This is a genomic window from Pseudomonas sp. YY-1, from assembly GCF_002843095.1.
Lineage (GTDB): Bacteria > Pseudomonadota > Gammaproteobacteria > Pseudomonadales > Pseudomonadaceae > Aquipseudomonas > Aquipseudomonas sediminis_A.
On the sequence record NZ_PJLX01000005.1, the window covers coordinates 275,415 to 317,076 of the forward strand.

Annotated in this window: 39 protein-coding genes, 3 pseudogenes and 1 riboswitch (1 of these 43 running past the window's edge); of the genes and pseudogenes, 19 read left to right on the forward strand and 23 right to left on the reverse strand. The window is 61.2% G+C overall.

Translation table 11 applies throughout. From position 1 onward, the window contains the following. Window positions 1-64, reverse strand: partial view of a hypothetical protein gene (locus CXP40_RS09890; protein WP_256579270.1) — the start only. 143 nt of this gene lie to the left of the window's left edge; the window shows 64 of its 207 coding nt (coding positions 1-64); the start codon lies at window positions 62-64; the stop codon falls past the left edge of the window. A 174-nt stretch (window positions 65-238) separates the two neighbouring features. On the opposite strand from CXP40_RS09890, the gene CXP40_RS09895 reads away from it, so the two are divergent. Continuing rightward, window positions 239-1,066 carry an arylamine N-acetyltransferase gene (locus CXP40_RS09895; RefSeq protein ID WP_106733570.1) on the forward strand — a complete coding sequence of 276 codons (828 nt, stop codon included), beginning with the start codon at window positions 239-241 and terminating at the stop codon, window positions 1,064-1,066. Window positions 1,067-1,960: 894 nt separating this feature from the next. On the opposite strand, the gene CXP40_RS09905 is transcribed toward CXP40_RS09895, so the two are convergent. From CXP40_RS09905 to CXP40_RS09920, 4 genes and pseudogenes are all read right to left on the reverse strand, one after another. Further along, the gene (locus tag CXP40_RS09905) at window positions 1,961-3,046 is read right to left on the reverse strand and encodes a type I restriction endonuclease (protein WP_106733572.1); all 1,086 of its coding nucleotides are present in this window, start codon (window positions 3,044-3,046) and stop codon (window positions 1,961-1,963) included. 68 nt (window positions 3,047-3,114) lie between these two features. Continuing rightward, complete coding sequence (locus CXP40_RS09910) at window positions 3,115-3,933, reverse strand: NYN domain-containing protein (RefSeq protein ID WP_106733573.1); 819 nt, start codon at window positions 3,931-3,933, stop codon at window positions 3,115-3,117. 121 nt (window positions 3,934-4,054) lie between these two features. Next, window positions 4,055-5,565, reverse strand: a pseudogene (locus CXP40_RS09915) (SulP family inorganic anion transporter). An 86-nt stretch (window positions 5,566-5,651) separates the two neighbouring features. After that, window positions 5,652-6,383, reverse strand: a complete 732-nt coding sequence (locus tag CXP40_RS09920; protein WP_305881998.1) for a carbonic anhydrase — start codon at window positions 6,381-6,383, stop codon at window positions 5,652-5,654. 255 nt (window positions 6,384-6,638) lie between these two features. On the opposite strand from CXP40_RS09920, the gene CXP40_RS09925 reads away from it, so the two are divergent. Further along, window positions 6,639-7,367, forward strand: coding sequence for a lysozyme inhibitor LprI family protein (locus CXP40_RS09925; protein WP_106733574.1), 729 nt, complete (start codon window positions 6,639-6,641; stop codon window positions 7,365-7,367). Here the strand turns inward: CXP40_RS09925 and CXP40_RS09930 are convergent, their stop codons facing one another. The 6 genes from CXP40_RS09930 to CXP40_RS09955 form a co-directional block, all read right to left on the reverse strand. Then, a complete protein-coding gene (locus CXP40_RS09930; protein ID WP_099526161.1) occupies window positions 7,368-7,604 on the reverse strand; it encodes a hypothetical protein in 237 nt (78 codons plus the stop codon). 358 nt (window positions 7,605-7,962) lie between these two features. Continuing rightward, complete coding sequence (locus CXP40_RS09935; RefSeq protein WP_106733575.1) at window positions 7,963-8,667, reverse strand: lipopolysaccharide kinase InaA family protein; 705 nt, start codon at window positions 8,665-8,667, stop codon at window positions 7,963-7,965. Between the two features lie 208 nt (window positions 8,668-8,875). Continuing rightward, window positions 8,876-10,522 carry a chaperonin GroEL gene (gene groL / locus CXP40_RS09940; RefSeq protein ID WP_099526159.1) on the reverse strand — a complete coding sequence of 549 codons (1,647 nt, stop codon included), beginning with the start codon at window positions 10,520-10,522 and terminating at the stop codon, window positions 8,876-8,878. A gap of 48 nt (window positions 10,523-10,570) precedes the next feature. Next, window positions 10,571-10,864, reverse strand: a complete 294-nt coding sequence (locus tag CXP40_RS09945; RefSeq protein ID WP_017675400.1) for a co-chaperone GroES — start codon at window positions 10,862-10,864, stop codon at window positions 10,571-10,573. A 293-nt stretch (window positions 10,865-11,157) separates the two neighbouring features. Continuing rightward, complete coding sequence (locus CXP40_RS09950) at window positions 11,158-11,607, reverse strand: FxsA family protein (RefSeq protein ID WP_106733576.1); 450 nt, start codon at window positions 11,605-11,607, stop codon at window positions 11,158-11,160. Between the two features lie 64 nt (window positions 11,608-11,671). Continuing rightward, on the reverse strand, window positions 11,672-12,406 hold the full coding sequence (locus tag CXP40_RS09955; RefSeq protein ID WP_106733577.1) for a HugZ family protein: 735 nt from the start codon (window positions 12,404-12,406) through the stop codon (window positions 11,672-11,674). A 108-nt stretch (window positions 12,407-12,514) separates the two neighbouring features. On the opposite strand from CXP40_RS09955, the gene CXP40_RS09960 reads away from it, so the two are divergent. Then, complete coding sequence (locus CXP40_RS09960; protein ID WP_106733578.1) at window positions 12,515-13,273, forward strand: SDR family oxidoreductase; 759 nt, start codon at window positions 12,515-12,517, stop codon at window positions 13,271-13,273. Between the two features lie 148 nt (window positions 13,274-13,421). On the opposite strand, the gene CXP40_RS09965 is transcribed toward CXP40_RS09960, so the two are convergent. Continuing rightward, window positions 13,422-14,390: a polyprenyl synthetase family protein gene (locus CXP40_RS09965; protein WP_099526156.1), complete on the reverse strand. Its 969-nt coding sequence runs from the start codon at window positions 14,388-14,390 to the stop codon at window positions 13,422-13,424. Window positions 14,391-14,637: 247 nt separating this feature from the next. Here CXP40_RS09965 and rplU point away from each other — a divergent pair, with 247 nt between their 5' ends. The 5 genes from rplU (at window position 14,638) to CXP40_RS09990 (ending at window position 18,310) form a co-directional block, all read left to right on the forward strand. Then, the gene (gene rplU, locus CXP40_RS09970; RefSeq protein ID WP_004424548.1) at window positions 14,638-14,949 is read left to right on the forward strand and encodes a 50S ribosomal protein L21; all 312 of its coding nucleotides are present in this window, start codon (window positions 14,638-14,640) and stop codon (window positions 14,947-14,949) included. Window positions 14,950-14,985: 36 nt separating this feature from the next. Next, window positions 14,986-15,243, forward strand: coding sequence for a 50S ribosomal protein L27 (rpmA, locus tag CXP40_RS09975; protein ID WP_004424545.1), 258 nt, complete (start codon window positions 14,986-14,988; stop codon window positions 15,241-15,243). Between the two features lie 166 nt (window positions 15,244-15,409). After that, window positions 15,410-16,630 (forward strand): Obg family GTPase CgtA, encoded by a 1,221-nt coding sequence (gene cgtA / locus CXP40_RS09980; protein ID WP_106733579.1) that lies wholly within the window; start codon window positions 15,410-15,412, stop codon window positions 16,628-16,630. Between the two features lie 81 nt (window positions 16,631-16,711). Continuing rightward, window positions 16,712-17,830 carry a glutamate 5-kinase gene (proB, locus tag CXP40_RS09985; RefSeq protein ID WP_099526154.1) on the forward strand — a complete coding sequence of 373 codons (1,119 nt, stop codon included), beginning with the start codon at window positions 16,712-16,714 and terminating at the stop codon, window positions 17,828-17,830. An 18-nt stretch (window positions 17,831-17,848) separates the two neighbouring features. Next, a complete protein-coding gene (locus tag CXP40_RS09990; RefSeq protein ID WP_099526153.1) occupies window positions 17,849-18,310 on the forward strand; it encodes a CreA family protein in 462 nt (153 codons plus the stop codon). Window positions 18,311-18,366: 56 nt separating this feature from the next. Here CXP40_RS09990 and mqo read toward each other — a convergent pair whose 3' ends face one another. Next, entirely contained in the window at window positions 18,367-19,866 is a 1,500-nt protein-coding gene (gene mqo, locus CXP40_RS09995) for a malate dehydrogenase (quinone) (RefSeq protein WP_106733580.1), read from the reverse strand. Between the two features lie 463 nt (window positions 19,867-20,329). Further along, window positions 20,330-20,560 carry a hypothetical protein gene (locus tag CXP40_RS10005; RefSeq protein WP_106733582.1) on the reverse strand — a complete coding sequence of 77 codons (231 nt, stop codon included), beginning with the start codon at window positions 20,558-20,560 and terminating at the stop codon, window positions 20,330-20,332. Between the two features lie 165 nt (window positions 20,561-20,725). On the opposite strand from CXP40_RS10005, the gene CXP40_RS10010 reads away from it, so the two are divergent. Further along, window positions 20,726-21,310, forward strand: a complete 585-nt coding sequence (locus CXP40_RS10010) for a YajG family lipoprotein (RefSeq protein ID WP_106733583.1) — start codon at window positions 20,726-20,728, stop codon at window positions 21,308-21,310. Window positions 21,311-21,370: 60 nt separating this feature from the next. Here the strand turns inward: CXP40_RS10010 and CXP40_RS10015 are convergent, their stop codons facing one another. Next, on the reverse strand, window positions 21,371-21,577 hold the full coding sequence (locus CXP40_RS10015; protein WP_004424534.1) for a hypothetical protein: 207 nt from the start codon (window positions 21,575-21,577) through the stop codon (window positions 21,371-21,373). A 274-nt stretch (window positions 21,578-21,851) separates the two neighbouring features. Between CXP40_RS10015 and CXP40_RS10020 the strand changes: the two genes are divergently transcribed. Next, entirely contained in the window at window positions 21,852-22,127 is a 276-nt protein-coding gene (locus CXP40_RS10020; protein ID WP_099526148.1) for a hypothetical protein, read from the forward strand. Window positions 22,128-22,194: 67 nt separating this feature from the next. Here the strand turns inward: CXP40_RS10020 and CXP40_RS10025 are convergent, their stop codons facing one another. Further along, the gene (locus CXP40_RS10025) at window positions 22,195-23,358 is read right to left on the reverse strand and encodes a 1-acyl-sn-glycerol-3-phosphate acyltransferase (protein WP_106733584.1); all 1,164 of its coding nucleotides are present in this window, start codon (window positions 23,356-23,358) and stop codon (window positions 22,195-22,197) included. Window positions 23,359-23,456: 98 nt separating this feature from the next. On the opposite strand from CXP40_RS10025, the gene CXP40_RS10030 reads away from it, so the two are divergent. The 3 genes from CXP40_RS10030 to CXP40_RS10040 are packed head-to-tail and all read left to right on the forward strand — an operon-like array spanning window position 23,457 to window position 24,544. Continuing rightward, complete coding sequence (locus CXP40_RS10030) at window positions 23,457-23,639, forward strand: CPXCG motif-containing cysteine-rich protein (protein WP_092377507.1); 183 nt, start codon at window positions 23,457-23,459, stop codon at window positions 23,637-23,639. Beyond that, window positions 23,639-23,899 (forward strand): putative signal transducing protein, encoded by a 261-nt coding sequence (locus CXP40_RS10035; RefSeq protein ID WP_092377504.1) that lies wholly within the window; start codon window positions 23,639-23,641, stop codon window positions 23,897-23,899. The genes CXP40_RS10030 and CXP40_RS10035 overlap by 1 nt, the downstream gene beginning before the upstream one ends. A gap of 27 nt (window positions 23,900-23,926) precedes the next feature. Further along, window positions 23,927-24,544 carry an SOS response-associated peptidase gene (locus tag CXP40_RS10040; protein WP_106733585.1) on the forward strand — a complete coding sequence of 206 codons (618 nt, stop codon included), beginning with the start codon at window positions 23,927-23,929 and terminating at the stop codon, window positions 24,542-24,544. A gap of 84 nt (window positions 24,545-24,628) precedes the next feature. On the opposite strand, the pseudogene CXP40_RS24245 reads toward CXP40_RS10040, so the two are convergent. Both CXP40_RS24245 and CXP40_RS24250 read right to left on the reverse strand, forming a co-directional pair. Next, window positions 24,629-25,117: pseudogene (locus CXP40_RS24245) on the reverse strand (methyl-accepting chemotaxis protein); the annotation flags it as partial. A gap of 470 nt (window positions 25,118-25,587) precedes the next feature. Next, window positions 25,588-26,832: pseudogene (locus CXP40_RS24250) on the reverse strand (methyl-accepting chemotaxis protein); the annotation flags it as partial. A gap of 195 nt (window positions 26,833-27,027) precedes the next feature. Here CXP40_RS24250 and CXP40_RS10050 point away from each other — a divergent pair. Next, the gene (locus CXP40_RS10050) at window positions 27,028-27,849 is read left to right on the forward strand and encodes a M48 family metallopeptidase (protein ID WP_106733586.1); all 822 of its coding nucleotides are present in this window, start codon (window positions 27,028-27,030) and stop codon (window positions 27,847-27,849) included. A 55-nt stretch (window positions 27,850-27,904) separates the two neighbouring features. Here CXP40_RS10050 and CXP40_RS10055 read toward each other — a convergent pair whose 3' ends face one another. The 4 genes from CXP40_RS10055 to CXP40_RS10070 all read right to left on the reverse strand — a co-directional run bounded on the left by CXP40_RS10055 (window position 27,905) and on the right by CXP40_RS10070 (window position 31,283). Next, window positions 27,905-28,348 carry a ketosteroid isomerase-related protein gene (locus CXP40_RS10055; protein WP_092377492.1) on the reverse strand — a complete coding sequence of 148 codons (444 nt, stop codon included), beginning with the start codon at window positions 28,346-28,348 and terminating at the stop codon, window positions 27,905-27,907. A gap of 110 nt (window positions 28,349-28,458) precedes the next feature. Then, the gene (locus CXP40_RS10060) at window positions 28,459-29,040 is read right to left on the reverse strand and encodes a TMEM165/GDT1 family protein (RefSeq protein ID WP_106733600.1); all 582 of its coding nucleotides are present in this window, start codon (window positions 29,038-29,040) and stop codon (window positions 28,459-28,461) included. A gap of 81 nt (window positions 29,041-29,121) precedes the next feature. Next, a riboswitch (yybP-ykoY riboswitch) is annotated at window positions 29,122-29,254 on the reverse strand. 36 nt (window positions 29,255-29,290) lie between these two features. Beyond that, window positions 29,291-30,286: a class I SAM-dependent methyltransferase gene (locus CXP40_RS10065; protein WP_106733587.1), complete on the reverse strand. Its 996-nt coding sequence runs from the start codon at window positions 30,284-30,286 to the stop codon at window positions 29,291-29,293. Between the two features lie 31 nt (window positions 30,287-30,317). Further along, window positions 30,318-31,283, reverse strand: a complete 966-nt coding sequence (locus CXP40_RS10070) for a 2-hydroxyacid dehydrogenase (protein ID WP_106733588.1) — start codon at window positions 31,281-31,283, stop codon at window positions 30,318-30,320. A 79-nt stretch (window positions 31,284-31,362) separates the two neighbouring features. Between CXP40_RS10070 and CXP40_RS10075 the strand changes: the two genes are divergently transcribed. Next, entirely contained in the window at window positions 31,363-31,992 is a 630-nt protein-coding gene (locus CXP40_RS10075) for a LysE family translocator (RefSeq protein WP_106733589.1), read from the forward strand. A 45-nt stretch (window positions 31,993-32,037) separates the two neighbouring features. Here the strand turns inward: CXP40_RS10075 and CXP40_RS10080 are convergent, their stop codons facing one another. Beyond that, entirely contained in the window at window positions 32,038-33,213 is a 1,176-nt protein-coding gene (locus CXP40_RS10080) for an acetyl-CoA C-acyltransferase (protein WP_106733590.1), read from the reverse strand. A gap of 190 nt (window positions 33,214-33,403) precedes the next feature. On the opposite strand from CXP40_RS10080, the gene CXP40_RS10085 reads away from it, so the two are divergent. The 4 genes from CXP40_RS10085 to CXP40_RS10100 all read left to right on the forward strand — a co-directional run bounded on the left by CXP40_RS10085 (window position 33,404) and on the right by CXP40_RS10100 (window position 41,599). After that, window positions 33,404-35,086, forward strand: coding sequence for a fatty acid--CoA ligase (locus CXP40_RS10085; protein WP_106733591.1), 1,683 nt, complete (start codon window positions 33,404-33,406; stop codon window positions 35,084-35,086). Between the two features lie 217 nt (window positions 35,087-35,303). Beyond that, a complete protein-coding gene (locus CXP40_RS10090) occupies window positions 35,304-37,307 on the forward strand; it encodes a DUF1302 domain-containing protein (protein WP_106733592.1) in 2,004 nt (667 codons plus the stop codon). Window positions 37,308-37,339: 32 nt separating this feature from the next. Further along, window positions 37,340-38,707, forward strand: coding sequence for a DUF1329 domain-containing protein (locus CXP40_RS10095; protein ID WP_106733601.1), 1,368 nt, complete (start codon window positions 37,340-37,342; stop codon window positions 38,705-38,707). Window positions 38,708-38,857: 150 nt separating this feature from the next. Beyond that, window positions 38,858-41,599, forward strand: a complete 2,742-nt coding sequence (locus CXP40_RS10100; RefSeq protein ID WP_106733593.1) for a LuxR C-terminal-related transcriptional regulator — start codon at window positions 38,858-38,860, stop codon at window positions 41,597-41,599. The last annotated feature ends 63 nt before the right edge of the window (window positions 41,600-41,662 follow it).

A 41,662-nucleotide genomic window follows, 5' to 3' on the forward strand; every position in this document is an offset into this window, starting at 1 on the left:
CGGCGCCGCAGCCGCTCAAGATGAGTAACAGGGAAAACGTGCAGAAACGGCGCAGATGCATCATGGGGGCCTCGGGCAAGCTGGTGCGATGAACAATAGATTGGCGCATTTCTGTCGATTTGTTTGTGCCGACCGCCGCAAACCGAAAGCGCTGACTCGAGCACGCCATGCGATTCGTTGCATATCTCCAACCCCCGACCTCTGGTAAAACAGCCAGCAGTAGAAATGGAGATGCACGATGACCGAGCCATTCATGCTGGATCTACACACCTACCTCGGGCGCCTGGGTTACTCGTCGGCGCCGCCGCCGAGCCTCGACACCCTGCGCGAGCTGCAGGCGCGACACACTGCCGAATTCCCCTTCGAAACCCTGGCCAGCATGCTGCGCGTGCCGGTGGAGGTCGAACCCGCCGCGATTCAGGACAAGCTGTTACGCCAGGGCCGTGGCGGTTACTGCTTTGAACTCAACCGCCTGTACCTGCTGCTGTTGCAGGCGCTGGGCTTCGACGCGCGCGGGCTGACCGGCCGCGTAGTGATGGGTGGCCCGGAAGACGCCCTGCCGGCGCGCACCCATATGCTGGTGCTGGTGACCATCGATGGCGTGCGCTACATCAGCGACGTCGGCTTCGGCGGCATGGTGCCGACCGGCCCACTGCTACTCGATAGCGAGGCAGAGCAGGCCACACCGCATGAGCCCTATCGCCTGACGCTGGCGGGCGGCACCTACACCCTGCGCGCACTGGTCGCCGGCAGCTGGCGGGCGATGTACGTGTTCGATCTGCAGCTGGTGGCGGATATCGATTATGTGGTGGGTAACTGGTACGTGTGCACCCACCCGGATTCGCCCTTCCTTGGTCAGATGATCGCCGCCCGCACCGGGCCAGGCCTGCGCAAGACGCTGAACAATGGAAGCTTCGCCATTCACCGCCTGGGGCAGGCGAGTGAGCGGGTGCAGTTGCAGAGTGTCGATGAGGTGCTCAGGGTATTGCGTGAGGAGTTTGGGATTCGGGTGCCGGAGCATCCTGAGCTACGGCAGATCATCGAGCGGTTGATTGCGGGGGCCTGAAGGCAAGGCCGCTGGTATCGCCACGCTCTTGTAGGAGGGGCTTTAGCCGCGACCCGAAGCCACCCAAATCTGTAGGAGCGGCTTCAGCCGCGAAAATCTCGGAAGTCTTGAAGGCACGCTGAGATTACTGATGGACCGCGATCAGTTCCCCTCTCCCATTTATGGGAGAGGGGCTAGGGGAGAGGGTGCTCTTGGTTTTTGTACTCCGACGCTGCAAATTCGTTGTCTGAAATTACGGTTTCGCCCTTACGGCGACTCACTTTTTTCAAACGCCAAAAAAGTAAGCAAAAACGCTGTGCCCCACCATCCGGGTCTCGCTTCGCTCGACTTCCCTCACTCCATCATTGCTCCGAGGGCCCGACCTAGGCGGCCCCCCGACGAAGGGCCATCCCTGGCCCATCGCGGCTCTCGCGGCATCCATGCCGCTCAACCCTCTACACAACGATTCCATTCGGCCTCCTGAAGGGGCGTTTGGCGGCGTCTGATCGTTCTCTGCAGGGTTACCAGAAGCCAAGCCGTAGGCCCGATGTAAGCCGCGGCATTTCCGCAGTTGATTCCATAAATCTGGCAGGCGACGCGATCCCTGATCCCGTCAGGAGGCCGAGTGGAGGTGCTGTGGAGAGGGGCGTTTGGCATGGATGCCAAACGAGGAGCGATGGGCCAGGGATGGCCCACCGTGACGACCCTCGGAGCAGCGCCGGAGCGAGGGAAGTTTCGCGAAGCGAAACCCGGATGCCGGGCGCGCTTTCTCTTTGGTTACTTTCTCTTTCGCGCGAGCAAAGAGAAAGTGACTCGCCGTAAGGGCGAAAAGCGTCGTGTCAGAATGGCGTATATCTTGTGAGGCACCTTGGTGCACAACGTTTCTCAACGCTGCTGGTATCTCAGATTACTTACTCATGAGTAAAAACTTATGGTCGTTTTCAGCTGATCCGCAAAGTCGTAAATTTCGTCCAGTGAGCCGATTGGGTGGCGCGTCTCGTTTTTCTCTTGATCAAAAATGCCGATGTATTTTTGCACTCTATTGAAGTGAAGGCGGCAGATAGGTTTTCGGTTGTTATCGTCCAGCAAAATGCCAAAGTAGCTTTGAGTGTCACGCTGTACAATCCGCTTTGAGTCTACAACCGAGCGGACGATTGCCTTGACTATGTGATAACCCTCAAGTTCTTCTAGGGTGGTTATCACCTTATCTTCTGCCGATTCACTCTGTTGTTCTGCTGGTGCCTCAGTAGGTGTTGATGCAGTAGAGGCATAACTAGGTTGGATTGCTCCACTCATTGCAGATTTCAAACGATCATTTATCTGGTCGCTCAAGAATTGAGCAACTGCTTTGCGGGTCAGTTCCGTGAATTGCTCGCGTACTTTCTGTGTAATCATGCCGTCGTAAACGCGCGATGCAAAAAATTTAACAAAATCATCTTCCGGCTTGCTGAACTGCGCGGCAATTTCCTTTTTAATCTGGCTGACATACTTGAGTTCGCCAGCAGAGTTGATGATGGATTCTACGTCGAAGGCGGATTTCGTGAGTTTTATCAGTTCTGGTACTGCGTGTTCATCTATGTCAAGCAAATCCAGCTCAAGGAAAGGCTTTTCATCCATTTTGTTAGGCGCGTCAAGGTCGGTGAAGAATTTGTATACTTGGCCGTTAGTGAGGATTGAAATGCGCGCATTGGTGACGTGAAAATAACGAAATAGTTGAGAGGCATGGTTGATGTTCAAGGGTTCGCCAATTTTCTTACATTCAACCAGAATTTGAACTTCGCCATCTTTCAATATTGCGTAGTCAATTTTTTCGCCTTTCTTCGTGCCTACGTCGCAGACGAACTCTGGAGTTACTTCTGTCGGGTCAAATACGTCATATCCCAGTACGGTGTTTATGAACGGCATTACGAACGCATTTTTTGTGGCTTCTTCTGTTTTGATGGCCGCGCCTTGTTGGCGAATTTTAGATGCGAGACTGTTCAGTTTTTCAAAGAATTCCATATCTTTCACCTTCTTGTGTTAAACCCTTGTGTTGGGCGAAACGATGTCTACCAACATTAGCTGCAAAGCTATCTCCCCGCCTTCCGATTTCGTACATACAGCGCCTCTCCCCCCGAAGCACTGCTGCCCCGCACCTGCAGTTCAAACCGTTTCGACTGCCCCTTGATCAAGTCGCTGAGCTTCTTGAAACCATATAGCCGGGCATCGAATGCTGGACGCAGTTTGCTGATGTTCGAGCCGAGGGCGCCGAGCTGAATCCAGCCGTCTTCGTCGTTGCTGTCGTCGATGACCTTGGCGATAAAGTCCACCGGTACTTTCTGTGCTTTCGGCTTGGCGGGCACTTTGGCCGGTTCGGCGGATGTGGTCTCGCCTGCGACGGCTTTGGTCTTGTCGTCATTGCTGAGCGGTTCTTCCGCTGCCTTGGCTGCGTCGGCACGAAGGATTTCGGTATAGATGAACTTGTCGCAGGCAGAGACGAAGGGGGAAGGTGTTTTCTCCTCGCCGAATCCATAGACAGTCAGCCCCTCCTCACGAAGACGTGCTGCCAGCCGCGTGAAGTCGCTGTCGCTGGAAACCAGGCAAAAGCCTTCAAAGCGTCGTGTATAGAGCAGGTCCATCGCGTCGATAATCAGCGAGCTGTCGGTGGCGTTCTTGCCCTTGGTGTAAGCGAATTGCTGGATCGGCTGGATGGAGTGGTCGAGCAGCACTTTCTTCCAACTGCCGAGGTTGGGCTGCGTCCAGTCGCCATAGATGCGTTTGACGCTGGCGACGCCGTACTTGGCTATTTCTTCGAAAAGGCCTTCGACGATAGCGGCGGGGGCGTTGTCCGCGTCGATCAAAACAGCGAAGTGCTTTTGCTGGCGGGCGGTGTTGGGTTTGCTGGCCATGGTGCGTCCTTGCTGGGCGATGGATCGACATTACTGCGAATAATGGCGTTGCGCCATAGTCCATCAGTCGATCCATTGACCTGGCTCACTCACCGGCCTGGGTGAGTGAGCCGTGGTGCAATCAGGCCAGTGCAGTGCGCTGCCTGCCTTCCACTCGGCGTTTCAACGCCGCACCTTCGACGATCTCCAGCCCGCCGCCCTGGGCGCGGGCGGAGCGGCCCCAGTCTTCCAGCAGTTCCATGCAGGCATGATCGATATAGCTGACCCGTGCCAGGCTCAGGTGCAGGCGTGTGCCCGGTTCGACGCTGGCCAGCAGCTTGGCCAGTTGTGGCACGCGCAGGAAGGTGGCGGCGCCGCTCATGCGCAGTTCGGCGCTGTTCGGGCCGGTGGGCACCAGCTTCGCGCGCAGGCGCGAGGCGCTCCACACCAGTTTCAGTAAGGTCAGGCCAAAGCCCACCAGCACGCCGGTCAGCAGGTCGGTGAAGACGATGCACAGCGCCGTGGCGATATAGATGAACACAGGGGCGCGGCCGTATTGGCCGAGGTTGCGCATGGCTTTGGGGTCGACCAGTTTGCAGCCGGTGTACACCAGCACCGCGCCGAGGCTGGCCACCGGGATGCTCTGCAGTACGACAGGCAGCAGAGCGCCAGGGCCAGTAGCCAGGCGCCGTGGAGGATGGTCGAGGCGCGACCGCGAGCACCGGCCTGGACGTTGGCCGAGCTGCGTACGATCACCCCGGTCATCGGCAGGGCGCCGACCGCACCGCAAAGAATGTTGCCGATGCCCTGGGCGGACAGTTCGCGGTTGAAGCGCGCACGCGGGACATCATGCATGCGGTCGACAGCGGCGGCAGACAGCAGCGTCTCGGCGCTGGCGATAAAGGCCAGCGCCAGTGCCGCGATCAACAGTTGCGGATCGGCCAGGCTGGCCAAGCCCTGCGGGGTAATCCAGTCGATGGCATCGCCGAGGTTGGCTGGCAGCTCCACGTGCTTGACCGGTAACGCGAGCCACAGGCTGGTCAGGGTGGCGAGCGTCACCCCGACCAGCGCGCCAGGCAGAAAGCGCAGCGGCGCTGGGCGATAACGCTCCCACAGCCAGATGCTGGCGATGGTGCCGAGGCCTACTGCACCGGCGATCATGGCGTTGCTGCCGAGCAGGCTTAGTGCATCACGCACGGCAGTAGGGAAGGCCAGCAGGTTGTCGAGGCCGGAAGCCTTGGGCGCAGCGTCGATCATCACGTGCACCTGCGACAGCACGATAAGGATGCCGATGCCGGCGAGCATGCCGTAGACCACAGCTGGCGCGGTGACGCGAAACCAGCTCCCCAGGCGCAAGGTGCCAGCGACCAGCTGAATCAGGCCGGCGAGCAGCAACACCGGACCGAGTGCGGCCATGCCGTGGGTGCGCACCAGTTCGAACACCAGCACGGCCAGTCCTGCCGCTGGGCCGCTGACCTGCAGCGGCGCGCCAGCGATGAAGCCGACTACCAGACCGCCGATGATGCCGGTGATCAGGCCCTTGGCCGGCGGCATGCCGGAGGCGATGGCGATGCCCATGCACAGCGGCAGGGCGACGAGAAAGACCACCACGGACGCCAGCGCGTCCCGTGGCAGTGTGCGAAATACATTCATGGGTTTGTCTCTCCTTGCTCAACGCGTGGGCAAAAGCAGCCCGTGCCCTCGCCATCAGTCGGCGCAGGCTCAGGGAAATGGGTGGATCAGGCGCTGGCGTAGCGCGGTTGCGGGGTGGCGCAGGGCTGCTCGTCGCCATCAAGTGCAAGGAAGTTGCCCGAAGCGGCGTCGTAGGCGCGGATGCCGCCACTGTCTATGTCGTAGACCCAGCCATGGATGTGCAGTTGGCCGCTGGCCAGACGGGCGGCGACGGAAGGGTGAGTGCGCAGGTGGTCGAGCTGGGCCACCACGTTCTCCTCGGTCAGCACGCCGAGGGTTTCATGGGCGCTGCCACAATTGCAGTTGTCCGCCACCACGCTGCGCGCCACCTCGGCATGGCGCAGCCAGGCGCGTACCGTGGGCATGCCGTCAAGGCTGGCCGGGTTGAGCACGGCCTTCATCGCACCGCAGTCGGAATGGCCGCAGACGATGATGTGTTGCACGCCGAGCGCCAGCACGGCGTACTCGATGGCCGTGGAAACGCCACCGTTCATCTGCCCGTAGGGAGGCACCACGTTACCCACGTTGCGGGTGACGAACAGGGTGCCGGGGTCGCTCTGGGTGATCAGCTCCGGCACGATGCGCGAGTCTGCGCAGGTGATGAACATCGCGCTGGGTGACTGCGCCGAGGCCAGACGCTTGAACAGCGCCTGCTGCTGCGGGTAGACCTCCTGGCGAAAACGGCGAAAGCCCTGCACCAACTGGTGCAGGGCGGCCTGGGCTTGGTCCTTGGCAACGGGGCGCAGGGTCTTGCCGGTTCGGGAAGCGGTTGAGTTCATCGTTGCATCTCCTGTGATGTCCGTCGGTGACGTTCTCGACTGCCAGCCAAACGCCCGTGACCGGCTGGTCACTTCCGGGGCAACGATAAAGATTCTTACTTAATCAAAACTGAACGAGAGGCTCTAAAACGCCACTATTGGCCAGTTGCCCGATGCGCTGCGAGAACCACTGCTCGCCTTCATGGCCGCCTGCTTGTCAGGCAGCGCGGTGCTAAGCATCATGCCGACTCGTTTCATCGCCAGGGAAGGTTATCCATGCGCATGCCCGTGTTGCTCGCTCTGTGCCTGTCGCCGCTCGTTGCGGCCGCAGAAGGTACGCTCACTGCTACCGTCGTTCACGCCGATTTCTCACAGGCACCGGAGGTGCGTCTGCTGGTGCGCGTGCTGGACGAGGCTTTCGGTACCGATCAGGAGTCCATCGTCAGTAAATGTCCGGTGGCCAAAGAGCCGGGAGAACGCCTGGCGCCGAACAGTTGTTTCGAGGTGAGCATCGACGAGGACAGCGGTCCTCAGCAGCCGATCTACCAGACGTTGCTGGCCAAACCGGAACGTGCCAGTGACCCGATCTATCTGGAGCTGGTCTATCGCACCCAGCTGCAGCCGCATCAAGACGACTTTTACAGCCGGCCCACGGCACGTTTGCGGGTCGAGACCAATGGCTTCTACAACTGGAACGCCGAGATGCCTCTGGCGTTGCCGCAGAACGTGATGGCGCTGGGCGGGATCAGTGCGTTGGTGTTGGGTGATGCCGATGCGCTGCTCAATGCGGCCTACCGCGAGCGCCAGAGGCAGCTATCGGACGAGGCGGGTACGGCACTGCGCCAGGCGCAGCGTAACTGGATCGCGATGCGTGATGCCGAATGCAAACCCTATGGCGAGGACCAGCCCTATTCGGTGTTCGGCGAATTCAGCTACGACTGCATGGTGCGCCTGACGCTCGACCGCGCCCGCCAACTGGCCGTGGTGCGTGGTGATCAGAGTTGATCAGTGCTCGCCCTTCATCGCGCCGCTGAGGCCGAACATCAGCACCAGCAGGTTGGCGTCCGGGTTGGCTGCGGGCTGTACCTGCTTGCGCAAAGGCGCGGTTGGACAGGGTTCCACAGCGGTGCAGGCTTGCGCTTCCAGTACGCGTGGGCCGGGCTCCTGCCAGGCTGCGGCGGCGATTGCCGTTACGCTGAGTGCGAGGCCAAGGAACAAACCTCGTGCTATTTCTAATTTCATTTTGCTAACCCCTTGAAAGCGCTGCCAAACGCTGTTCGCTAAACCTAGATCACCCATTGCCTTGTCGTCGTCTCATGCGACGAACGGTCTTAGCGTGTAGCTGGCATCAGCCGGGGCTGTGCTGGGACTCGGGCCTGGTCGGTTGGTTCAACAATGGTGCAGGTAACGTCTTAACGTAACCTTAGGTGCCGGTCACGGCGCCCTGTAACAGCCAGCCTTGGCAGTTGCAGTTGCCTGCAGACTTTCTCGTTACCTGGCGAAAAGGTGCGAGGTAGAGCCACTTCCTGGTGGGGGTAATGCGGATGGAGCGAGGTATTGCGGATAAAGCACTGCCGGCACTGGGCCGGCAGTCGTTTACTCAGGCAATAGCTGTGCCGAGACCTTTGGCGCCATCGGCGAATATCTGGCGATAGCCCTGCAGCACTTGTTGCCAGTCGGCATCGGACCAGGAGCTATGGCGTCGTAGCTGCGGCAGGTCATGCTGAGCGGCCTGCACGCGGGTCAGGCGGCGACGGCTTTTTTCCAGATCGAGCAGGGCCACCTGCGGCGTTTCGCCGTCGATGCGCACGAAGATGTGTTTGGCGTACAGACAACCGTGCTGCCAGCGTCCCAGGTGCATGCGTGCCAGAGTCGCACCAACCAGTTGCAGCAACTGGGCATGCACTGCCTCGCCGCACGTTTCACGGCCGCCCTGGGCATACCAGAGCTCGATGTTCTCGAAGCCTTCCAATGCCTCGGTTACCAGCAGGCCGCGCCAGCCTTGCTGCTGGTCATAATCGATACCGCAATAGATCATCCGCGGCACCATCACGCCCAGAGAGGGCAGGGCCTGCAGGGCTTTGCGTTCGCGCAGGACTGTGGGGCGCCCCTGCGGGTGCAGCAGGCTGCGGTAGATATGGCCGATCTGTTTCTTGGCGTAGAGCACGCCGGTTTCATCCAGCAGACGCTGCACACCACTTTCGCCGCCGCGACGAACGTTGGGCTCTTCGACCCAATCACCTTGCTGTTGCCACCAGTGTTGGAATGCCTGCTGGGGAATTTCGCTCGTGCTGCAAAGGGCCATGTTTTTCTTCTTCTATTGGAGGTTTGCGCAGTGCTCGTCTCGTGAACGCGTACTACGTTGTTCAGGCTTGTAACAAAACATAAGCAAACAACGTTCCCGAGTCCACAGGAAATGTCTGTGAACTTCCGATCGGTCTGACTGCTTCGCGGGCAATAAAAAACCCCGCGACGGGCGCGGGGTTTCTTGTGCTGCGTGGGAGCCGGTCGGCTTACATCATGCCGCCCATGCCACCCATACCGCCCATGCCACCCATATCAGGCATGGCTGGAGCCTTGTCGTCAGCCGCTTCGGCAACCATGGCCTCGGTGGTGATCATCAGGCCGCCGATGGAAGCAGCAGCTTGCAGCGCCGAGCGGGTCACCTTGGCCGGATCGAGAATACCCATCTCGATCATGTCGCCGTAGGTGTCGGTCGCGGCGTTGAAGCCGAAGTTGCCCGAACCCTGCTTGACCTTGTCGACCACTACGCTCGGCTCGCCGCCGGCGTTGGCAACGATCTGACGCAGCGGCGCTTCGACAGCGCGACGCAGCAGAGCGATACCGACGTTCTGGTCTTCGTTGTCGCCTTTCAGGCCGTCGATGGCCTGCAGGGCACGTACCAGGGCTACACCGCCGCCAGGTACCACGCCTTCTTCGACGGCTGCGCGGGTAGCGTGCAGGGCGTCTTCAACGCGGGCTTTCTTCTCTTTCATCTCGACTTCGGTGGCAGCGCCAACCTTGATCACGGCAACACCGCCAGCCAGCTTGGCCAGACGCTCTTGCAGCTTCTCTTTGTCGTAGTCGGAAGAGGTTTCTTCGACCTGCTTGCGGATCTGTGCAACGCGGGCTTCGATGTCGACCTGGGCACCAGCACCATCGATGATGGTGGTGTTGTCCTTGTTCAGCACGACGCGCTTGGCGTTACCCAGGTGCTCCAGAGTGGCGCTTTCCAGGGACAGGCCAACTTCTTCGGAGATGACGGTACCGCCGGTCAGGATGGCGATGTCCTGCAGCATGGCCTTGCGGCGGTCGCCGAAGCCCGGAGCCTTGACGGCAGCGACTTTGACGATGCCACGCATGTTGTTGACGACCAGGGTAGCCAGCGCTTCGCCTTCGACGTCTTCAGCCACGATCAGCAGCGGACGGCCAGCCTTGGCAACGGCTTCCAGAACCGGCAGCAGTTCGCGGATGTTGGAGATCTTCTTGTCGACCAGCAGCAGCAGCGGGCCTTCGAGCTCGGCAACCATGGTGTCCGGCTTGTTGATGAAGTACGGAGACAGGTAGCCGCGGTCGAACTGCATGCCTTCTACGACGGACAGTTCGTTTTCCAGGCCCGAGCCTTCTTCAACGGTGATGACGCCTTCTTTACCGACCTTGTCCATGGCTTCGGCGATGATGTCACCGATGGAGCTGTCGGAGTTGGCGGAGATGGTGCCTACTTGGGCGATGGCCTTGGAGTCGGCGCATGGCTTGGCCAGGTCTTTCAGCTGAGCAACGATGGCGGTGGTCGCCTTGTCGATGCCGCGCTTCAGGTCCATCGGGTTCATGCCGGCAGCGACGGACTTCAGGCCTTCGTTGACGATGGCTTGAGCCAGTACGGTAGCGGTGGTGGTGCCGTCACCGGCAGCGTCGTTGGCCTTGGAGGCAACGTCTTTGACCAGTTGGGCGCCCATGTTTTCGAAGGCGTCTTTCAGTTCGATTTCCTTGGCAACCGACACACCGTCTTTGGTGATGGTCGGGGCACCGAAGGATTTGGCCAGCACCACGTTACGGCCTTTCGGGCCGAGGGTAGCTTTGACAGCGTCGGCCAGTACGTTGACGCCAACGAGCATTTTCTTACGGGCGGAATCGCCAAACTTGACTTCTTTAGCAGCCATGTTGATCAGTCCTCAAATTCTTGAAGGTTAAACGGAGATTCGTGGGAATCAGGCTTCGACGACAGCGAGGATTTCGTTCTCGCCCATTACCAGCAGGTCTTCGCCGTCGACTTTGACGGTGTTGCTGCCGGAGTACGGGCCGAATACCACCTTGTCACCGACCTTGACGGCCAGCGGACGGACTTCGCCGTTATCCAGAACCTTACCGGTACCGACGGCAACGACTTCACCCTGGTTCGGCTTCTCGGCGGCCGAGCCCGGCAGCACGATGCCGCCTGCGGTTTTGGTCTCTTCTTCGCTGCGACGGATCACGACGCGGTCATGCAGAGGACGAAGCTTCATTGTCGATCTCTCCTAACAATTGAATGGCCAACTTGCCGACTCTTGATTGGTCGGCGGGTTTGTAAAATCCGGCGAGGCCGGGCGCGGCACGCTGGGCGCACCGCGAAAGTCGGACTGCCTCAGGGGCAGGCACCTTGCGGTGACTGCTACATGTGGGCGGGCAAGGGCATTTCAAGGGGCGGGGATGAAATTTTTTGTGCTGCTGAGAGGGGCGAACATGTGTAGGAGCCGGCTTGCCGGCGATCAGCCAGAGAGGAATCGCCGGCAAGCCGGCTCCTGCAGAACTGTAGGGATCAGTCGCGGCGCTCGTACTCGCCTTCGAGCACGTTGGGGTTGGTCTTGCCGGTGCGGGCGGCCTGGTCATCGAAGAAGGCGCGCTGACGCAGGGCCTGCTCCTCGGCACGGCGGCGAATCTTGCCAACCAAAAGGCGACGGGTGAACGGAATCAGGCAGAGCACGCCGAAGATGTCGCTGATGAAACCCGGCAACAGCAGCAGGCCACCGCCGACGGCGATCAACAGGCCTTCGAGCATTTCCTGCTCGGGCAGCTCGCCACGCGAGAGTTTTTCACGGGCGCGCCAGGCAGTGGCCACCCCGGCGACTCGCAGCAGCACGCTGCCGAGAATCGCGGTGCCGATGATCAGCAGCAGGGTGGGCAGCACGCCAATCGCGCTGCCGACCTTGATCAGCAGGGCCAGCTCGATGATCGGGAACAGCAGGAAGAGAAACAAAAAGGCGCGCATTTCAGTGGGTCCTTGGCGGAAGTGGGCTTCCAGTAGGAGTTAAGTATGGGGTGATGGCCTGAATTCAAGCTGAAGGCGCACCACTGGTCGGCCAGCTCTCGGCGCGAGCCAGCATCACCAGGGCTTCGCGTACCTGCCCCGGGTTGTTGCAGGATGTTGGAAAGGCCAGCCAGTAGAGGCTCTGGCCGATGCGCAGGTGGAAGCCTTCGGTGTCGACGCCGGCCATTTGCGCCGGTTCGTGTTGCGGCAGGCCGGCCAGTTCGACGTAATGTGCAATGGCCTTGGCATGGTCTTCGTTCATGTGCTCGACCATGCTCGTTTCGCTGCCGTCCGTCGCAAAGGGGTTGGCCAGGTTTACCTGGTCGAGCCAGTGAATGGCCCCGAATCCGCCGATGAAGCGCCAGCGCACCGGCTCCAGTCGCCAGAAATCGAAATCATGCGCCCGGTGGTAGTCGCGCGATTGGGGGAAAAAGCGGTAATAACGCTGTGCGGCCGCTTCGATTTCGTTCTCGTCATGCAACTGTCGTGCTTCGGCGAGCAAAGTGAGGCGGCCGACCGCCTGTACATCCTCTGCGCCACGTTCGCCGACCAATAGCGAACATTTGGCGTCCTGCCCGAGGTTATGGGTGTGCTGGGCGATACGGCTGATCAGGATCAGCGGCCGGCCCTCGGCGTCCAGGCAGTAGGGCACCACCGATCCAAAAGGGAAACCCGGCATGGCCTTGGAGTGGGTGCTGAGCACGCCACGGTATTCCTTGAGCAGCAATTCTCGTGCATGCTTGCCGGCTTTCACGCTCACCTTATGACTCCTCGCAAAGAATCCGTCAGAAACGGACAGACGCCCTAGCATAGCGGTTAGCGGGCATCAGCGGGGTCGGTAAATGCTGCACCTTGAGGGGATAAAGCGATGCAACTGAAAGACAAAGTCATCATCATCACTGGCGGTTGCCAGGGACTGGGCCGCGCCATGGGTGAGTACCTGGCGGCCAAGGGCGCCAAGCTGGCGCTGGTCGATCTGAATCAGGAAAAGCTCGACGAAGCCGTGGCTGCCTGCAAGGCTGCCGGTGGCGATGCCCGCAGCTACCTGTGCAACGTTGCCGATGAAGAGCAGGTGACCCATATGGTCGCCCAGGTGGCCGACGACTTCGGCGCCATCAACGGCCTGGTCAACAACGCCGGCATCCTGCGTGATGGCCTGACCATCCGCGTGAAAGATGGCGAGATGACCAAGATGAGCCTGGCGCAGTGGCAGGCGGTGATCGATGTCAACCTGACCGGCGTGTTCCTCTGCACTCGCGAAGTAGCGGCGAAGATGATCGAGCTGAAGAACGAGGGTGCGATCGTCAACATCTCCTCCATTTCCCGCGCGGGCAACATGGGCCAGGCCAACTACTCCGCTGCCAAGGCGGGTGTCGCTGCCGACACCGTGGTCTGGGCCAAGGAGCTGGCGCGTTATGGCATTCGCGTCGCAGGCGTGGCGCCGGGCTTCATCGAGACCGAGATGACCGGCAGCATGAAGCCGGAAGCCCTGGAGAAGATGACCTCGGGTATTCCGCTCAAGCGCATGGGCAAGCCGGCCGAGATCGCGCATTCGGTGGCCTACATTCTGGAAAACGACTACTACACCGGCCGTATTCTGGAGCTGGACGGCGGCCTGCGTCTGTAATCCGCCAGGCCTGAACGAAAAACGCCCCGACTGGTTCGGGGCGTTTTTGTTTCTGGTAGCTGGTGCGCACGGCCTAGGCGGCCCCGCGACACCCTACGGGCATGATGCGCGCGACTTTCCGTAGGGTGCGCCGTGCGCACCGATGGTCTTAATGCGTACGAGCGACGGCGAAACGGCTCAATTCGATCAGTGCATCGCGATATTCGCCGGCCGGCAGCACTTCCAGGCAGGCAATGGCGCGTTCGGCGTAGTCGCGAGCGAGCTGTGCGGTGTACTCCAGAGCACCGGCAGCATCCACGGCGGCGCGGATGCTTTCCAGGTCTTCGATGCCGCCTTTCTGAATCGCGCGGCGTACCAGAGCAGCCTGCTCTTCGGTGCCTTCGCGCATGGTGTAGATCAGTGGCAGGGTCGGCTTACCCTCGGCGAGATCGTCACCGACGTTCTTGCCCAGTTCGGCTGCATCGCCCTTGTAGTCGAGCAGGTCGTCGACCAACTGGAAGGCGATACCCAGATGGTCGCCGAAGGTACGCAGGGCTTCGCGCTGTGCCTCGTTGGCTTCGGCCAGGGCGGCGGCGGCGTGAGTCGAGGCCTCGAACAGCATCGCGGTCTTGCCGCGAATGACTTCCATATAGGTCTCTTCGGTGGTGCTGGCGTCGCGCACCTTGGACAGCTGCAGCACTTCGCCTTCGGCGATCACGCGGGTGGCGTGGGAGAGAATCTTCATCACGGGCATGGAGCCGAGCTCGACCATCATTTCGAACGAGCGTGAATAAAGGAAGTCGCCCACCAGTACGCTTGGTGCGTTGCCCCATTGGGCGTTGGCGGTGCTGCGGCCGCGGCGCATGTCGGACATGTCGACCACGTCGTCATGCAGCAGGGTGGCGGTGTGCAGGAATTCGATGGTGGCGGCCAGCAGGCGCAGATCGTCGGCCTGGTAACCCAGGGCGCGACCGCTGAGCAGCACCAGCAATGGGCGCAGGCGCTTGCCGCCAGCGGAGATGATATAGTCGCCGATCTTCTCCACCAGCGGCACGCGGGAAACCACCTGTTGGCGAATGATGCCATCGACGGCGGTGAAATCGTCCGCTACCACGCGGTAGAAAGCCTGGGGTTGCATCGGCGACTGGTGCTCCTTTGAGGTTGCGCGGCATGCTAGGTGGCGGGGTAGGGGCTGTCAAGGTAAGCACGGGCGCCCCTTGCGAAGCGTTCGGCGCTTGCGTACAATCGCGCACCCTGAACTTTCCCCCTGGGTATTTCCCTGCCTTACGCAATTGCAAGGGTGTCACTTCCGGCCCCTAGCAGCCATGCCAGCCAATAACGACTTTTCTAAAGCGCTGGGTGAGCAGGATCAACGGAGATTTACCATGTACGCAGTAATTGTTACTGGTGGCAAGCAATACAAAGTCACCGAAGGCGAATTCCTCAAGATCGAGAAACTCGAAGTCGCCACCGGCGAAGCCGTGACTTTCGATCGCGTTCTGCTGATCGGCAATGGCGACGACGTTCAGATCGGCGCTCCGGTCGTAGACGGCGCTAAAGTGGTTGCCGAAGTCGTGTCGCAAGGCCGTCACGATAAAGTGCGCATCATCAAGTTCCGCCGTCGTAAGCACCACATGAAGCGTCAGGGCCACCGTCAGTGGTTCACTGAGATCAAAATCACCGGTATCCAGGCCTGATTCGTCGGCCCCGATCCTTTATAGGAGTATTGACTCATGGCACACAAAAAAGCTGGCGGTTCTACCCGTAACGGCCGCGATTCCGAAAGTAAACGCCTTGGCGTGAAAATGTATGGTGGTCAGGTCATCAAGGCCGGCAACATCATCGTTCGTCAGCGCGGCACCGAGTTCCATGCCGGTTTCGGCGTGGGCATGGGCAAAGACCACACCCTCTTCGCTAAAGTCGAAGGCGTGGTCAAGTTCGAAGTGAAGGGCGCTTTCGGCCGTCGCTACGTGAGCGTCGTTCAGGCCTAATCGCCTACGCGCTGGAAAAGCCCTGTCCGTAGGACGGGGCTTTTTTGTTTCTGTATCCTTGGGTTCTTGCCCGATCACCCATAACGCCACGCTGTTTGCGTGGGGTCATCCGGCAAGGGCCTTTACGTTGTTCTGTTGACCCGCAGCGCTTGCGGGAGGCGTATTCATGAAATTTGTCGACGAAGTTTCGATTTTTGTAAAAGCCGGTGACGGCGGTAACGGCATGATGGCCTTCCGTCGCGAGAAATTCATCGAGAAGGGCGGCCCCAACGGCGGCGATGGTGGCGACGGCGGCTCGGTATTCCTCGAGGCCGATGCCAACCTCAACACCCTGATCGATTACCGCTATACGCGCAAATTCAATGCGCAGAATGGCGAGAAGGGCGGCAGCACCGATTGCACCGGGGCCAAGGGCGAGGATCTGATTCTGCCGGTGCCGGTCGGCACCACGGTGATCGACGTGGCCACCCAGGAAGTGATTGGTGATCTGGTCAAAGCCGGTCAACGCTTGATGGTTGCCCAAGGCGGCTGGCACGGCCTGGGCAACACCCGCTTCAAGTCCAGCACCAACCGTGCGCCGCGCCAGACCACGCCAGGCAAGCCGGGCGAGTCGCGTGATCTCAAGCTGGAGCTGAAAGTGCTGGCCGATGTCGGCCTGCTCGGCCTGCCTAATGCCGGCAAGAGCACCTTCATTCGCGCGGTTTCCGCCGCCAAGCCGAAGGTCGCTGACTACCCCTTCACCACCCTGGTGCCGAACCTGGGTGTGGTCAGTGTCGACCGCTTCAAGAGCTTCGTCGTCGCCGACATTCCGGGGCTGATCGAAGGCGCCTCCGACGGTGCTGGCCTGGGTATTCGCTTCCTCAAGCACTTGGCGCGTACCCGCCTGTTGCTGCACCTGGTGGACATGGCGCCGCTGGACGAGAGCGATCCGGCCGAGGCTGCGCAGGTGATCATCGACGAGCTGGGTCGCTTCAGCCCGGCGCTGGCCGAGCGTGATCGCTGGCTGGTGCTGAACAAGATGGACCAGGTGCCCGAAGACGAGCGCGAGGCGCGCAAGGCCGATATCGTTGCCCGCCTGAACTGGCAGGGTCCGGTTTATGTGGTCTCGGCCATCAGCCGCGACGGCACCGAGCGCATCAGCCGCGACATCATGCATTACCTGGAAGTGCGTGCCGAGCGCATCGCTGAAGACCCGGTATTCGCCGAAGAGCTGGCCGAGCTGGATCAGCGCATCGAAGACGAGGCGCGTGCCCGTCTGCAGGCGCTGGACGATCAGCGCGCGCTGCGTAAATCCGGTGTGCGCAGTGTCGACGATATCGACGAGGACGATGACTTCCTCGACGAAGAAGACGACGATGGCCCGGAAATCATTTACGTCCGGGATTAAGCAAGTTTCCAACGCCGCTTAATTGCGGCGTTTTTGTAGGTGGGGTGGACCCCATCATTTTCTGGCTAAGGTTGGAAGATCATGCGTGACAAGGTGACCGGCGCGCGGCGCTGGGTGGTGAAGATCGGCAGTGCGCTGCTGACCGCTGACGGGCGTGGCCTGGATCGTGCGGCCATGGCAGTGTGGGTCAAGCAGATGGTCGCGCTGCGTGAGCAGGGCGTGGAACTGGTGCTGGTGTCCTCCGGCGCTGTGGCGGCCGGTATGAGCCGCCTGGGCTGGACCAGTCGACCTAGTGCGATGCACGAGCTGCAGGCTGCCGCCGCGATCGGTCAAATGGTGCTGGTGCAGGCCTGGGAATCCAGTTTTGCCGAGCACGGCCGCCGTACTGCACAGATTCTCCTGACACACGATGATCTGTCCGACCGCAAACGCTACCTGAACGCGCGCAGCACCTTGCGCACGCTGGTCGATCTCGACGTGGTGCCGGTGATCAACGAGAACGACACGGTGGTCACTGACGAGATTCGCTTTGGCGACAACGACACTTTGGCCGCCTTGGTGGCCAACCTGGTCGAAGCCGATCTGCTGGTTATCCTCACCGATCGCGACGGTATGTTTGATGCCGACCCGCGTCACAATCCCGATGCCAAGCTGATTCACGAGGCCCGTGCGGATGACCCGGCGCTGGATGCAGTGGCCGGTGGTGTCGGTGGCGCACTGGGTCGTGGTGGCATGCAGACCAAGCTGCGTGCATCGCGTCTGGCTGCGCGCTCCGGCGCGCATACCGTTATCGTCGGCGGCGCCATCGAGCAGGTGCTGGCCCGCCTCAAAGGCGGCGAGCGCCTGGGTACGTTGTTGGCCCCCGAGCGTGGCCTGCTGGCAGCGCGCAAGCAGTGGCTGGCTGGCCACCTGCAAACGCGCGGTACCCTGGTGCTGGATGCTGGGGCGGTGAAGGCGTTGAGCCAGGATCGCAAGAGCCTGCTGCCGGTGGGCGTGAAGGCGGTGCAGGGCAGTTTCCGCCGCGGCGAGATGGTGGTCTGCGTATCGCCTGACGGCCGCGAGATTGCCCGTGGCCTGGTCAACTACAGTGCGCTGGAGGCGCAGAAGATCATCGGTCAGCCGTCCGATGCCATCGAGAAGCTGCTGGGCTATGTCGATGAGCCGGAGTTGGTGCACCGGGATAATCTCATCCTGGTTTGAACGCGAAAGGAGAGGGCGATGAACCTGTTCAAGGGATGTGTGCTGAGCCTGCTGGTGCTACCCGGTCTGGCACTGGCCGAAACCATCGGTGAGGTATCGACGGTATTCAAATGGGTAGGGCCGAACGACAAGATCGTCGTCGAAGCTTTCGATGACCCCAAGGTCGACGGTGTGACCTGCTACTTGTCGCGCGCCAAGACAGGCGGCGTGAAGGGTGGCTTGGGTCTGGCCGAGGATCGTGCAGAGGCCTCCATCGCCTGCCGCCAGGTCGGCCCCATTGCCTTCAAGGGCAAGCTCAAGGACGGCGAAGAGGTGTTCAAGGAGCGCACCTCGCTGGTGTTCAAGACCATGCAGGTGGTGCGTTTCTTCGACGCCAAGCGCAACACGCTGGTATATCTGGTCTACAGCGACCGGGTGATCGAGGGCAGCCCGCAGAATGCGGTGACGGCCATTCCGATCCTGCCCTGGGGTCAGCAGTAACCTGAGCAACGCCCATAAAAAACCGCCCCGGAGGGCGGTTTTTTTGTGCGTGACGATCAGGCGCTGGGTGTATCGAGCTGCAGGCGCTGGTTCGATTGCGTCTGTACCTGGCGATAGCGCTCGGCGTCGTGGGACAGAACCTCGGCCATGGCCGGGAAGATCTCATCCAGCTTGGTGCGCCAGCCTTCGCTCTTGGCTTGCTCGGGGAAGCAGCGACGGATCAGGTCGAGCATGATCGACACGGTCACCGAAGCGCCCGGCGAGGCGCCGAGCAGGGCAGCGATGGTGCCATCTGCAGCGGCCACCAGTTCGGTGCCGAACTGCAGGATGCCGCCGTTCTTGCTGTCTTTCTTGATGATCTGCACGCGTTGGCCGGCCACTTCCAGGCGCCAGTCCTCGGCCTTGGCTTCCGGGTAAAAGCCGCGCAGGGTGTTCAGACGCTGCTCTTCGGACTGCATCACTTCCTTGATCAGGTAACGGGTCAGATCCAGGTTGTCGCGCGCCACCGCCAGCATCGGGCCGAGGTTGTTGGGGCGTACCGACAGCGGCAGGTCGAGGAATGAACCGTACTTGAGGAACTTGGTGGTGAAGCCGGCGTAAGGGCCGAACAGCAGGGATTTCTTGCCGTCCACTACGCGAGTGTCGAGGTGCGGCACGGACATCGGCGGTGAGCCGACGGCAGCCTGGCTGTAGACCTTGGCCTGGTGCTGCTTGACGATCTCAGGGTTGTCGCAACGCAGCCACTGACCACTCACCGGGAAGCCGCCAAAGCCTTTGCCTTCGGGGATGCCGGACAGTTGCAGCAGTGGCAGTGCGCCGCCGCCAGCTCCAAGGAAGACGAACTTGCTCTTGAGCTTGCGCGTGGCGCCGGAGCGGGTGTCCTTGATGTCCACCAGCCAGCCGTCACCGTCGCGTTTGAGGTCGGTGACCTTCTGGTTGCAGGTGACCTTGGCGTGGGGTTGGGTGGTCAGGTAGGCGAGCATCTGTTCGGTGACCGCGCCGAAGTTGACATCGGTACCGGCTTGCACGCGGGTCATCGCCAGCGGCTCGCCACTGTCGCGGCCCGGGATCAGCAGCGGCGCCCACTCGGCGATGGTGGCACGATCTTCGGTGTACTCCATCTCGGTGAAGGCGTGGTGCTGGCGCAGTGCCTCGAAACGCTTCTTGAGGAAGGCGATACCGCTGTTGCCGCGCACAAAACTCATGTGCGGGACTGGGTTGATGAAGGTCTTCGGCGAGTTGATCGCGCCTTTTTCGATCAGGTAGGCCCAGAACTGTTTGGACTCCTCGAATTGGGCGTTGATGTTCACCGACTTCTTGATGTCGATGCTGCCGTCAGCGCCTTCCGGGGTGTAGTTCAGCTCGCACAGGGCCGCGTGACCGGTGCCGGCGTTGTTCCAGGGGTTGGAGCTTTCCACTGCGCCGGACTCGCGCAGCTCCACCACTTCCAGGGTGATGCCGGGGTTGAGTTCCTTGAGCAGTACGCCCAGGGTCGCGCTCATGATGCCGGCACCAACCAGCACCACATCTACGCTTTGGGAATCGTTGTGCGCCATTAACCTCTCTCCAAGAAAAACTGCACCAGATGGACGGCCGTTCGGCCTTTCAGGGCGATACCGGCAGACTCAGGCGTGATGCCCTGTCGTTCGGCGGGGAGGGTCAAGGCTGGGATTTGCGGACGCAAAACTGTTCATCTGTTCGCCACACTCTTGTGAAGTTTGTAAAAACCGTCTTTTTCACGCTCTTTTGGAGCGGTGAACCTCAAAAGCTCGACTGCCTCGGCGCGCTTTTGCCCGTGCAAATCATGCAATGCATGGCTGCATAACTGCTCTGCATATGGGCTGAAAGCGGCTGGCCGGAAGCGGCAGCTCGAAGTGGGCGACTCTCTGGGGCGGGGCGATGACGTTGCATCGGCGAGGTCGTTCGGCCCGATCAGGAGACGTCCTTATAATCGGGGCGTGATTATAACGGTGAATGAGGGGAAATTGAGCCCCTGCGTGACTTTTATTCTTTCACCGGTCAGGCCGCCAACGGGCGGGCTGCTGATGCGTGTGTGGCGACCGGGGTGAGTCGGGCACCGGCGGGCAGTGGGGCGCCCAGCCAGGAGATGCTCGGTTCGCGAATTTCCACCCACCCCGCCTGGATCGGGTGTTCCTGCATCTGCCGCAGCGCACAGCAAACGCCACGATCATCGATCAGGGCAAAATGGCGCATCGGACGAGCGTGGCTGAACAGGCGGCGCAACAGCATGGCGAAGGCTCCAGCGTGGTGACAGGTACTTTATGCCAGCGCGCGGTGACAGGCTGATGACAGGAACCGCAGCGATATGCCAACGGTCCTATGCAGCGCTACTGTCGGCCTCAGGCCGCGCTGGTTATACTGCCGGCCACTTTTACCTCACTCGGAGAGATGAGCATGCTGCACCGTGCGTTGATCGCCTTGCTTGCTGCCGCCAGCCTGACTCTGGCCGGTTGCGCCCTCAGCCCTCAGCAACTCACCCCACAACCCAAGCTGACCAGTTCGCTGACCCCAGTCGGCCAGGGTCAGCCGGTGGTGGTGCGCGTGGTCGACGGCCGTCCTTCGCCGGTGCTTGGCACCCGCGGCGGTCTGTATCCAGAGACCAGCTCCATCAGCGTCAACCCCGATTATGTGCTGCCCAAGCTGCAGGCTGAGGCCGAAGCGGCTGTACGTCTGCTCGGCTTCACCCCGTCGGCCAATGCTTATAACGCGCCACAGTTGACCATCACCCTGGCGGACCTCAAGTATCAGTCGCCGAAAGAGGGCATGTACGTCACCGAGGCGGATATCTCGGCCTCGATCCGTGCCGACGTGCAGGGCGGCAGCCGCCGCTATACCGGCCGTTACGGTGCCTCGCTGAACCAGCGCTTCGGCACCGCCCCCAACCAGCAGACCAACAGCAAGCTGGTGGGTGACGTGCTCAGCGACGCGCTGACTCGTGCGTTCAAGGACCCGACCATCGGCCAGGTACTGCTGCAGTAATTCGGCGCATCGTTATAAAAACGCCCCGCATTGCGGGGCGTTTTCATTTGTCCTGGGTCTTCATGCTGCTTCGGCGTAGAACTCCGGCAGGCTCATGCCGGTACGGTTGTCGATATCCGGCAGGTCGTAATGCTCATGGCCGCCAAGGGCGCAGTACACCAGCCAGTGCTGGTCCTGCACGTTGAAAGAAAGCTCGTCGACCACGGCGTCCACTTCATCCAGCGAGTCGATCAGGTAATCGCGGTCCAGCGGTTGAGAATTGAGCATGGCAGGTCCTCCAGGGACATTGAGGTTTGGCTCCAGCAACAGTCGTGACTGTTTGGTCACTCTTGGAGATACAAACCCTAGGCCAGGCATATGACAGTTTTCAGACGATTTCGGGATAGCGGGCCGCGTTCGTCGGAAACGAACCTTATAAAAGAGGTATTTCAGTACACTGCGCGACGACTTTTCGAGGGTCGAGACGCACCGCTTCTCGGCCAAAATCCCCATTCTGGTGCGGTGGCGAGGTTGCTGCACCATGCTGTTCTCGAGGTGTTGCATGTCGCTGCAGATGTTGTGGTCACTGTTCCTCGCCCATCCGGCCGGGGCAGTCAATTCGCTGGCATTGTTCTTCGCGTTGGCGGGTGCCTGGCTGTGCCTGATGACTCACTTGCGCGAGCAGCGCGGTGTGGCGCGAGTGCTGGCGCAAGGCGAGCTGGATGAAGCCGAGGTTCAGGACGAGCGTACCCTGCGGATCAACCGCTTCTTCTATCGCTTCGGTGGCATTTGCCTGGGTGCAGCCCTGGTGCTGTCCTGGTTCAGTACGCGGCTTTGACGCTTGAGCGATAAATGAAAACGGCAGCCATCGGGCTGCCGTTTTCGTTTGTGGCGATGGCTGCCTCTTACAGGGGCAGGCCTGTCTTGATCCGATACTGGTTTCGCACCGGGTTGGCGTACTGCAGGATCAGGAACGGTTTTTCCTCGTCGCTGCAGGCGGCCAGGCGCTTGTTCCACTGCGCTTCGGCCTTGGCCAGTTCCGCGGCATCGAATACATCGCTTGCTGCCGGCACGTTCAGCTCGGCCTCGCGGCCCTCCCACATGGCGTAGGCCAGGTAGTGCACGGGGAACAGGCGATACTGTCCGAGAATGTGACGATCCATCTCCTGGGCAAGCTGCTTGGTGTCCTCCAGGCCGGCGACAGGCGGGCTGAAGTGCAGGTGCACGCGGCCTTTGTAGCCGGTGATGCCCAGGGCGATGCTGGCGTCGTCTTCGCCCGGCGCCTTGGTGTAGCTGCCCGTGGCGGCACGCACACAGAGCTCGCGAGCCTTGGCCAGGTCGCAGGGGTCGTACTCGTAGCTGATCGACACCGGGATCAGGTTCAGCGACTCGATCACGTCTGCGAATGGCTCATCCTTGCGGCTCATATGGAACATCTTGAGGATGGCCGAATCGGTACGGTCGTCACCGTCCTTGGCGCGTCCTTCGGCCTGGGCGATCCAGATCGACTCGCCATCTTCGCGGATCGAGTGGTTGATATAGGCCGAGAGCAATTGATAAGCCGCCAGCTTCTCGCGTCGCCCGCTGATAGAGCGGTGCACGATGAAACTCTTGTTCAGGCGCATCAGGTCGCTGACGAAGGGGCGCTGCAACAGGTTGTCGCCGATGGCGATACGTGGCGTCTGCAGGCCTGCATGGTAGACGGCGTAGTTGACGAAGGCCGGGTCCATGACGATATCGCGGTGGTTAGCCAGGTACAGGTAAGGCTTGCCGGGCTGCAGGTGCTCCAGGCCGGAGTAGCTGATGCCATCACTGGCATGCTCGATGGTACGGTCGATGTACGGCTCGATCTTTTCCTGCAGACCAGCGACCGACTCGACGCTGGCGAACTCGCTGCGCAGGCGTGCGGCAATCAGCGGCTTGAGCAGCCAGCCCAATGGCCCTGCCAGGCGCGGAAAGCGGAAACGGGTGAGGGTACCGAGAAACGCCGGGTCGGCGAGCAGGCGCGCCAGTACGGGGCGCACTTCTGCATCGGCATAGGGTCGGATGGCATCGAATGCGCCCATCATGCTCTCTTGTTCTAGAACGGCTAAGGTTGGAATGGTGTCTGCTTAACAGGGTGAGCAGTAGACCGGCGATTATAACGCCAAGTCACAAGGAGGCCGCGATGCTGGAAAGCGAGTCGTATTATTGCCCCTATTGCGGTGAGCCGGCCGAAGCGCTGCTGGATCTGTCGGCTGGGGACCAGTCTTACATCGAAGACTGTCCGGTGTGCTGCCGGCCGATCGAGTTCGAGCTGCGCACGGACGGCACCGAGTGGGAGTTGGACGTTCGTGCGGAGAACGATTGATGCAACGAATCTACGAACCGGAAAACCTTCTGGAAGGGCAGATGCTGGTGGACATGCTGGCCAGTGAAGGTGTCGAGGCGCACTTGCTCGGTCAGCATCTGGTCGGTGCGGTGGGGGAGTTGCCGGCATGCGGCCTGCTTGGTTTGGTCGTCGCTGATCCTCACGCTGAGCGGGCGCGTACGCTGATCGCTGAGTACAATGCGGCGCAACCTGTGCCTGGCGATGAGCCAGAGTCCTTTCAGGGCGTGTTGCTCTGTTGATGCGCCCCCTGCCTGTCGAGTCGTTTCATGTGTGGACGTTATGCCCTGTTCCGCTGGTCGCCCGCTTTTGCGGCGTTGCCCGGCTTTCCCACTGACCAGAAACCGCACTGGAACCTGGCGCCCAACGGCCAGGTGCTGATGCTGCGTGCGGGCGAGGGAGGGGCGCAGGCGGCTGCGGCGCGTTGGGGGCTGACGCCTGCCTGGCTGACGGACCTGTCCAAGACACCGGCGCATGCACGTGCTGAAACCCTGGCCGAGCAGCCTATGTTCCGTGAGCCCTTTCGCCAGCGCCGCGCGCTGCTGCCAGCCAACGGCTTCTATGAATGGCGAGGGGGCGCGCGCAAGCGGCCGTACTGGATGAGCAACGGTGAGCCGCTGATGTATTTCGCGGCCTTGTGGGAGCTTTATCCGGTGGGTGGGCAGGAGTACCTGAGTGTTGCGCTGATCACCCAGGCGGCCGCCACGCTGCGGCGACCGTTGATTCTCGACGAGCATGAACAGGCGCTGTGGCTGAGCAGCGATACGTCGCCCGAACAGTTGGCGGCGCTGCTGGCCAAGCCGCAGACTGCGCTGCGTGAGCGCGCACTGGCGACGCTGGTCAACGACCCGAAGCTGGATGCGCCGGAGTGCCTGACGCCGGCTTGATCCTGCGCAGGGTGTCGAGGGGCCGGTGCACCGCAGCTGACCAAGAACCTGTGCGTGCGGTGCACCCTATTCTGATGCAGTCCCTCAGACCTTGAACTGATTGATAAGCCTGCGCTGCTGTTCGGCCAGCTTGGTCAGTTGAGCGCTGGCCTGACTGGCTTCGTCGGCGCCGCCTGCCACCTCGTTGGCGACCTGGCCGATATTGGTGACGTTACGGTTGATGTCTTCGGCCACCGCACTTTGCTCCTCGGCTGCGCTGGCGATCTGCGTGTTCATGTCGTTGATCACCGACACCGCCTGGGTGATGGACTCCAGCGATTGAGCGGCCTGGTTGGCGTGTTCGACGCTGTCGTCGGTCTTGCTCTGGCTCTGCTCCATTACCTTCACCACTTCGCGCGTGCCTTGCTGCAACTGCTGGATCATGGTCTGGATTTCTTCGGTGGCCTGCTGGGTCTTCTGCGCCAGGTTGCGCACTTCATCGGCGACCACGGCGAAGCCGCGGCCTTGTTCGCCGGCGCGAGCTGCCTCGATGGCCGCGTTGAGCGCGAGCAGGTTGGTCTGCTCGGCAATGGCGCGAATGGCGACGAGGATGGCGTTGATGTTCTCGCTGTCCTTGGCCAGGNGGCGCGAATGGCGACGAGGATGGCGTTGATGTTCTCGCTGTCCTTGGCCAGGTTCTGTACCACGCCCACGGCGCGGCCGATCTCGCTGGCCAGGGCTGCGATGGCGGCCGAGGTCTCCTGTACCACCTGTTTGCCCTGGTTGGCCGCGCGGTCGGCGTGGTTGGCGGCCTCGGCGGCGTGGGTGGCGTTGCGCGCGACGTCCTGCGCGGTGGCGGTCATCTCATGAACGGCTGTAGCCACCAGCTCGATCTCTGCCAGCTGTTTCTGCACGCCCTGGTTGGTGCGGATGGCAATGTCGGCAGTGTGCTCGGATGAGTCGCTGATCTGCTGCACCGAGGTCACCACGGCGCCGATCATGGTTTGCAGTTTGGCCAGGAAGGCGTTGAAGCCGGCAGCGATCTGTCCGAGCTCATCCTTGCGGTCAACCTGCAGGCGCACCGTGAGGTCGCCATCGCCTTTGGCGATATCGTCGAGCATGCCGACCATCTGCCGTAGCGGGCGGGCGATGCCGTAACCGACGAACCAGATCACCAACAGGCCCAGCCCGGCGATCAGCAGGCCGACCAGGGTCATGCCCAGGGTGTCGGCGTCGCGCTGCGAGGCCAGGTCGCCCTGCAGCTGGTGCAGATCGGCCATCACCGCTTTTAGCGGCAGCACCAGCATCAGCACCCAGCGGGTGTCGCTCTGGCCGATGTTGAAGCTGAGGAACAGTTCGATATGGCTGTGCTCAGGATCTTCCTTGGCATCGATGGAGTACAGCACCTGCCCGGACTGCAGCGTACCCAGGTTGCTCACTTCATTGGCGTCGAGCAGGGCGGTGGCCGGCTCACCAAGTTTGTCCGGTGCCTTGGTCGAGGCGACCAGGCGCCCGTTGCTGGCGATCAGCGCCATCTCGCCGGCACCGTCATAGAGCTGGGCGTCAGCCTTGACCAGTAGCTCCTGAATGAAATTCACCGCCAGGTCGGCACCGGCGATGCCGCGAAATTCGCCATTGACCAGAATTGGCGAGGTGAAGGAGGCGAGCATGGTCATCTTGCCGCCGACATCATAGGGGGCTGGATCGATCACGCAGGGGCGCTTGCGTTCTTTGGGACAAAGGTAATATTCGCCCGCGCGCACGCCGGTTGGCAGCAGTTCTTCGCTTTCGGTCGAGCCGATAGAGTCGATGCCCAGGCTGCCGTCGGCATTGCGATACCACCAGGGCAGGAAGCGGCCGGTGCCGTCGTAGCCGTTTTCCTTGCTGCCGGCATAGATGTCGTCGCTGGCATCGAAGGCGTTCGGCTCCCAGCCCAGGTAACTGCCAAGTAATTTAGGGTTCTGCGCCGTGGTTTCATGCACCAGGTTGGCCAGTTCTTCGCGGCTGATGCTGAGCATTGGGCTGCCGTTGGCATCGGTCATGCCGAGCATGGCGTTGACGCGTGCCAGGTCGGCGGTGATCTGCAGGGGAGCTTCCAGTTCACGCTGGATTTCGCTGACCTGCGCCTGCGCCAATGCCGACAGGCGTTGCTCGATGACTTGTTCCAGTAGCTTCTGCGTGCGCTCCTGCACCAGGTTCTGGGTTCGGCCACTGGCGAACAGGGCGTAGAGCACCAGAGCCACAACGACCGCGAGCACGCTGGCGCCAGCAAGGAATGCCACGGAAAACTGGATCGACTTGAACTTCATGAGAGCTCCCGAGCACAGAGCGCGCCTGTCACGAACTATCGGCAGTGACAGATGAAAACCTTAATGGACTGGTGGTGACGAACAGGCTGGTGTCGTATTCAGCAAAGATGGCGTACGGCTATCGCGCAAGTAACGCGGTTGCTCGTGCTGCGGGGGCGGCCTAGCATAGGGCGTCCGATTCAAGGAGGTAGCTCGATGAGCAAGGTTCTATATCTGAGTGGCCTGGCGGCGGCCGTGCTGCTGGCAGGTTGTCAGGCCGTCAATACCACCAGTGGTGGTGCGGTTGGCGTAGAGCGCAAGCAGTACATGTTCAGCATGTTGTCAGCTGATGAAGTCAATCAGATGTACGCGCAGTCCTATCAGCAGACGCTAAGCGAGGCATCGAGCAAGGGCGTGCTGGACAAGACCAGCAACAATGCCAAGCGTCTGCAGACCGTTGCCAATCGCCTGATTCCGCAGGCGCCGCGTTTTCGCCCGGATGCCGCCAATTGGCAATGGGAGGTCAACCTGATCAAGAGTCCCGAGCTCAACGCCAACTGTGGCCCGGGCGGCAAGATCATTTTCTACAGCGGAATCATCGAGCAACTGAAGCTCAGCGATGATGAAGTCGCCGCGATCATGGGCCACGAGATGGCGCATGCCCTGCGCGAACACAGCCGTGAGGCGATGTCCAAGGCCTATGGTATTCAGGTCGCCAAGCAGGGTGCCGGCGCTTTGCTCGGTCTCGGCGAGAGTGGCATGGCTATGGCGGATACAGTGGTGCAGTACAGCCTGACGCTACCCAACAGCCGGGGTAACGAGAACGAGGCTGATCTGATTGGTCTCGAACTGGCTGCTCGCGCGGGTTATGACCCGAATGCGGCCATCAGTCTGTGGCAGAAGATGGAGGCCGCCGGTGGTGGTGCGCCGCCCGAGTTCATGAGCACTCACCCCTCCTCCAGCAGCCGTATCGCTTCGCTGCAGGCGGCGATTCCCAAGGTGATGCCGCTGTACGAGCAGGCCAAGTCCGGGCGCTAAGTTCGGGCACGAAAAAACGGCGCGGCGTGATGGTTCACGGCGCGCCGTTTGCGTTTCAGGGTAGTGCCGTTTCGGCGAAGGGGCGAGGTTGCAGGCCCAGCTGGGCGCGGAAGCTTTCCATGTCGAACATGGTGCAGATCTCCTGAATCTCATTGCTGGGCGTCAGTGTCCAGAAGGCCATGGCCGAGATGCTCAGCACCTTGTCACTGGGCGGATAGCCCAGCGCGGGTTTCTGAATGGTGCCGATCAGCGTGCTCCAGGTCACCACCTTGTAGCCTTCGGCGACGCACTCCTCGACCACGATCTGCAGGTCCGGCATGGCGTAGCGGATATCCTGCACCATCCGGGCGAAGCCGGCACTGTCGAGTGGGCGTCCCATGAACGAGCTCTTGTAGAGAAAGTCGCGGCTGTGCAGCTGTTCGGCCAGGGCCAGGCGGCCCTTGTTCCAGGTCAGGTCGATGTGCTGGCACACCACCTTCTTGCGATCATCCAATGACATGCCGCCCTCCCGACTGCATACCGTATGACGTGACGTGGCACGCACTTTAGCAGCAGGCGGTAGGGGGCTGGGATTGGCCGAAATGCCAGCCAGTTGACGTCAGTGATTCGTCATATCAGGCCGCTGAGTTTCATTGCCTGATAGCCGGCATAGATTGCCAGGGCGGCGAAGGCACAGGCTGCGAGGCGTCGAATCAGCGTCAATGGCAGGCGCTCGGCTGCGAAGTTGCCTGCCAGCACCACCGGTACGTTGGCCAGCAGCATGCCCAGTGTGGTGCCGATCACCACCAGGATGAAGTGCGGATACTGCGCCGCCAGCATCACGGTCGCGACCTGAGTCTTGTCGCCCATCTCGGCGAGGAAGAAGGCGATCAGGGTGGTGAGGAAGGGGCCGTATTTCTTCAGGCCGGACTCCTCGTCGTCGTCCAGTTTGTCCGGCACCAGGGTCCAGGCCGCTACGGCGACGAAACTGGCCGCGAGAATCCAGCTCAGGGTGGCAGGAGAGAAGAAACCGGCTACCCAGTTACCCACGGCGCCAGCCGCGAAATGGTTGGCCAGGGTGGCGACGACGATGCCCCAGATGATCGGCCACGGCTTGCGAAAGCGGGCGGCCAGCAGCAGTGCGAGCAACTGGGTCTTGTCGCCGATTTCGGCGAGGGCAACGATCAGGGTGGGGACGAACAGCGATTCCAGCATCAGGTTTCCTAAAGGGGCGGGTCGACACGGCTTATGACACGAACGACCTTCCCGCCCCGGGTATAGGTTGTGCGTGTCATAGGTCTTGTCAAACCGCAGGCCTCTCTATGTAGGCCTTGGGTCGTATACGCCATGCTCTGCGGAGCAAGTGTGTTGACGTATACCGGGCGAGCAGGGCGCTCGCGGGAGACTACTCCCCTAGGACGGGCGCAATTGTGCCCAAGCGCTGCGTTGGGAGCAACCCCAATCAGCGCCGGGCGCTGTAGATGCGAAAGCCATCGGCGTCTGCCAGGGTGCGGCAAGGACCCAGATGACGTTCGATCAGTGGCGGGTATTTGAGGAAGCTGTTGGCCACCAGGCGCAGTTCGCCACCTTTTATCAAGTGGCGGGCTGCCTGGCTCAGCAGGTTCTCACTGGCTTGGTAGTCGGTGTGCACGCCCTGATGGAACGGCGGGTTGCTGACGATGGCGCTCAATCCTTCTGGCGCCGACTCGATTCCGGTGCCGGCGATCAGGTTGGCCGTCAGGCCATTGCGAGTCAGAGTCAGGCGGCTGCTCTCCAGGGCGAAGGCGTCGACATCCAGCAGGCTCAGCTCGCTGTCTGGATAACGCCGTTTGAGCGCGGCGCCGAGCACGCCAGCACCGCAGCCGAAGTCCAGCATGTGGCCGTTAGGCAGTTCATCCAGATGCTCGAGCAGCAGCGCGCTACCCCGATCAAGCCTGCCATGGGCGAAAACGCCGGGCAGAGTAACGATCTCCACTGCGCCGTCGGCCAACTGCAGTGGATAGCTCTGTGCCAGGGCATGCAGGTCGGGGACGGGCGGCGCCTGCTCTACCTCGACGCACCAGAGTTGGCAATGCCGCGCGCTGTCGAGCTTGCGTGGTTTGCCATAGGCTGCCAACTGCTTTGATGCGCGCTCGATACCGCCACGCTTTTCGCCGACCAGGTACAGCGGCTTGCCGGCCAGGCGCGAGGCAAGCGCTTGCAGCAGGTAGTCGCTCAGCTCGCGCGACTTGGGCAGGAACAGCACGGCAGCATGGTAGTCGCCTTCCGGCATACGTGTGTCGAAGTGGCTGCGGCCGGCAAAGCGCGCGGTGAGCAGTGCCTGATCGCCCGCATGCCAGTTCCAGCCACGAGCCTGAGGCAGGGCGCCAAGCAGGTCGTCAGCCGGAAGCCCAGCCAGCAACAGCTCGCCACTGAATAGCTCGGCCTGGCGCAAGAGAACTTCGCTTCGTGCATCCATGGTGGGGTCCTGCCTGAAAAAGCTGCGCAGCTTACCCGACGACTCGCAACGGTGCACCGGCGAAGAAGCCGACTGCGTTATCGATCATCTGGCCGACGATGCGCTGGCGTGCTTCCTGACTACCCCAGGCGCTGTGTGGGGTGATGATCAGACGCGGAATGTCTGCGGCCAGCAGCGGATTGCCGTCCTTGGGCGGCTCCTGCAGCAGTACGTCGGTTGCCGCGCCGCCGAGATGGCCGCTACGCAGAGCATCGGCCAGCGCCTGTTCGTCGACCAGGCCGCCGCGTGCGGTGTTGATCAGAAATGCGCGCGGCTTCATCAGTGCCAGCTCTTCGGCGCCGATCATGTTGCGCGTCTGCTCGTTGAGTGGGCAGTGCAGGGTCAGGGCATCGACCTGCGGCAGCAGTTCATTCAGAGGCAGGCGATCAGCGCGCGCGGGCCGGCCTGGCAGTTGACCGAGTAGCACGCGCATGCCGAAGGCTTCAGCCAGACGGGCAACGGCGCCGCCCAGTTCGCCATGGCCGAGCATGCCCAGGGTCTTGCCTTCGAGCTCGACGATGGGGTGGTCGAGCAGGCAGAACTGGCTGGCTTGTTGCCAGCGGCCTGCGGCGATATCGCGCTGGTAGTCGGGCAGTCGCGTGGCCAAGGCCAGCAACAGCATCAGGGTGTGCTGCGCCACGGATGGCGTGCCATAACCCTGGCAGTTGCAGACGGTCACGCCGTGGGCGCTGGCGGCGTTGAGGTCGACGTTATTGGTGCCGGTGGCGGCCACCAGCACCAACTTTAGCTCGGGGCAGGCGGCGAAGGTGGCTGCGTCCAGCGGCACCTTGTTGCTGATGGCGACTTGGGCGCCTTGCAGGCGTTCGGCGACCTGATCCGGACGCGAGTGCGCGTGCAGGGTCAGCTCGGCGAAGGCCTGATGCAGCGGTTGCATGTCGAGGTCGCCAAGGTCGAGGGAGGCGTGATCGAGGAAGACGGCGCGGGGACTTTTGCTCATCAGCTGTACCTTTTCGCAGGAGGGTCGCAGGAGTAGATTGGCGAGCCTACCAGACCTTCACTGTCGATGCGGAGCCGCCATGTACTGGAGTGAATTTCTCACCGTAGCCCTGATTCACCTGCTGGCGGTGGCCAGCCCGGGGCCGGATTTCGCCATCGTCGTGCGTGAGAGCGTCGGTTACGGTCGCCGCGCCGGGCTGTTCACCGCCTTTGGCGTAGGCACCGGCATTCTGGTGCACGTTACCTATTCGTTGCTGGGTATCGGCCTGATCGTGTCGCAGTCCATCGTCCTGTTCAACGCGCTGAAATGGCTGGCAGCGGCTTACCTGCTGTACATCGGCATCAAGGCGCTGCGCGCGCGCCCGGCCGATTCGGCCAGTGCCGAGCTGAGCCTGGCCGCCGGCGAGCGCAGCGGCCGTGGTGCGTTCGTCACCGGGTTCATCACCAACGGGCTCAACCCCAAGGCGACTTTGTTCTTCCTTTCCCTGTTCACCGTGGTGATCAACCCGCATACGCCGGTGGCGGTGCAGGCGGGTTACGGCCTTTATCTGGCCCTGGCGACTGCATTTTGGTTCTGCCTGGTGGCCTGGCTGTTCAGCCAGCAACGCGTGCGCGCCGGCTTCGCCTGCATGGGGCACTGGTTCGACCGACTGATGGGCGCGGTGCTGGTGGGGATTGGCGTGAAGCTGGCGCTGACCGAGATGCGTTAAACGAAAGAGCCCCGCAGTTGCGGGGCTCTTTGCTGATGGGCTGGGTTACAGCAGTTCGATGGCCACCGCTGTCGCTTCGCCGCCGCCGATGCATAGCGAGGCGACGCCGCGCTTGCCACCTTTCTTCTGCAGGGCGTTGATCAGGGTGAGGATGATCCGCGAGCCGGTGGAACCCACCGGGTGGCCCTGGGCACAGGCGCCGCCGAACACGTTGACCTTGGCATGGTCCAGGCCGTGCTCGCGCATGGCCAGCATGGTCACCATGGCGAAGGCTTCATTGATCTCGAACAGGTCTATCTCGTCCTTGCTCCAGCCGGTCTTCTTCAGCAGGTTGCTCATCGCGCCGATGGGCGCCAGGGTGAACTCGCTCGGGTCCTGGCTTTGGGTCGCGTGGGCAACCACCTTGGCAACTGGTTTGAGACCGCGCTTGGCCGCTTCATCGGCGGTCATCAGCAGCAGCGCGCTGGCGCCGTCGGAAATAGAACTGGCGTTGGCCGCGGTAATGGTGCCGTCTTTCTTGAAGGCGGGTTTGAGTGTCGGGATCTTGTCCAGGTTGGCCGTCAGCGGCTGTTCATCATCCTTGACCACCACCTCACCCTTGCGCGAGGTGACAGTGACCGGAACGATCTCCGCGTCCAGCGAGCCGTCCTTGATCGCCGCCTGCGCGCGTCGCAGCGATTCGATGGCATAGGCGTCCATTTCCTCACGGGTAATGCCGTACTTATCGGCGGTCTCCTGAGCGAAAGAGCCCATGAGGCGGCCAGTGCGCGCGTCCTCCAGGCCGTCGAGGAACATATGATCCTTGATCTCGCCATGCCCCATGCGCAGGCCCGTGCGTGCTTTCTCCAGTACATAGGGCGCGTTGGACATGCTTTCCATGCCGCCGGCGACCATTACCTGGTTGCTGCCGGCTTTCAACGAGTCGAAGGCCATCATCACGGCCTTCATGCCTGAGCCGCACAGCTTGTTGATGGTGGTGCAGCCGGTGGCTGCAGACAGGCCTGCATTGAGCGAGGCCTGGCGTGCCGGCCCTTGTTTGAGGCCGGCTGGAAGTACGCAGCCCATGATCACTTCTTGTACGTCGGTTGGCTCGATACCGGCGCGCTTGACCGCTTCACGAATGGCGGCCGCGCCCAGCTCGACGGCTGGCACGCTGGCCAAGCTGCCTTGAAAACCACCCATGGGGGTACGTGCGCCGCTGACGATGACGATATCGGACATGCTGTTACCTCGAACGAAAGAGTGGCTCTGTGCCGCCTTTTTAAGGACTGGCTGGTGAGCTCGATTCTAACCTGTGACCAAAAGTGGCCATAGAGTCACGTGGCAAATCATTCTTTGGGCTGATTGAGCGCTGCGCGAGCCGCTCTAGAGTCGCTGCATACCTATTCCTAGCGTGCCTCAAGGTGATTTCATGCTGCAGACCCGACTGATCCCCCCCTCTGAAAACGCTCATGCCTATCCGCTGCTGATCAAGCGCCTGCTGCTGTCCGGTAGTCGTTACGAGAAGACCCGCGAAATCGTCTATCGCGACAAGCTGCGCTACAGCTACGCCACCTTCAACGAGCGTGTCGCACGGTTGGCCAACGTACTCAGCGAGGCAGGGGTCAAGGCCGGTGATACCGTGGCGGTGATGGATTGGGACAGTCACCGCTACCTCGAATGCATGTTCGCCATCCCGATGCTCGGCGCGGTGCTGCACACCATCAACATCCGCCTGTCGCCGGATCAAATCCTCTACACCATGAACCATGCAGAAGATCGTTTCGTGCTGGTCAACAGCGAGTTCGTGCCGCTGTACAACGGCATTGCCGGACAACTGACCACCGTCGACAAGACCCTGCTGCTTACCGATGGCGAGGACAAGAACGCCGAGCTGCCGAACCTCGTCGGCGAGTACGAGAGCCTGCTGGCAGCCGCCAGCCCGCACTACGACTTCGCCGATTTCGACGAGAATTCGGTGGCCACCACCTTCTATACCACCGGCACCACCGGCAACCCCAAGGGTGTGTACTTCACTCATCGGCAACTGGTGCTGCACACCATGTCCATGGCGACCACCATGGGCGGACTCGACAGCATCCGCCTGCTGGGCAACGACGATGTCTACATGCCGATCACGCCGATGTTCCACGTGCATGCCTGGGGTGTGCCGTACGTGGCCACCATGCTCGGGGTCAAGCAGGTGTACCCCGGTCGCTATGAACCGGACATGCTTTGCCGCCTGATCAAGGAAGAGAAGGTCAACTTCTCCCACTGCGTCCCGACCATCCTGCAGATGGTGCTGAGCGCGCCAGGTGCGCAGGGCCATGATTTCGGCGGCATGAAGATGATCATCGGTGGTAGCGCGCTCAATCGCTCCCTCTACGAGGCGGCCAAGGCGCGCGGCATCCAGCTGACAGCGGCCTATGGCATGTCCGAGACCTGCCCGCTGATTTCCTGCGCTTACCTCAATGAAGAGCTGCGCGCCGGTAGCGAGGACGAGCGCACCACCTATCGAATCAAGGCCGGTATTCCGGTGCCGCTGGTAGAAGCCGCAATCATGGATGCCGACGGCAAATTGCTGCCGAGCGATGGCGAATCCCAGGGCGAGCTGGTGCTGCGTGCGCCCTGGTTGACTCAGGGCTACTTTCGCGAGCCGGAGAAGGGCGAGGAACTCTGGGCTCACGGCTGGCTGCATACGGGCGATGTGGCGACCATCGACGGTATGGGCTTCATCGAAATCCGTGACCGCATCAAGGATGTGATCAAGACCGGTGGCGAGTGGATCTCCTCGCTGGAGCTGGAGGACCTGATCAGTCGCCACTCGGCGGTGCGTGAGGTGGCGGTAGTGGGTGTGCCTGACCCGCAGTGGGGCGAGCGCCCGTTTGCGCTGCTGGTACTGCGCGAAGAGCAGGGGCTGGATGCCAAAGGCTTGAAAGAGCATCTCAAGCCTTTCGTCGAGCAAGGTCACATCAACAAGTGGGCGATTCCCACGCAGATCGCCCTTGTTACTGAAATTCCCAAGACCAGTGTCGGCAAACTGGACAAGAAGCGCATCCGCGTCGAAATCGCCCAGTGGCAGGAGGCGGGCAGCGCGTTCCTGTCTACGCTGTGAGGTGCGAATTGACTGGGCGGTGAAAGTGACCGCTCAGTCAAACAAGCGTTTGGCTTGCTAATTGCTGTTTCACGTCCATGCTTGGCTAGGGGCAGGGCCTGAAACCTGCGAGCCAGAGTGCCTGGGGGCTGCAAATCACACTTTCGAGGGATCAAGCAGTACCACCCGCTGGCTATAGTCAAAGCATCCATAACAAAAAACACATGGAGTAGCGTCGATGACAACAAAAACAAAACCCTACTGGCGCCTGGCAAAACTGCCGCTGGCCGTCAGCCTCGCTTCCACCCTTGCCGCTCCGGCATTCGGCGTCACTTTCAATATCGGTGAGATCGAAGGGCAGTTCGACTCGTCGCTGTCGGTGGGGGCTAGTTGGTCGACTTCCAAGGCCAACAAGGATCTGATCGGCGTGAACAACGGCGGTCGCGGTCTCTCCCAGACCTCCGACGATGGTCACCTCAACTTCAAACGTGGTGAAACCTTCTCGAAGATCTTTAAGGGTATCCACGATCTGGAATTGCGCTATGGCGATACCGGCGTGTTCGTGCGCGGCAAGTATTGGTACGACTTCGAATTGAAGGACGAGGGGCGTGAGTTCAAGGACATCAGCGATAGCAACCGCAAGGAGGGGGCAAAGTCTTCCGGCGGTGAAATCCTCGACGCATTCGTCTATCACAACTACGCCATCGGCAATCAGCCTGGTTCGGTGCGCCTGGGCAAACAGGTCGTTAGTTGGGGCGAAAGTACCTTTATTCAGAACGGTATCAACGCCATCAACCCCGTTGATGTGGCTGCCTTTCGTCGCCCTGGTGCTGAGATCAAAGAGGGCTTAATTCCGGTCAACATGTTCTATATCGCCCAGAGCCTGACAGACAACCTTTCCATGGAGGCCTTCTATCAGCTTGAGTGGGATCAGACCGTGGTGGATAACTGCGGAACGTTCTTTTCCCAGGCTGATATCGTCGCCGATGGATGTGACCAGAACCTTAACGTCCTAGCATCTCTGTCACCGGCTCAACTGGCTCAAATCAACGGCAGTCTGACAAATCTTAATACGTTGTTGGGCGGCAATGCGGCGCTGGTTTCTTCTACTTCTGAAGGGGTGGTTGTTCCGCGCTATGGCGATAAGGATGCGCGAGATGACGGTCAGTGGGGACTTGCCTTCCGGTATATGTTCGAGCCGTTGGACACAGAGTTTGGCGCTTACTTCATGAACTACCATAGTCGGGCACCTATTTTCAGTGGTAAAGGCCAGAGTGCTTCTTCTTTGCGTTCCATCGATGCATTGGTTCAAGGTACCTTTGACCAGACCTATGCGGCACTAACCGGTGGTGGCGTAGGCGCGGTGGCCGCAGCGGGGCAAGCTGGCGCTAGCGCTGCAAATGTCGGCGCCCTGGCTTATGCAGCCAACGGCGGTTATTTCATGGAGTATCCTGAAGACATCAAACTCTATGGTTTGAGCTTCTCCACAACGTTGCCAACCGGAACAGCCTGGAGTGGCGAGATCAGCTATCGGCCTAATGCACCGGTGCAGTTGAACTCCACTGATGTGCTCTATGCCGGACTGCGGGGTATCAACTTCAACCTACCGGTCGCTCTGGGTGGGACCAATAGTACGCCTTATGCGGCGGTGTCTCCGCTCGGTCCGGACGCTGACGGTCTGCTCCATGGCTACAAGCGTAAGGAAATCACGCAGATTCAAACTACATTCACGCATTTCTTTGATCAGGTCATGGGGGCATCGCGCTTGACCCTCGTGGGTGAAGTAGGTTGGACCCATGTCGGTGGCTTGGAGAGCAAAGATGATATCCGCTACGGTCGCGATCCGATCTATGGCACTGCAGGTGATATGTGCGGACCTGTGAACGCCAGTACCGGTGGCGGTCGGAGCTCGGCCAGCATGCTCGGCAAGGCATGTGATAAGGATGGCTTTACCACTGCCAACTCTTGGGGTTACCGCGCTCGTGCCATCTGGGATTATCCCAATGCTTTGGCAGGTGTGAACCTGCGTCCGAGCGTAGCTTGGTCACATGACGTAGAAGGTTATTCGCCCGGCCCAGGGGCTAACTTCGAAGAAGGCCGTAAAGCTATTAGCCTCGGACTGGACGCGGAGTATCAGAACACCTACACCGCCAGCCTGTCCTACACCAACTTCTTTGATGGCAAGTATTCCACCATTGATGACCGCGACTTCGTTGCGCTCAGCTTCGGTATGAACTTCTAAGCGGTCAGGAATTTCGAGGAATCATGATGCAAATGAAAACAACAAAAAAACTGTGGCAAAGCGGTGCCCTGACTTTGTCTCTGCTGGCCACCGGCGTGATGGCGGCAGTGTCGCCTGACGAAGCTGCGAAGCTGGGCACTACGCTGACTCCGGTCGGTGCCGAAATGGCAGGCAACGCCGATGGCTCGATCCCAGCCTGGACCGGTGGTTTGCCAGCCAACGCCGGGGCGGTCGATCCGCGAGGCTTCCTGGCCGATCCGTTCGCCAACGAACAGCCGCTGTTCACCATCACCGCGCAGAACGTCGACCAGTACAAGGACAAGTTGACGCCCGGCCAGCTGGCGATGTTCAAGCGCTACCCAGAAAGCTACAAGATGCCGGTCTACCCAACTCACCGCTCGGCCAGCCTGCCGGCTGCGGTGCTGGAGGCGACCAAGCAGAACGCTGTGAACACCAAGATGGTGGAGGGCGGTAACGGCCTGGAGAACTTCCAGACCGCCAACCCCTTCCCGATTCCGCAGAACGGCCTGGAAGCAATCTGGAACCACATCACCCGTTACCGTGGTGGTAGCGTGCGTCGCTTGGTAACTCAGGCGACTCCGCAGCCGAACGGTTCCTACTCGCTGGTCTACTTCCAGGACGAGTTCACCTTCCGTGATGCTCTGACCGACTTCGATCCGAGCAAGGAAAGCAACGTCCTGTTCTACTTCAAACAGCGCGTAACTGCTCCGTCTCGTCTGGCTGGTAACGTGCTGCTGGTGCACGAAACCCTCAACCAGGTGAAGGAGCCGCGTCTGGCGTGGCTGTACAACGCCGGTCAACGTCGCGTGCGTCGTGCTCCGCAGGTGTCTTACGATGGCCCGGGTACCGCCGCTGATGGTCTGCGTACTTCCGACAACTTCGACATGTTCAACGGTGCGCCGGATCGTTACGACTGGAAACTGGAAGGCAAGAAGGAGATCTATATCCCCTACAACGCCTACAAGCTCGATTCGCCCAGCCTGAAGTACTCCGATATCGTCAAGGCTGGCCACATCAACCAGGACCTGACGCGTTACGAGCTGCACCGTGTATGGCACGTGACCGCGACCCTGAAGTCGGGCGAGCGTCACATCTATGCCAAGCGTGACTTCTACATCGACGAGGACACCTGGCAAGCCGCTCTGATCGACCACTACGACGGTCGTGGCACCCTGTGGCGCGTAGCCGAGGCGCATGCCCAGTACTACTACGACAAGCAAGTGCCTTGGTACACCGTGGAAACCCTGTACGACCTGCTGTCCGGTCGCTACCTGGTTCTGGGTATGAAGAACGAGGAGAAACAAGCCTACGACTTCAACTACAAAGCCTCTGGCAGCGATTACACCCCGGCCGCTCTGCGTCAGGCTGGCGTTCGCTAAAACCTGCCTCAAGCAACACGACAAAGCCGGCCTTGTGCCGGCTTTTTCGTTACGGACTGTAGCGGGCGCTTCAAATGGCCATTGCAAGTCGCTAGGCTGGGTTCAGATCGAGCCCGCCGATGCAGATAGAAGACTTCCAAGAATAGGCCGATGACAGATCTCTCCCGCTCGCCAGGTTTTCCCTACACACCGGCCGCACCGGTGGAAGCGCGTTTCTATCGTCCGCCGCTGCCGGCAGGACATATGCCGCGTCCCAGGTTATGCGATCGTCTCGAAGAGGGCTTGCAAGGGCGCTTGCTGCTGGTCAGTGCGCCAGCAGGCTTTGGCAAAAGCTCGCTAGCCATCGAGTTCTGCGAGCGACTACCCGAGCACTGGCACAGTCTCTGGCTCGGGCTGAGTGAGCGTGATCATGATCCAGGGCGCTTCCTTGAGCGCCTGTTACAGGGGCTGCAGCAGTTCTACCCCGGTTTGGGGGAGGAGGCGCTCGGTCTGCTGAAGATGCGCCAACGCCACCAGCCCTTCGCGTTCGAGCAGTGGCTCGATGGTTTGCTCGATGAGCTGACTCAGCAACTCGATGATGGTCAGCCGCTGTTACTGGTGCTGGACGACTACCATCTGGCGCAGGGGCCGGTGCTGGATCGTTGCCTACAGTTCTTCCTCAACCATTTACCACCCGGCGTGCTGCTGTTGGTCACCAGCCGTCAGCGGCCGGATTGGCACCTGGCGCGTCTGCGTCTGTCGCGACAGTTGCTCGAACTCAGCGAGCAGGACCTGCGGCTGACCGCCGCGGAGTTGGATGCTCTGCTGGCAAGTCAGGGCGCGCACCTGGAAAAGCAGCAGGTCACTGGGATTCTGCAGCGTAGCGAGGGCTGGATCGCTGGTTTACGCCTGTGGCTGTTGGCTGTCGAAGAGCTGGCCGAAGCCGGCGAGGGACTGCAGCTGCATGGAGGAGAAGGGCTGATCCGTGAGTACCTCCTTGAAGAGGTCATCGAGCGGCAGCCCGCCGAGGTGCAGCAGTTTCTCTACGAAACCGCCTGCATGGAGCGCTTCTGTGCCGAGCTGTGCGACGCGGTGCGTGACAGCCACGACAGCGCCGCGATCATCCGTCAGTTGCAGGCCAACCAGGTTTTTCTGGTGCCGCTGGATGAGCAGGGGCATTGGTTTCGCTATCACCACCTGTTTTCCGATCTGCTCAATGCACGGTCTGCCGACGGTTCGAGCCGTTCTCACAGCGGTGCTCACCTGCGTGCCTGTCGGTGGTTCGCTGCGCAAGGCATGCTGGATGCCGCCATCGAGCAAGCACTGCTCGCTGGGCAGGCCGATGTCGCTGCCAGCCTGGTACAGAACCTGTCCGAGGAGCAGATGCTGGCCGAGCAGAACATCGCCATGCTGCTGCGCTGGAAAACCAATCTGCCGGATGATCTGCTGGCCAGCACACCGCGACTGATCGTGCTCTATGGCTGGGCACTGGCGCTGGCTTGCCAGCTGGACGCAGCCCAAGAGCTGCTTGATCACCTCGCACGCTTCCTTCCAGCAGCCGAGCCTTCCGCCCAGCGCAGCCTGCTGGCGCAGTGGCAGGCGCTCGACGGGGTCATCGCCCGTGGTCGTGGCGATGGTGCTCGTGCCGAACTGCAATGTAGCGAGGCCTTGTCCGGTTTACCGGTGGAGCGTTATGGCCCGCACTTCATGTGCTTGTCGGCGTTGTCCAATCTGGCCATGGTGCGTGGCGATCTGTGGCGTGCGCGTGGGTTGAACCGCGATGCGCTGGAGTTGGCACAGCGCATCGACAATCCTCTGCTCGAGGCACTTGCTCACTACGAACGCGCCCGCGTACTGCAATCCCGTGGCGAGGTGCTGCGCGCGCAGGAGGAAGTGCATCAGGGATTGCTGCTGGTGCAGCGCTTGCCGGCACAGCGTAGTTACTCGGTGCGAGCGAGGTTGACGATTTATGAGGGGTATCTGCTTAGTCTGCGCTTGCAGCCTCGGGCCGTGGAGCGCTTGCGGGCGGGAATTGCCGAAGCGCGAGCCTGCCGCGACGTTGGGGCGCTGATCGGCTATTGCGTGCTGGCCAGCCTGGAAGGACGCGATGGACGGCCTGCCGAGGCATTCGCACTGCTCGGTGAGGCCGAGCGCTTGATGCACGTCTGGGATGTGCCAGCGATTTATTACTTGGCGATGATTACGCTGATGAAGTGCGAGCTCTGGTTGCGTCAGGGGCAGGTCGAGCTGGCCGCTGCCTGGCTACCGCAGTTGGCGGAAACCTATGGTGATCAGGGGCGGGCACTGGCGCCAGAATTTCACCCGCAGTTGGCGTTGCATATCGATCTGCAGCAGGCTGCTCTGGAGCGCCTGCAGGGCGAGCTGGAGCATGCGGAGCGTCGTCTGCGTGCGTTGCAACAACGTGCACAGGGGTTGGGTGGTCAGTTGGTCGGCCTGGTGGCGCAGGCCCAGCTCGCCCAGCTACTGAAGCAGACCGGGCGAGAGCGGGAGGCACAGCAGCAGCTCGACAGTTGCCTGGATCTCGCTCAGGGCGGTGCGCTGTTACCTTTCATCGAGCTGTTGCAGCATCAGCCACGGTGGCTAGGTGAGCGCCTGCAGGGGCGACCGGCCTGTCCGCTGCGCGACGCGTTACTTGCACAGTTGCCGGGCAGCCGGGATTCGGACGAGGAGATTGTCGCAGAGGAGAGCGCCCTGGCGGAAAAACTCAGTGGCCGCGAGTTGGCTGTGCTGCAGTTGATCGCGCGCGGCTGTTCCAATCAGCAGATCAGCGAGCGTCTGTTCATCTCCCTGCACACGGTCAAGACCCACGCCCGTCACATCAACAGCAAGCTTGGTGTCGAGCGGCGTACTCAGGCGGTAGCTCGGGCCAAGGGGCTCGGCCTGCTGCGCTGATGTGTGTCTCACAGGAAATGCTTGGAACGCATCTAGGGCCTGTTGCCGTTTTACATGGGCAAC

Excerpts from the sequence above, each read along its gene's own strand:
- CXP40_RS10055 (WP_092377492.1), bottom strand. The coding sequence starts at position 28,348 with ATGTCATTGGATGATCGCAAGAAGGTGGTGTGCCAGCACATCGACCTG.
- CXP40_RS10020 (WP_099526148.1), top strand. The coding sequence starts at position 21,852 with ATGTCGCTGCAGATGTTGTGGTCACTGTTCCTCGCCCATCCGGCCGGG.
- CXP40_RS10075 (WP_106733589.1), top strand. The coding sequence starts at position 31,363 with ATGTACTGGAGTGAATTTCTCACCGTAGCCCTGATTCACCTGCTGGCG.
- CXP40_RS10090 (WP_106733592.1), top strand. The coding sequence starts at position 35,304 with ATGACAACAAAAACAAAACCCTACTGGCGCCTGGCAAAACTGCCGCTG.
- CXP40_RS10040 (WP_106733585.1), top strand. The coding sequence starts at position 23,927 with ATGTGTGGACGTTATGCCCTGTTCCGCTGGTCGCCCGCTTTTGCGGCG.
- CXP40_RS09895 (WP_106733570.1), top strand. The coding sequence starts at position 239 with ATGACCGAGCCATTCATGCTGGATCTACACACCTACCTCGGGCGCCTG.
- mqo (WP_106733580.1), bottom strand. The coding sequence starts at position 19,866 with ATGGCGCACAACGATTCCCAAAGCGTAGATGTGGTGCTGGTTGGTGCC.
- CXP40_RS09905 (WP_106733572.1), bottom strand. The coding sequence starts at position 3,046 with ATGGAATTCTTTGAAAAACTGAACAGTCTCGCATCTAAAATTCGCCAA.
- CXP40_RS09950 (WP_106733576.1), bottom strand. The coding sequence starts at position 11,607 with ATGCGCGCCTTTTTGTTTCTCTTCCTGCTGTTCCCGATCATCGAGCTG.
- cgtA (WP_106733579.1), top strand. The coding sequence starts at position 15,410 with ATGAAATTTGTCGACGAAGTTTCGATTTTTGTAAAAGCCGGTGACGGC.
- CXP40_RS10005 (WP_106733582.1), bottom strand. The coding sequence starts at position 20,560 with ATGCTGTTGCGCCGCCTGTTCAGCCACGCTCGTCCGATGCGCCATTTT.
- CXP40_RS10095 (WP_106733601.1), top strand. The coding sequence starts at position 37,340 with ATGAAAACAACAAAAAAACTGTGGCAAAGCGGTGCCCTGACTTTGTCT.
- rpmA (WP_004424545.1), top strand. The coding sequence starts at position 14,986 with ATGGCACACAAAAAAGCTGGCGGTTCTACCCGTAACGGCCGCGATTCC.
- CXP40_RS09935 (WP_106733575.1), bottom strand. The coding sequence starts at position 8,667 with ATGGCCCTTTGCAGCACGAGCGAAATTCCCCAGCAGGCATTCCAACAC.
- CXP40_RS10080 (WP_106733590.1), bottom strand. The coding sequence starts at position 33,213 with ATGTCCGATATCGTCATCGTCAGCGGCGCACGTACCCCCATGGGTGGT.
- CXP40_RS09965 (WP_099526156.1), bottom strand. The coding sequence starts at position 14,390 with ATGCAACCCCAGGCTTTCTACCGCGTGGTAGCGGACGATTTCACCGCC.
- CXP40_RS10065 (WP_106733587.1), bottom strand. The coding sequence starts at position 30,286 with ATGGATGCACGAAGCGAAGTTCTCTTGCGCCAGGCCGAGCTATTCAGT.
- CXP40_RS09945 (WP_017675400.1), bottom strand. The coding sequence starts at position 10,864 with ATGAAGCTTCGTCCTCTGCATGACCGCGTCGTGATCCGTCGCAGCGAA.
- CXP40_RS09930 (WP_099526161.1), bottom strand. The coding sequence starts at position 7,604 with ATGAAATTAGAAATAGCACGAGGTTTGTTCCTTGGCCTCGCACTCAGC.
- CXP40_RS09960 (WP_106733578.1), top strand. The coding sequence starts at position 12,515 with ATGCAACTGAAAGACAAAGTCATCATCATCACTGGCGGTTGCCAGGGA.
- groL (WP_099526159.1), bottom strand. The coding sequence starts at position 10,522 with ATGGCTGCTAAAGAAGTCAAGTTTGGCGATTCCGCCCGTAAGAAAATG.
- CXP40_RS09910 (WP_106733573.1), bottom strand. The coding sequence starts at position 3,933 with ATGGCCAGCAAACCCAACACCGCCCGCCAGCAAAAGCACTTCGCTGTT.
- CXP40_RS10050 (WP_106733586.1), top strand. The coding sequence starts at position 27,028 with ATGAGCAAGGTTCTATATCTGAGTGGCCTGGCGGCGGCCGTGCTGCTG.
- CXP40_RS10100 (WP_106733593.1), top strand. The coding sequence starts at position 38,858 with ATGACAGATCTCTCCCGCTCGCCAGGTTTTCCCTACACACCGGCCGCA.
- CXP40_RS10010 (WP_106733583.1), top strand. The coding sequence starts at position 20,726 with ATGCTGCACCGTGCGTTGATCGCCTTGCTTGCTGCCGCCAGCCTGACT.
- CXP40_RS10035 (WP_092377504.1), top strand. The coding sequence starts at position 23,639 with ATGCAACGAATCTACGAACCGGAAAACCTTCTGGAAGGGCAGATGCTG.
- CXP40_RS10070 (WP_106733588.1), bottom strand. The coding sequence starts at position 31,283 with ATGAGCAAAAGTCCCCGCGCCGTCTTCCTCGATCACGCCTCCCTCGAC.
- proB (WP_099526154.1), top strand. The coding sequence starts at position 16,712 with ATGCGTGACAAGGTGACCGGCGCGCGGCGCTGGGTGGTGAAGATCGGC.
- CXP40_RS10025 (WP_106733584.1), bottom strand. The coding sequence starts at position 23,358 with ATGATGGGCGCATTCGATGCCATCCGACCCTATGCCGATGCAGAAGTG.
- CXP40_RS10015 (WP_004424534.1), bottom strand. The coding sequence starts at position 21,577 with ATGCTCAATTCTCAACCGCTGGACCGCGATTACCTGATCGACTCGCTG.
- CXP40_RS10085 (WP_106733591.1), top strand. The coding sequence starts at position 33,404 with ATGCTGCAGACCCGACTGATCCCCCCCTCTGAAAACGCTCATGCCTAT.
- CXP40_RS09990 (WP_099526153.1), top strand. The coding sequence starts at position 17,849 with ATGAACCTGTTCAAGGGATGTGTGCTGAGCCTGCTGGTGCTACCCGGT.
- rplU (WP_004424548.1), top strand. The coding sequence starts at position 14,638 with ATGTACGCAGTAATTGTTACTGGTGGCAAGCAATACAAAGTCACCGAA.
- CXP40_RS10030 (WP_092377507.1), top strand. The coding sequence starts at position 23,457 with ATGCTGGAAAGCGAGTCGTATTATTGCCCCTATTGCGGTGAGCCGGCC.
- CXP40_RS09920 (WP_305881998.1), bottom strand. The coding sequence starts at position 6,383 with ATGAACTCAACCGCTTCCCGAACCGGCAAGACCCTGCGCCCCGTTGCC.
- CXP40_RS09925 (WP_106733574.1), top strand. The coding sequence starts at position 6,639 with ATGCGCATGCCCGTGTTGCTCGCTCTGTGCCTGTCGCCGCTCGTTGCG.